General features: G+C 69.2%; 35 protein-coding genes and 1 other RNA gene (1 of these 36 only partly in view). 25 read left to right on the top strand and 11 right to left on the bottom strand.

The window, feature by feature from the left end:
- The first annotated feature begins 219 nt into the window (after positions 1-219).
- The gene (locus tag J2X65_RS08035; protein ID WP_310200055.1) at positions 220-1,395 is read left to right on the top strand and encodes an extensin family protein; all 1,176 of its coding nucleotides are present in this window, start codon (positions 220-222) and stop codon (positions 1,393-1,395) included.
- Positions 1,396-1,421: 26 nt separating this feature from the next.
- Here the strand turns inward: J2X65_RS08035 and J2X65_RS08030 are convergent, their stop codons facing one another.
- From J2X65_RS08030 to J2X65_RS08010, 5 genes are all read right to left on the bottom strand, one after another.
- The gene (locus J2X65_RS08030) at positions 1,422-2,288 is read right to left on the bottom strand and encodes a class I SAM-dependent methyltransferase (RefSeq protein WP_310200053.1); all 867 of its coding nucleotides are present in this window, start codon (positions 2,286-2,288) and stop codon (positions 1,422-1,424) included.
- An 11-nt stretch (positions 2,289-2,299) separates the two neighbouring features.
- Positions 2,300-3,085 carry a 4-hydroxy-tetrahydrodipicolinate reductase gene (gene dapB, locus J2X65_RS08025; RefSeq protein WP_310200051.1) on the bottom strand — a complete coding sequence of 262 codons (786 nt, stop codon included), beginning with the start codon at positions 3,083-3,085 and terminating at the stop codon, positions 2,300-2,302.
- A 59-nt stretch (positions 3,086-3,144) separates the two neighbouring features.
- Positions 3,145-3,531, bottom strand: an RNA gene (rnpB, locus tag J2X65_RS08020) — RNase P RNA component class A.
- A gap of 81 nt (positions 3,532-3,612) precedes the next feature.
- Complete coding sequence (locus tag J2X65_RS08015; protein WP_310200050.1) at positions 3,613-4,179, bottom strand: lytic transglycosylase domain-containing protein; 567 nt, start codon at positions 4,177-4,179, stop codon at positions 3,613-3,615.
- Positions 4,180-4,365: 186 nt separating this feature from the next.
- On the bottom strand, positions 4,366-5,127 hold the full coding sequence (locus tag J2X65_RS08010) for an N-acetylmuramoyl-L-alanine amidase (protein WP_310200048.1): 762 nt from the start codon (positions 5,125-5,127) through the stop codon (positions 4,366-4,368).
- Between the two features lie 262 nt (positions 5,128-5,389).
- Between J2X65_RS08010 and rsmH the strand changes: the two genes are divergently transcribed.
- The 6 genes from rsmH (at position 5,390) to mraY (ending at position 13,050) form a co-directional block, all read left to right on the top strand.
- A complete protein-coding gene (gene rsmH / locus J2X65_RS08005) occupies positions 5,390-6,427 on the top strand; it encodes a 16S rRNA (cytosine(1402)-N(4))-methyltransferase RsmH (RefSeq protein WP_404977681.1) in 1,038 nt (345 codons plus the stop codon).
- A gap of 12 nt (positions 6,428-6,439) precedes the next feature.
- Positions 6,440-7,027, top strand: coding sequence for a hypothetical protein (locus J2X65_RS08000; RefSeq protein ID WP_310200044.1), 588 nt, complete (start codon positions 6,440-6,442; stop codon positions 7,025-7,027).
- Positions 7,028-7,135: 108 nt separating this feature from the next.
- Positions 7,136-8,881, top strand: coding sequence for a penicillin-binding protein 2 (locus tag J2X65_RS07995; protein WP_310200042.1), 1,746 nt, complete (start codon positions 7,136-7,138; stop codon positions 8,879-8,881).
- 136 nt (positions 8,882-9,017) lie between these two features.
- Positions 9,018-10,496 (top strand): UDP-N-acetylmuramoyl-L-alanyl-D-glutamate--2,6-diaminopimelate ligase, encoded by a 1,479-nt coding sequence (locus J2X65_RS07990; RefSeq protein WP_310200041.1) that lies wholly within the window; start codon positions 9,018-9,020, stop codon positions 10,494-10,496.
- A gap of 3 nt (positions 10,497-10,499) precedes the next feature.
- Entirely contained in the window at positions 10,500-11,960 is a 1,461-nt protein-coding gene (locus J2X65_RS07985) for a UDP-N-acetylmuramoylalanyl-D-glutamyl-2,6-diaminopimelate--D-alanyl-D-alanine ligase (protein WP_310200040.1), read from the top strand.
- 4 nt (positions 11,961-11,964) lie between these two features.
- The gene (mraY, locus tag J2X65_RS07980; protein ID WP_310200038.1) at positions 11,965-13,050 is read left to right on the top strand and encodes a phospho-N-acetylmuramoyl-pentapeptide-transferase; all 1,086 of its coding nucleotides are present in this window, start codon (positions 11,965-11,967) and stop codon (positions 13,048-13,050) included.
- A gap of 143 nt (positions 13,051-13,193) precedes the next feature.
- Here mraY and J2X65_RS07975 read toward each other — a convergent pair whose 3' ends face one another.
- A complete protein-coding gene (locus J2X65_RS07975) occupies positions 13,194-14,096 on the bottom strand; it encodes an MBL fold metallo-hydrolase (protein ID WP_310200036.1) in 903 nt (300 codons plus the stop codon).
- 127 nt (positions 14,097-14,223) lie between these two features.
- On the opposite strand from J2X65_RS07975, the gene murD reads away from it, so the two are divergent.
- The 13 genes from murD (at position 14,224) to J2X65_RS07910 (ending at position 32,585) form a co-directional block, all read left to right on the top strand.
- Positions 14,224-15,612, top strand: a complete 1,389-nt coding sequence (gene murD / locus J2X65_RS07970) for a UDP-N-acetylmuramoyl-L-alanine--D-glutamate ligase (protein WP_310200034.1) — start codon at positions 14,224-14,226, stop codon at positions 15,610-15,612.
- A gap of 81 nt (positions 15,613-15,693) precedes the next feature.
- Entirely contained in the window at positions 15,694-16,878 is a 1,185-nt protein-coding gene (gene ftsW, locus J2X65_RS07965; protein WP_310200032.1) for a putative lipid II flippase FtsW, read from the top strand.
- Between the two features lie 10 nt (positions 16,879-16,888).
- The gene (gene murG, locus J2X65_RS07960) at positions 16,889-18,007 is read left to right on the top strand and encodes an undecaprenyldiphospho-muramoylpentapeptide beta-N-acetylglucosaminyltransferase (protein WP_310200030.1); all 1,119 of its coding nucleotides are present in this window, start codon (positions 16,889-16,891) and stop codon (positions 18,005-18,007) included.
- A 104-nt stretch (positions 18,008-18,111) separates the two neighbouring features.
- Complete coding sequence (murC, locus tag J2X65_RS07955; RefSeq protein ID WP_310200028.1) at positions 18,112-19,524, top strand: UDP-N-acetylmuramate--L-alanine ligase; 1,413 nt, start codon at positions 18,112-18,114, stop codon at positions 19,522-19,524.
- Positions 19,521-20,456, top strand: coding sequence for a UDP-N-acetylmuramate dehydrogenase (murB, locus tag J2X65_RS07950; RefSeq protein ID WP_310200026.1), 936 nt, complete (start codon positions 19,521-19,523; stop codon positions 20,454-20,456). The genes murC and murB overlap by 4 nt, the downstream gene beginning before the upstream one ends.
- Positions 20,457-21,239: 783 nt before the next feature.
- Positions 21,240-22,151, top strand: coding sequence for a cell division protein FtsQ/DivIB (locus J2X65_RS07945; protein WP_310200024.1), 912 nt, complete (start codon positions 21,240-21,242; stop codon positions 22,149-22,151).
- Positions 22,148-23,485 carry a cell division protein FtsA gene (gene ftsA, locus J2X65_RS07940; protein WP_310200022.1) on the top strand — a complete coding sequence of 446 codons (1,338 nt, stop codon included), beginning with the start codon at positions 22,148-22,150 and terminating at the stop codon, positions 23,483-23,485. The genes J2X65_RS07945 and ftsA overlap by 4 nt, the downstream gene beginning before the upstream one ends.
- 88 nt (positions 23,486-23,573) lie before the next feature.
- On the top strand, positions 23,574-25,322 hold the full coding sequence (gene ftsZ / locus J2X65_RS07935; RefSeq protein ID WP_310200020.1) for a cell division protein FtsZ: 1,749 nt from the start codon (positions 23,574-23,576) through the stop codon (positions 25,320-25,322).
- Between the two features lie 308 nt (positions 25,323-25,630).
- Positions 25,631-26,572, top strand: a complete 942-nt coding sequence (lpxC, locus tag J2X65_RS07930; RefSeq protein WP_310200018.1) for a UDP-3-O-acyl-N-acetylglucosamine deacetylase — start codon at positions 25,631-25,633, stop codon at positions 26,570-26,572.
- 184 nt (positions 26,573-26,756) lie between these two features.
- Entirely contained in the window at positions 26,757-27,635 is an 879-nt protein-coding gene (locus J2X65_RS07925; protein WP_310200016.1) for an outer membrane protein assembly factor BamD, read from the top strand.
- Positions 27,636-27,768: 133 nt separating this feature from the next.
- Positions 27,769-29,457, top strand: coding sequence for a DNA repair protein RecN (recN, locus tag J2X65_RS07920; protein ID WP_310200014.1), 1,689 nt, complete (start codon positions 27,769-27,771; stop codon positions 29,455-29,457).
- Entirely contained in the window at positions 29,454-31,925 is a 2,472-nt protein-coding gene (gene ligA / locus J2X65_RS07915; RefSeq protein WP_310200012.1) for an NAD-dependent DNA ligase LigA, read from the top strand. Before recN ends, ligA begins: the two co-directional genes overlap by 4 nt.
- Positions 31,926-32,027: 102 nt before the next feature.
- Positions 32,028-32,585, top strand: coding sequence for a cysteine hydrolase family protein (locus J2X65_RS07910; protein WP_310200010.1), 558 nt, complete (start codon positions 32,028-32,030; stop codon positions 32,583-32,585).
- Between the two features lie 191 nt (positions 32,586-32,776).
- Here the strand turns inward: J2X65_RS07910 and J2X65_RS07905 are convergent, their stop codons facing one another.
- The 3 genes from J2X65_RS07905 to J2X65_RS07895 all read right to left on the bottom strand — a co-directional run bounded on the left by J2X65_RS07905 (position 32,777) and on the right by J2X65_RS07895 (position 35,593).
- Positions 32,777-32,929, bottom strand: coding sequence for a DUF3309 domain-containing protein (locus tag J2X65_RS07905; RefSeq protein WP_213362965.1), 153 nt, complete (start codon positions 32,927-32,929; stop codon positions 32,777-32,779).
- A gap of 187 nt (positions 32,930-33,116) precedes the next feature.
- Complete coding sequence (locus J2X65_RS07900; protein WP_310200007.1) at positions 33,117-34,949, bottom strand: aminopeptidase P family protein; 1,833 nt, start codon at positions 34,947-34,949, stop codon at positions 33,117-33,119.
- A gap of 35 nt (positions 34,950-34,984) precedes the next feature.
- The gene (locus J2X65_RS07895) at positions 34,985-35,593 is read right to left on the bottom strand and encodes a LysE family translocator (protein ID WP_310200005.1); all 609 of its coding nucleotides are present in this window, start codon (positions 35,591-35,593) and stop codon (positions 34,985-34,987) included.
- A 120-nt stretch (positions 35,594-35,713) separates the two neighbouring features.
- On the opposite strand from J2X65_RS07895, the gene J2X65_RS07890 reads away from it, so the two are divergent.
- From J2X65_RS07890 to J2X65_RS07880, 3 genes are all read left to right on the top strand, one after another.
- Positions 35,714-36,520, top strand: a complete 807-nt coding sequence (locus J2X65_RS07890) for a transporter substrate-binding domain-containing protein (RefSeq protein ID WP_310200003.1) — start codon at positions 35,714-35,716, stop codon at positions 36,518-36,520.
- A gap of 182 nt (positions 36,521-36,702) precedes the next feature.
- Positions 36,703-39,204 (top strand): UvrD-helicase domain-containing protein, encoded by a 2,502-nt coding sequence (locus J2X65_RS07885; protein WP_310200001.1) that lies wholly within the window; start codon positions 36,703-36,705, stop codon positions 39,202-39,204.
- A gap of 78 nt (positions 39,205-39,282) precedes the next feature.
- Positions 39,283-40,209 (top strand): 50S ribosomal protein L11 methyltransferase, encoded by a 927-nt coding sequence (locus J2X65_RS07880; RefSeq protein ID WP_310199999.1) that lies wholly within the window; start codon positions 39,283-39,285, stop codon positions 40,207-40,209.
- Between the two features lie 38 nt (positions 40,210-40,247).
- On the opposite strand, the gene J2X65_RS07875 is transcribed toward J2X65_RS07880, so the two are convergent.
- A complete protein-coding gene (locus tag J2X65_RS07875) occupies positions 40,248-40,463 on the bottom strand; it encodes a hypothetical protein (protein WP_310199997.1) in 216 nt (71 codons plus the stop codon).
- A 300-nt stretch (positions 40,464-40,763) separates the two neighbouring features.
- On the bottom strand, positions 40,764-41,276 hold the full coding sequence (locus tag J2X65_RS07870; RefSeq protein WP_310199995.1) for a thioesterase family protein: 513 nt from the start codon (positions 41,274-41,276) through the stop codon (positions 40,764-40,766).
- 263 nt (positions 41,277-41,539) lie between these two features.
- Between J2X65_RS07870 and J2X65_RS07865 the strand changes: the two genes are divergently transcribed.
- On the top strand, positions 41,540-42,955 hold the full coding sequence (locus tag J2X65_RS07865; RefSeq protein WP_404977680.1) for an FAD-binding oxidoreductase: 1,416 nt from the start codon (positions 41,540-41,542) through the stop codon (positions 42,953-42,955).
- 152 nt (positions 42,956-43,107) lie between these two features.
- A protein-coding gene (locus J2X65_RS07860; RefSeq protein ID WP_310199993.1) for an AsmA family protein crosses the window boundary here: on the top strand, positions 43,108-43,826 show its 5' end (the start). The gene runs 2,986 nt beyond the window's last position; the window shows 719 of its 3,705 coding nt (coding positions 1-719); the start codon lies at positions 43,108-43,110; its stop codon lies off the right edge, out of view.

Below are 43,826 nucleotides of genomic sequence, written 5' to 3'. Positions count from 1 at the left end.
GCCCCCGGCCGCCGCCAGGCCAACCGCACCGCACACCCCAGACCGAAATCGCACCCACCCTACACCGCACCATACCGGGGGTGGGCGGGTGACGTCGGTTAATATTTGGGAAGCCTCAAATATTAACCTCTCGAAAAGCTTTGAGCCCGCTTGGCATTTCTTCGTCGAGGGTGCTCATGCTTAACGCCGTGTCAACCAAATCACGCCTAGCTTGTCGTCATGACGCGCGGCGTATCCTGGTTTATCGTAGCCCCGCTCGTCCTTCTGGGGCTCTCCGCTTGCAAGTTCTCGCCGTTCGAACGGCGGGAACCCTGGCGCTCGGAAGCTGAAGAACGGTGTCTGGCGGAAGGCTCGGTAAAGCCTTCCGCCACCATCGTTCCGATGCGCGCCATCGATGGCGCCGGCACGTGCGGGATGGATCATCCCTTCAGGATCAGTGGCTTGAACCAGGGGACGGTCGAGGTGGCGCCGAAGGCGACGCTCGCCTGCCCGATGACCTCCTCGCTCGACCGCTGGGTCGCCGAGGACATCCAGCCGGCGGCCTTCGCCTGGTTTGGCCAGCCCGTCGTCAAGATCAAGCAGATGTCATCCTACTCCTGCCGCAACATGAACGGGGGCCCGACCGGCAAGATTTCCGAGCACGCTTTCGGTAATGGCTTCGACATCGGGGGCTTTGTACTTGCCGACGGAAGGGAAGTCTTGGTCAAAACCGGCTGGAAAGGCCGCCCCGACGAGCGCGGCTTCCTGCGCACGGTGCAGGCCACCGCCTGCCAGCGCTTCACCACCGTGCTCGCGCCCGGCTCCAACGTCTATCACTATGACCACATCCATGTGGACCTGATGCGCCGGACCTCTGGTCGCTGGGCCTGCAACCCGGCCCCGGTCATGCCGACACCGCCGAACCTGCCCATATACAAGGCCCCGCCGACGGTCGCCGCGCCGCCGCCGACCACTCCTGCTTATTACCCGCCGCCGGCGGGAGCGGTTCAGGAGCCGGTGGAAGAACTGGATGGAGCGCCGGGCACACCGATGGTGCTGTCGCCGCAACCGCTTGCACCGCCGCAGCCCTCGCCCTATCCGGCGGCCGCCGAGCCGCAGCCCCTGGCGCCGGCGCCGGGATATCCAGCCCCTTCCCAGCCCTATGGCTCCCCCGCGACGAGCTACCCGGCGCAGGCCCAACCCCTCCAGCGCTATCCGGCACAGAACTCTCCCGCCGCGGCGCCTTCACGTCCGCCGGGTGGCGTGCCGTTGCCGCCGGCGGGCATTCCGATGGTGATGCGCTGGTTCGGGATCGACCCGACTCCGACCGGTTCGACGGCGAAACAGGCCTATGCGCCGGAGCGGCAATTCACAACGCCGATCCCGCCACCGCCCGCTGTCTCCGGCGAGGATTGAGCCCTCCATTCCAGGCGGGGATCTGCTCAGCTCGGTGTGGCGGCGATGATGTAGTCGTGCCCATGGGATAGTCCACCGAGGCGGGCAATGAGTTCATCCGCCCGGATGCGCAGCGAATCGATCCGGCCGGCGAGCGCCCCGGCCGTGACTGGGTCGTCGATCCAAGCGGTTAACCGCCGACTATCTTCCAGCTGACGCTCCACCCAGTGGCGATCGTAGATGTTGGGGAAACGGCGGGCAAAGCTGATCCTTAGCCCCACCTGCTCCAACCGCTGCATGACCCATTCCGCCGGATATTCCCGATAGGGCGTCACGCCGGCGAGCAGGGCGCAGGCATCCCGCAATCGACCAATGGACTGCACAAGCGCGCCAGCCTCGTCGCTCGCCGGCCCGATGACGTAGGGGTCGACGCCGACCACATAGAGGCGTCCACGCACCAAAGGCCGCAGCCGCGCGAATAGGTCGTTCTGAAAATAGGGCGCGTAGCTCTCGACCGCGCCCAGAAGATATTCCGCCAGGACGGTGTCGTGGCTTTCGCCGGCGAGCAACTCCGGGTCCTGCCAATTGCCGAGCACCAGCCGATCCTGCGGCCGCCGTCTCACGGCGATGGCCTCTTCCGCGAGACGCAGGTGATCCGGATCGGCGCTGACCGCGGTCCAGCGGGATGAGGGCAGGCCGCTGATCCAGCGGGCCGACCTCACGCCGGTTCCGGCATCCAGCACCGAGCCCCACGGCAGGTTGCCCTGAACGTGTTCGATGATACCGAACATGTCGAGCTTGCGAGGCGCCTCGGTTCCGCTCATCTCCGGCCTGATGGTTTGGGGTTCGTGTCGGCATTCATGAAAGCATTCCGGCACGGGGGGCCGTTCGCCGCCAGTGCTTGCCGGATTCACCCTTGAGGCGATCAGTCCAGCAATGTGTCGAGGCCGCGTTTCACGCCCATCCAGCCCGCAACCTTGCGCGCGGCGAGCAGCGTGCCGGCGACATAGGGGGCGGCGGAGGAGCCGGCGTCGTGGCGGATGGTGAGCCGCTCGTCGGGAGCGCCGAACACGCTTTCCACCCCCAGCACGAAAGAAGGCAGGCGCAGTGCATGCACCTGCACGCGGGTCGCGCCTTCGCCGAAGCTGCCGCCGCGGGTGGCTGGCACGCCGCTGACTTCCTCGATGGGGCGGCTGCTCGCCGGCCGACGCAGGCCGGCCAGAGTTTCGGCGAGTTCACGGGCGGTACCGGAAGGCGCGTCGGGCTTGCCCGCGGAGGCGTAGTCGATGATCTCGACATCGGCGACATATTTCGCGGCTTCCAGCGTGAAGCGCTTCAGCAGCGTGGCGGTGATGGAGAAATTGCCGGCTGCCAGCACGCCGACACCCCTGGCGCGCGCCAGCGCGTCAAGTTCGGCATAATCATCGACTCCAAGGCCGGAGGTGCCGATCACCACATGCCGACCGGCGGCTACGGCGGCGGCGGCATTGGCTTTCACGACATCCGGCTTTGTGTAGTCGATCAACACGTCGGACGGGATGGCGAGCGCCTCCTCGATGGTGGCGAAGATCGGCACGCCGTCGATGGCCGTGCCGGCCACCTTGCGGGAAATACCGGCGACGAGTTCGAGATCTTCGGTAGTGGCAATAGCCGGGGCAAGGGCACGGCCAACCCAGCCGGTGGCGCCGGCCAGCACGATTTTGATGGGCATGCACGGAACTCCGAAGCGCGAGGTTCCATGCCAGATACACCCCGTGCCGCAGCGGGGAAAGCGCCAGCCGGCCTATAAGCCGGGTTCTGTAAGGCGGGATCGCTCCCGCGTGGCGGCCATTCCTCTGGGACGCCGATTGCTCGACGCCTCTAGCAGTCAACCCGGGCGGCGGTCCGAAGACGGACTTGAAGCCAGCGAACCGGCCTCGTGCCACCCCTATACGACTTTGCTCCCGGTGGGGTTTGCCGTGCCGCTTCCGTTGCCGGCCGCGCGGTGGGCTCTTACCCCACCGTTTCACCCTTGCCGCGGGCGCACCCGCGGTGGTTTGATTTCTGTGGCACTTTCCCTGGGGTCGCCCCCGCCGGACGTTATCCGGCACCGTGTCTTCGTGGAGCCCGGACTTTCCTCGGCGCCCTTGCGGGCGACGCGGCCGCCCGGCCGGCTGGCGGGGGAGCAATGAGGGAGACGCGCGCGCCCGTCAAGCCGTGACGCGGAAACTTCAACCGCCTGCGCGGCGCGCGCAGTCCTCAGTTCGAGGCCATGATGGTCTGGGCCTTGCTGCAATAGCTGCGGGCGATGTTGGACATGCGGGTGGCGCCATGGCCGCCCTGGTAGCGCATCACGGTTCCGCAGGTGTCGCCGGCGGCGAGCTGATAGGCGCCGGCGAGGTAGCGCATGCCCCATTTGATGTTGGTCGCGGGATCGTAGAGCGCCTTGCGACTGCCCTGATAGCCGAGACCGCGCGCGGTGGGATGCTTGATCTGCATGAGGCCGATTTCGCCGGCGCTGCCGGTGACGCCGGGGTTCCAGTTGCTCTCGATGCGCACCACGGCGCGGGCAAGAGCGATTGGAACCCCGTTTGCACGGGCTTCACGGTCAACGAGAGCAACGATGGATGATTTGGAACCAGACGCCTCTTCGAAGCTTTTGCTTTCGGTGATCTGGCGGGCGCTGGCGATGTTGGCGCCGGAGGTGACAGTTAAGAGAGTGAGAAACGCAGTATGTAACACGAGATTATGACGAGCCATTCGCGGTATCAGTCTTTCCAGGTCGATGAAGGTGACCGGGAAATGCAATGGAAATTCTGTTTCCAATGAGGCTTCAATTGTTCGCGAATTAGGAAATACGCAGGCGTGCGGAGTTGACGCACCTGCGCCTGTGGCCAATGGGCAACGAATTGGCAAGATTGTTGCGACTTTGCCTGTCGTGGAGCAGGATGATGTCGGCTCCGGTGTCATGGCACGGTAGACGAATTTACGGGTGACCCATGGGGAACCCGCCTACCGGGAGGCGCAGAGGGCATATAATGTGGCGAGCGTGGAGACATCCGCCACACCATCGACACGCTGCCGCCGGAAATGGCGCTGGAAGGCGCGCACCACCGCTTCGGTGGTTCCGCAAAACGTGCCGGTGATCGGCACCTGGTAACCGTAGAAGCCGAGCATTGCCTGCAGCGCTTCGATCGGCTGGCCGGATTCGCCACGCATGAAATAGCGGCCATCGGTGATCGGCTCCTCCTCGACGAGGTGGCCGATGCCGGCACGATGCAGAATCTCCCAGGGGAATTTCTCGCCCGGGTCCTGCTTGCGCAGCGGCGCGACGTCGGAATGCGCCAGCACCCGGTCGGGATTGATGGCGAGGCGGGTGACGATGTCCTTGGCCAGTGCCGTCACCGCCTCGATCTGGCGGGCCGGGAAAGGCGGATAGCCGAAATCATGGCCGGGATTGACGATTTCGATGCCGATCGACAGCGAATTGATGTCCGTCGCCCCGGCCCAGGACGAAGCGCCGGCGTGCCAGGCGCGTCGCGCTTCCGGCACCAACTGCACGATGCGTCCATCCTCATGCACCACATAGTGGCATGAGACGGCTTTTTCCGGGGAGCGCAGCCACGCCACCGCTTCCTCGGCGCTCGGCATGCCGGTGTAGTGAAGAACCAGCATGTCCGGCAGGAGGGTGCCGACCCGCTCGCCGTGATTGGGCGAGACCAGCACCTCGGCGGCGAGCGGCGAGTCGGCGGGAAAGGTCGAGGAAGCATCCATGGGCAGCGAGCTAATCGTCTCCTGCGATCGGTTCAACCGATTCTTAAGGTTCAGAGAGCGTTAATCGCGGATCGAAACCGGGGGATTCGGCGTGTCGCGTCGCAGCCCCGACCAGCGTCCCGCCGATGTTCCACAGTGTTGCATGTCTGAACCCGCCTGCCTTCTGCTCCGCTCCGAGGATCCGGTGCGGGCGGCCGTGTCGCGTCGCGTCGCGCGGAGGGGGCGGTGCGGATGGCAGCATGAGGGTCGGGTACGGAGACGCATGATGGCGTCGTCGCTGCCTCCCGATCCGCCTGTCGGCGATGCGGATCGCCATGTGCCGGTGATGCTCGCCGAGGTGCTGGCGCATCTCGCGCCGAAAGCCGGCGGCGTCTATGTCGACGGCACGTTTGGCGCCGGCGGCTATACGCGCGCCATTCTCGGGGCTGCCGACTGCCGGGTGATCGCCATCGATCGCGACCCGACCGCGGTGGCGGCGAGCGCGCCGCTGGTGCTGGCCCATCCCGGCCGGCTGGCGGTGACACAGGACCGGTTCGGAAATCTCGACCAGGTGGCGGCGATGCTCGATGCGCCGCAGGTGGATGGCGTGGTGCTCGATATCGGCGTTTCCTCCATGCAGCTCGACGAGGGAGAGCGTGGCTTCTCCTTCCGCCGCGACGGCCCGCTCGACATGCGCATGTCGGGTGAGGGGTTGTCGGCGGCGGATTACGTCGCGCGACTGCCCGAGGCCGAGCTCGCCAATGTGATCTACCGTTTCGGCGAGGAGCGTCAGTCGCGCAGCATCGCCAAAGCCATCGTCAAGGCGCGCGAGGAGGCGCCGATCACCCGCACGCTGCAACTTGCTGATATCATTGCCAAGGTGGTGTGGGCGAAGCCGCACGAGCCGCATCCGGCGACCCGAAGCTTCCAGGCGCTGCGCATCGCGGTGAATGATGAACTCGGCGAGCTCGCGCGCGCGCTGGCCGCGGCCGAACGGGTGATCAAGCCCGGCGGACGGCTGGTGGTCGTCACCTTCCATTCGCTGGAAGATCGTATCGTGAAGAACTTTCTGAACGCGCGCGCCAAGCCGGCGGCCGGCTCGCGTCACCTGCCGGCGGTGGCGAGTACGCCGCCGAGCTTCCGCCTCGTCGCCAAGGGGGCGGTAGAGCCGGGCGATACCGAGACCCGCGCCAATCCCCGCGCCCGCTCGGCCAAGCTGCGGGCCGCCGAGCGCACCGGTGCCCCGGCGCGCGAGGCGAGCGACCTCGACGCGCTTCTGCCGCCGCTTCCCGATTTCGATGCGCGCAACCGCACTCACTGAGGACCGAGAAACATGTTCCGTATTCTCAATCTCGTCTCGGTGATCGCGCTGCTGGCCGCAGCGGGTGCGGTTTATCACGTCAAATATTCCTCGGCCTTCGAGGCGCAGAAGATCGTCAAGCTGCGCGACGAGATCCGCTGGGAGCGCGACCGCATCGCCACGTTGAATGCCGAGTGGGCGCGGCGGACGGCGCCCGATCGAATCCAGGCGCTTGCCGAGCACCATCTTGACATGCAGCCGCTGGACGTCGCTCGAATGGACGTACTTGCCAGCCTGCCCGCCAAGCCGGAACAGAGTGGCGATGCGCTCGGCGGCATGATCGAGGCGCTGGTCGACAGCCCGACCGGCGCCGCTATTCCGACGAGCCAAGCCAAGCCGTCGGCGCCCAAGCCGATGGTGCGCGCACCGGCTCCGCCGGTGGCCGCCGCGCGATCGAACGCGCCGCTGCCGCTTTCAGCGGTTCCCGCCGCCGGCGTGATGGCGCCAACCCAGGCGCCGATGCTCGGCTCGCCGCTTCCCCCGCCGTCCGCCCGCCCGATGGCGACGGCGCCGATGATGTCGCCCATGCCGCTGCTGCCGCCGGCAGCGGTCGGCCAGTAAGTATTGGAGGTCGTCCTGGTGATCGCGTCCGGCCTTTCCAAGCTCCGTGTTTCGAAACTCCGCCTGCCCGGAATTGGGCTTCGGCGGCTTCGCCCTGCCGGAGTTGCCATGTGGTTTCTCCGCCTGCCCGGCCGAGCGCTGCGCGCCCTGATCGGGGTGATCCGCAGCGCGGCGCGACGCGGGCGGCCGGAGGCGCATGCGGTGGCGCGGGCGCGCCTCATCCTCTGCATGCTGGTGTTCGGCATGGTCTACCTCGCCATTGGCGGGCGGCTCGCCATGTTCGCCTCGTCACCCGATGGCGCGCTCGGCCGGCGCGGAATGTCGTCGGATGCGGTGGCGTCAGCCCGTCCCGACATCCTCGACCGCAACGGTCTCATCCTCGCCACCGATGTGCGTTCTGCCTCGCTTTTCGGCGAACCCAAGCGGCTTATCGATGTCGACGAGGCGGTGGAGGCCCTCTCCGCCGTACTGCCGGATCTCAACACCGAGGAGATGCGCCAGCGCCTCGACAGCAAGCGCGGCTTCGTCTGGCTGAAGCGCGACATCACTCCGATGCAGCAGCGCGAGATCTACAATCTCGGCCTGCCGGGGATCGGCTTCATGACCGAGAACCGGCGCATCTATCCCGGCGGCAATCTCGCCGCCCATGCGCTCGGCTCGGTCAATATCGACAATCAGGGCATCGCCGGCCTGGAGAAATGGATCGACAGCCGCGGCCTGTCCGAGCTGCACCTCGCCGGCTTCGCCACCGACCGTCAGCAGGAGCCGGTGGAGCTGTCCATCGACCTCAGGGTGCAGCACGTGCTGCGCGACGAACTGAACGTCGCGTTCCAGAAGTTCAAGGCCAAGGCGGCGGCCGGCGTCATCACCGATGTGCGCACCGGCGAGATCATCGCCATGGCCTCGCTGCCGGATTTCGACGCCAATGATCCATCCAAGGCGCTCGATCCCAAGGCGCTTAACCGCCTGTCCACCGGCGTGTTCGAGATGGGCTCGACCTTCAAGGCGCTCACCTTCGCCATGGCGCTGGACAGCGGCAAGTTCAACCTCAATTCGATGCTGGATGCCCGCTCGGCGTTGCAGTTCGGCCGGTTCCGCATCAATGACTACCATGCCGAGCGGCGTGTTCTGACGCTGCCCGAGGTGTTCCTCGTCTCGTCGAACATCGGCACGGCGCGCATGGCGCTGACGCTCGGCGTCGACGCGCACAAGGCGTTCCTGAAGAAGATGGGGCAGCTCGACCGGCTGCGAACCGAACTGCCCGAGAGCGCCATGCCCCTGGTGCCCAAGCGCTGGGGCGACCTCAACACCGCGACCATCGCCTTCGGCCACGGCCTTGCCGTCGCCCCGATCCAGGTGCTGATGGCCGAGAATGCGCTGGTGAATGGCGGCTGGCTCATCCCGCCGACCTTCCTCAAGCGCACGCCGCAAGAGGCGGCGGAAATCGCCACCCGAGTCATCAAGCCCGAGACCAGCACCAAGATGCGCTATCTGATGCGTCTCAATGCCGAAAAGGGCTCGGCGAAGAAGGCGGACAGCCCCGGCTATTATGTCGGCGGCAAGACCGGCACGGCCGAGAAGGTCATCAATGGCCGCTATTCAAAGACCAAGCTGCTGACCTCGTTCATCTCCGCCTTCCCGATGGACGACCCGCAATATCTCATGCTGGTGATGCTCGACGAGCCGCAGGCGGTCGAGGGCACCTATGGCTACGCCACCGCCGGCTGGAACGCTGCCCCCACCTCGGCCCGAATCATCCAGCGCGTCGCTCCTCTGCTCGGCATCATGCCGCGCAAGGAGCTGCCGCCGGTCGAGAGCATCCTCTCCTCCAACAAGGTGGCGCAGGTGCAATGATGCGGATGCGCCGATTTCCCCTGCGCGAGGCGTCCGGAATCGGCTATGGCGCAGGGAGCAGGCTTCTCCGGCCGGCGGCGCCGCGGCGCGCGCCGGTCTTTTCACGCGCTCCACGCGGTCGTTCGGGACGGCGAGCATGACGGATCATCCCCACTCCATCCGCACCCTCGGCGCGCTGATCGGCGAGGATGCCGACTATGAGGCCGCCGATCCAATGCTGGAGGTGGCCGAACCGGTGCTGGACAGCCGCAAGGCACGGTGCGGCGACGTGTTCTTCGCGCTGTCCGGTGCCAAGGCGGATGGCCTCGCCTTCGCGCGCGAAGCGATTTCCCGTGGAGTGGGCGCGGTGGTCGGCGAGGCGGAACGCCCGGCCGACCTGCCCTCCGACGTCTCCTATGTGCGGGTCGGCAATGCCCGCCGGGCGGTGGCGCTGGCTGCCGCCAATGCCTTTCCGCGTCAGCCCGAGACTATCGCCGCAGTGACGGGCACCTCGGGCAAGACCTCGGTCGCGGCCTTCACCCGCCAGATCTGGCAGCGCCTCGGCCATGCCAGCGCCAGCCTCGGCACGCTTGGCGTGGTCGCACCGTCCGGTGCGGTGTACGGTGCGCTCACCACGCCCGATCCGATCGCCCTGCACCGTACGCTCGACCACCTCGCCGGCGAGGGGGTGACGCATCTGTGCCTGGAGGCCTCTTCGCATGGGCTCGACCAGCATCGGCTGGACGGGGTGCGGCTGTCGGCGGGTGGCTTCACCAACCTGTCGCGCGACCATCTCGACTACCACCCGACCATGGAGGCCTATCTCGAGGCCAAGCTGCGCCTGTTCCGTCATCTCGTCCCGCGCGGTGGCGGCGCGGCGGTGTGGATCGACAGCATCGAGGGCAGCCATGTCGCCCAGCTCGCCGCCGACAGCGGGCTCGAGGTGATCGGCATCGGCACGGCCGGCGCCGGCATCGCTCTGCTGTCCCGCCGCGACGACGGGCTCGGGCAGGCGATCGAGGTGGAAGCGGACGGCGTGCGGCATGTGCTGCGGCTGCCGCTGGTCGGCGCCTTCCAGGTGGCGAACGCGCTGGTCGCTGCCGGTCTCGCCGCCGCCACCGGCACGCCCATGGGTGACGCGCTGGCGCCGCTGGAGCGGCTGGAAGGCGTGCCGGGGCGGCTGGAACTGGTGGGCACCAAGGGAAGCGCCGGTGTCTTCGTCGACTACGCCCACAAGCCCGACGCGCTGGCCAATGCCCTCGACGCCCTGCGGCCCTACGCGACCGGACGTCTCATCGCCGTGTTCGGCTGCGGCGGCGACCGTGACAAAGGCAAGCGCCCGCTGATGGGCGCCATCGCGGCGGAAAAGGCCGACGTGGTCATCGTCACCGACGACAATCCGCGCAGCGAGGATCCGGCCGCCATTCGCGCCGCCATCCTCGCGGCGGCGCCGGGCGCGCGCGACATCGGCGACCGCGCCGAGGCGATCGCGGTGGCGATCGGCATGGCGGAAGCGGGGGATGTGGTGCTGATCGCCGGCAAGGGTCACGAAACCGGCCAAATCGTGGGCGACCGGACCTTGCCGTTCTCCGACCGCGAGGTCGCTCTGGCGGCGCTCGGCAGTTTTGGAGGCTAGGCCATGGACGGGCAGGATGTTCCGGCGGCAGACGTATCGCCGACCGCGCCCTTGTGGACGGCGGGCGAACTCGCGCAGGCCACCGGCGGCCGGCTGGAGGGCGTCGCCGAGGCGGACGTCACCGGCGTCTCCATCGATTCGCGCACCTTGCAGCCTGGCGACGCCTTCTTCGCCATCGCCGGTGAGCGTGACGGGCACGAATTCGCCGCCGCCGCCGCCGCGCGAGGGGCGGCGCTGTGCGTGGTCGCCGAGCCGAAGGTCGCGGAACTGCCGCCCGGCCTGAAGCTGCTGGTCGTCGACGACGTGCTCGCGGCGCTCGAGAAGGCCGGCCGGGCGGCGCGGGCACGCTCAAAGGCCCGAATCGTCGCGGTGACGGGATCGGTGGGCAAAACCACCACCAAGGAGGCGCTCAAGCTGGCGTTGGGTGCCGACGGACCGACCCATGCCTCTGCCGCCTCCTACAACAACCATTGGGGCGTGCCGCTCTCGCTTGCCCGGCTTCCGGCCGGCGCCGCCTATGGCGTGTTCGAGCTCGGCATGAACCATCCGGACGAGATCACGCCGCTCACCGCCATGGTGCGTCCGCATGTGGCTGTCATCACCACCGTCGAGCCCGTGCACATCGCCCAGTTTCCCAATATCGAGGCCATCGCCGACGCCAAGGCGGAGATATTCTCCGGCGTCGAGCCGGGCGGGGCGGCGGTCATCAATCGCGACAATCCGCATTTCGAGCGCCTGGCCGCGGCGGCGCGCGCCGCCGGCATCGAGACCATTATCGGCTTCGGCGAGGCGCCGGAGGCCGAGGCGCGCCTCACCTGCGTCGCCCTCCAGCCGCAAGGCTCCACCGCCCTTGCCGACATCATGGGCGAGACCGTCAGCTTCAAGATCGGCCTGCCCGGCCGCCATATCGTGCAGAACGCGCTGGCCGTGCTCGCGAGCGCCAAGCTTGCCGGCGCCGACCTGGCGCTTGCCGCGCTGGCGCTCGCCTCGCTCGGTCCGCCGCCCGGCCGCGGCGTGCGGACGGCGCTCGCGGTCAAGGGCGGCACGGCGCTGATGATCGACGAGAGCTACAATGCCAACCCGGCCTCGATGCGCGCGGCGCTCGCGGTGCTGGCCGGCACACCGGTGGAGGGCCGCGGCCGCCGCATCGCCGCGCTCGGCGACATGCTGGAACTCGGGGTGACCGGCGAAGACCTGCATCGCGGCCTGGCGCCGGAAGCCGGCAAGGCCGACCTCGTCTTCTGCGCCGGGCCGCTGATGCGCGCGCTGTACGAGGCGCTGCCGGAAGGCCGGCGCGGTGCCTGGACCCCCGATGCCGCGGCGCTGCTGCCGCTGCTCGCCGAGCGGCTGCGCGGCGGCGATGTGCTCATGGTGAAGGGATCGAATGGCAGCCGCATGGGGCCGCTGGTCCGCGCGCTCGCCGAGCGCTTTCACATTCAAGTCGACGCCTCGGCGGAAGGTTGATCCGATGCTTCAATGGCTGGCCCAGTTCCAGGAGAGCGTTCCGGCGCTCAACGTGTTCCGCTACATCACCTTCCGCACCGGCGGAGCCATCATCACCGCCCTGCTCTTCGTCTTCATGTTCGGGCCGGCGATCATCGCGCTGCTGCGGCTGAAGCAGGGCAAGGGCCAGCCGATCCGCACCGACGGGCCGCAATCGCACCTTCTGACCAAGAAGGGTACGCCGACCATGGGCGGGCTGATGATCTTCTCCGGGCTGATGGTGGCGACGCTGCTCTGGGCCAACCTCGGCAATCCCTATGTGTGGGTGGTACTGTTCGTCACCATCGGTTTCGGGCTGATCGGCTTTTATGACGACTATCTCAAGGTGACCAAGCAGTCGCATGCCGGCCTTTCGGGGCGGGCGCGGCTCGCCATCGAGTTCCTGATCGGCGGCGTCGCCGCGATCGTCATCATGCATGTCGGCCGGGAGCCGCTGTCGTCCTCCCTGGCCTTCCCCTTCTTCAAGGACCTGCTGATCGATCTCTCCTGGTTCTTCGTGGTGTTCGGCGCCTTCGTCGTCGTCGCCGCCGGCAATGCGGTGAACCTTACCGACGGGCTCGACGGCCTCGCCATCGTGCCGGTGATGGTGGCGGCCGGCAGTTTCGGCCTGATTTCCTACCTCTCCGGCAATGTGCTGTTCGCCGACTACCTGCAGATCCACTATGTCGCCGGCGTCGGCGAGCTGGCGGTGATCTGCGGCGCCCTGATCGGGGCGGGCATCGGCTTTCTGTGGTTCAACGCCCCGCCGGCGCAGATCTTCATGGGCGACACCGGCTCGCTGGCGCTGGGCGGCCTGCTCGGCACCATCGCGGTGGCCACCAAGCACGAGATCGTGCTGGCGGTGATCGGTGGCCTGTTCGTGCTGGAGGCGGTGTCGGTGATCGTGCAGGTGATCTCGTTCAAGCTCACCGGCAAGCGCGTGTTCAAGATGGCGCCGATCCACCACCATTTCGAGCAGCTGGGCTGGACCGAGCCGCAGATCGTCATCCGCTTCTGGATCATCGCGGTGGTGCTGGCGCTGATCGGGCTTTCGACGCTGAAGCTGCGGTGAGGAGCGGTTCGGAGCGGGCATCTTCGAGGCCTGCTATCGCCCGCACCTCAGGCTGAGGGGGTTCCAAGAGGTGGTTCGAAGAGAGCAGGTTCTGCTCCCTCCTGCCGAGGTGCCGCCGCCGGCGGCCGCGAACACGCAGGCGTCTACCGCACCGCCAGCACCTTCTTCACATTGTCTGCGTGCACCTCTTCATAGGGGGCTAAATAGCTGAGCACGCCGTCGGCGAGGTCGCCGGCGATGAAGGTGGAGAGGTCCTGGTCGGCCAGCGTCATGTCGACATGGACCCGCAGCAGCTTCTTCAAATAGCGGATGGTCGCGTCGATCAGCTCCGGCCCGTAGCCGCCGGCGCCGATGATGTCCGGCGCGCCGTGGTTCGGCAGGATGCGCGGATAGCCCCATTCCCGGATCCGCTTGAGTTCCTCGACATGGACGGCGAGCCTCTCCGGCTCCGCCACATAGGTGATCGGCTCCTCCAGCGTGTCGCCGGCCAGCATCAGCCCGAGCTCGGGCAGCAGCAGGATCAGCCCGTCATGGCTGTGGATCTCCGCCGGCTCCAGCTTCACCTCCAGTCGACCCACCGCAAGCCCGGTCGGGCCGGAGATGATCCGGTTCGGCATGACCAGCGGGCGAATCGGCGGCTCGCCGCCCTCCAGCGCCGCGCGGTGGTCGGCGAGGGCCTTCTCGGTCTTGTCGAGGGCGATGATCTCGCAATCGGCGAACACCTCGTTGCCGGCGACGTGGTCGTCATGCCAGTGGCTGAGCACCACGCGGATCGAGGTGACGCCAGCCTCCTCCAGCGTCCGGCGTATCATCCGCGCATGGGTGAGCGAGATGTGGGTGTCGTAGAGAATGGCCTCGGCACCGTCGATCACCGCATAGACGCAGACGCCGAGCGCATAGGCGCCGTCGTCGAGCCAGTTGGGCGCCGCCGAATGCGCCCGCGCGCCTTCGATCCGTCCGTCATAGAAGGCGAGCACGCCGGGATGCGGGCGCAGCACCCGAAGGGTGGAGCCGAGCGGCAGCAGGGTCGGGCTGGAAGCGGGCATAGGCGGGATTCTCGCGGTGGCGGCGGACGCGCGATCTTTCCATCCGGCGCGGAAATGCGCTAGCCAGAGATGCCCTGTCCGGGGCCTGCCGTCCCAAGGTTCCGCCCATCCCGAGGTCCCGCCCGCCATGATTCCCGTCACTACCTTCCGCGACCGCCGCGTCGCGCTGTTCGGCCTGGGCGGTTCCGGCCGCGCCACCGCCCACGCGCTGATCGCCGGCGGCGCCGATGTCATTGCCTGGGACGATGCCATCGCCTCGGTGGAGGCGGCGGACGACGAGGAGATCCCGACCGGCGACCTCCGGGCGCTGGAATGGGGGGCCGTGGACGCGCTGGTGCTGGCGCCCGGCGTGCCGCTGACCCATCCCAAGCCGCATTGGACCGTCGCGCTCGCCCACGCCGCCGGCGTCGAGGTGATCGGCGACATCGAATTGTTCGTGCGCGAGCGGCGGGCGCATGCGCCGGGCGCGCCGATGGTGGCGATCACCGGCACCAACGGCAAATCGACCACCACGGCGCTGATCGCGCATCTGTTCCGCTTCGGCGGACGGGAGGCGCCGATCGGCGGCAATTTCGGCCCGGCGATCCTGTCGCTCGACCCGCCGGCGCCCGAGCGGGTGCATGTGATCGAATGCTCGTCCTACCAGATCGACCTGGCGCCGACGCTCGACGCCAGCGTCGGCGTCCTGCTTAACCTGTCGCCGGATCATCTCGATCGTCATGGCGACATGGATCACTACGCCGAGGTCAAGGAGCGTCTCGTTGCCGGTGTCGAGGCGGGCGGCACGGCGGTGGTCGGGGTCGATGATGAATGGAGCCGTGCCATCGCCGACCGGTTTCAGGCGGCGGGGCGCCGGCTGGTGCGCATTTCGGTGCTGCACCGGCTCGACGACGGCATCTGCCGCGACGGCGAGACGCTGCTGGTGCGCGAGGGCGGCCGCACCATGTTCACCGTGCCGCTGGCCGGCATCGGCTCGCTGCGCGGCGCCCACAACGCCCAGAACGCCGCCGCCGCCTTCGCTGCCGCTCAAGCGCTGGGCCTCGCGCCGGAGGTGATCGTCGAGGGGCTGAAGAGCTTCCCCGGCCTCGCGCACCGCATGGAGCAGGTCCGGACGATCGGCAAGGCGTTGTTCGTCAACGATTCCAAGGCCACGAACGCCGATGCGGCGGAGCGGGCGCTGCTGAGCTTCGACGATATCTACTGGATCCTCGGCGGCAAGCCGAAGGCCGGCGGTATCGAGCCGTTGCGGCCGCTGTTCGGCCGGGTGCGCAAGGCCTATCTCATCGGCGAGGCGGCGGATGCGTTCGCGGCGACGCTCGGCGATGCCGTGCCGTTCGAGATGTGCGGCACGCTGGAGAGCGCCATCCCCGCCGCCGCCCGCGATGCCGCCGGGTCGGCGGCGGCTCATCCGGTGGTGCTGCTCTCCCCCGCCTGCGCGAGCTTCGACCAGTTTCCGAATTTCGAGGTGCGGGGCGACCGCTTCCGCGCGCTGGTGCGGGAGCTGCCCGACGCCTGATCCGCCTTAAGCGTCCGTCAACCTTAACCGGACGATACTGGCCGGCGGCGGGGCTGGCCCGCGGCTGGAGAGTGGCGTTCGATGATTTCCCGTGCCGAGAGGACCGTGGTCGGCGAGTGGTGGTGGACGGTCGACCGTCTGCTTCTGGGGGCGCTGGCGGCGCTGATGATCATCGGCATCGTGCTGGCGCTGGCGGCGAGCCCGCCGGTCGCCTCCCGTCTCGGCATCGCCGATCCGTTCCATTTCGTGAACCGCCAGGTGATGTTCCTGGTGCCGGCCTTGATCGTGCTGATCGGCACCTCCTTCCTGTCGCCGAAGAATATCCGCCGGGTGTCGCTGCTGCTGTTCGTCGTCTGCCTCGGGCTGCTCTGCGCGACGCTGGTGTTCGGCCCCGAGGTGAAGGGCGCGCGGCGCTGGCTCAATATCGGTCCCGTCGCCATCCAGCCCTCGGAATTCATCAAGCCCAGCTTCGTCATCATCGCCGCCTGGCTGTTCTCGGAAAGCGTGCGCCGACCGGAGATGCCGGGCCAGATGATGGCGGTGGCGCTGCTCGGCAGCGTCGTCACCCCGCTGGTGCTGCAGCCGGATTTCGGCCAGACGATGCTGGTGTCGCTGGTGTGGGGCGGGCTGTTCTTCCTCGCCGGCCTGAGGATGATCTGGGTGGTCGGTCTCGGCGGCGTCGGCGCGGCGGGGCTGTTCCTCGCCTATCACCTGGTCCCGCACGTCACCAAGCGCATCGACCGGTTCCTCGATCCGGAATCGGGCGACACCTATCAGATCGACCTCGCCATCGATTCCTTCCTCAATGGCGGCTGGCTGGGGCAGGGGCCGGGCGAGGGCACTTTCAAGAAGATGCTGCCGGACGGGCATACCGACTTCATCTTCGCCGTCGCGGCGGAAGAGTTCGGCGCGGTGCTGTGCATTATGATCGCCGGCCTGTTCGCCTTCATCGTGCTGCGGGCGCTGAGCCGGGCGATGAGTGACGAGGATCCGTTCGTGCGCTTCGCCGTCGCCGGCCTCGCCATGCTGTTCGGGCTGCAATCCTGCATCAACATGATGGTCAACCTGCACATGATGCCGGCCAAGGGCATGACGCTGCCGTTCGTTTCCTATGGCGGCTCCTCGCTGCTGTCGCTGGCCTTCGGCATGGGCATGCTGCTGGCCCTGACCCGCCGCCGGCCGCGCAGCGCGACGCTGGCCGAGCTGGAGCGGCTCGGCACCCGCCTGGGCTCCCCGGCCGCGACGCCGGCCGCCGCGTCGGCGTGAGGTCCTGGCGATGGCTGTCGGATCGGGCGCTGCGCCTCTTGTCCTCGTCGCCGCCGGTGGTACCGGCGGCCATCTGTTTCCCGCCGAGGCTCTGGCGAATGCGCTGAGCCGGCATGGCGTCGTTGTCGATCTGGCGACCGACGAGCGGGCGGCGCGCTATGCCGGCCACTTCCCCGCGCGCCAGCTCCATGTGCTGCCCGCCGATACGATGCGCGGCCGCTCGCCGGTGGCGCTCGCCCGGACGGCTCTGGCGCTCGGCACCGGGCTGGTGAAGGGGCTGGCGCTGGTGCGCCGGCTGAAGCCGGCGGCGATCATCGGTTTCGGCGGCTACCCGACGGTGCCGCCGCTGCTGGCCGGCACGCTCTGCGGGCGGCCGACGCTGATTCATGAAGCCAACGGGGTCATGGGGCGGGCCAACCGCTTGCTGGCCCCCCGCGTAACCGCCATCGCCCTCGGCTATCCCGATGCTGTGGCGGGCGATGCCGCCCTCACGGCCAAGGCGCATCACACCGGCAATCCGGTGCGCCCGGCGGTGCAGGCCGCGGCGCGCCTGCCGTTCGAACTGCCGGCGCCGGACGGGGAATTCCGGCTGCTGGTGTTCGGCGGCAGCCAGGGCGCCCGCATCATGAGCGAGATCGTGCCGCCGGCAGTGGAAAAGCTGCCGCTGGAGCTGCGCGCGCGGCTGAGGATCACCCAGCAATGCCGGCCGGAGGACATCGCCGATGTCCGTGCCGCCTATGACCGGCACGGGGTGCAGGCCGAGCTCGCGCCCTTCTTCGACGACCTGCCGGCGCGCATGGCGCTGGCGCATCTGGTGGTCGCGCGTTCCGGCGCCTCCACGGTGGCGGAACTGAGCGTGATCGGCCGCCCCTCGGTGCTGGTGCCGCTGCCCGGGGCGCTGGACCAGGATCAACTCGTCAACGCCACGTCGCTCGCCCGCGCCGGTGGGGCGCTGCTGATGCCGCAGGCCGAGTTCAAGCCCGTGCATTTCGCTGCCGAACTGGAGCGGCTCATGAGCCAGCCGGCCGCGCTCGAGGCGATGGCGCGGGCCGCGCGTGACACCGGCCGGGCGGATGCCGACGAGCGTCTCGCCGATCTCGTCCTGCGAATAGCCAAGATCGATGTTTAGGGCGGCGGGGATGACGGAGCGTCGTGCCTCGTCTAATTGCCTCGTCCACTCCTGCCCGCCCGCCGGAAGGCCGATCGCCGACCGGCTGAAAAGGACATAGCCGCATGAAGCTTCCGCTCTCCCTCGGTCCCATCCATTTCGTCGGTATCGGCGGCATCGGCATGAGCGGCATCGCCGAGGTGCTGCACAATCTCGGCTATACGGTGCAGGGCTCCGACGTCTCCGAAAGCGCCAATGTGAAGCGCCTGACCGAGAAGGGCATCACCGTCCATGTCGGCCACGCGGCCGAGAATCTCGACGGCGCCGAGGTGCTGGTGGTCTCCTCCGCCATCAAGCGCGACAATCCTGAGCTGGTCGCCGCCCGTGCCAAGCGCCTGCCGGTGGTGCGCCGCGCCGAGATGCTGGCTGAACTGATGCGGCTGAAGAGCTGCGTCGCCATCGCCGGCACCCACGGCAAGACCACCACTACCTCGCTGGTGGCGACGCTGCTCGACGCGGCGAACCTCGATCCCACCGTGATTAATGGTGGAATCATAAACGCTTACGGTACCAATGCCCGCCTCGGCGACGGCGAATGGATGGTGGTGGAAGCCGACGAGAGCGACGGCACCTTCCTCAAGCTGCCGGCCGAGGTGGCGGTTGTCACCAATATCGATCCCGAACACCTCGACCATTTCGGTACCTTCGAGGCGGTGCAGCAGGCGTTCCGCAGCTTCGTCGAGAACGTCCCCTTCTACGGCTTCGCGGTGATGTGCATCGACCATCCGGTGGTGCAGGCCCTCGTCGGCCGCGTCGAGGACCGGCGGGTCATCACCTATGGCGAAAACCCGCAAGCCGATGTTCGCATTACCGAAATCGACCTGAAGGGCGGCAGGTCGCGCTTCACCGTGGTGTTCCGTAACCGCGAGGGCGGCGTGACGCAGGAACTGCGGGACCTCGTGCTGCCGATGCCGGGCCGGCACAATGCGCTGAACGCAACCGCCGCCATCGCGGTGGCGCGGGAGCTCAAGGCGAGCGATGAGCAGATCCGCGCGGCGCTGGCCGGCTTCGGCGGCGTCAAGCGGCGCTTCACCCAGACCGGTGAGGTGCGTGGTGTGACCGTTTTCGACGATTACGGCCACCATCCGGTGGAAATCGCCGCGGTGCTGCGGGCGGCGAGGGCCTCCACCGAGGGGCAGGTGATCGCGGTGGTGCAGCCGCACCGCTACACCCGGCTGCATTCGCTGTTCGACCAGTTCGCCACCTGCTTCAACGACGCCGACCACGTCATCGTCGCCGATGTCTACGCGGCCGGCGAGGCGCCGATACAGGGCGTCGACCGCGACCATCTGGTGGAGGCGCTGCGCGCGCGCGGGCACCGCTCGGTGCAGCGGCTGCCGGGGCCGGAGGCGCTGGCGGGGATGGTGAAGGGGCTGGCCAAGCCCGGCGACTACGTCATCTGCCTCGGTGCCGGCAACATCACCCAATGGGCCTATGCGCTGCCGGGGCAGCTCGAGGCGGAGGGGTTCGGCGCGTGACCTTCCCCGACCTGACCGCCGACCTCGCCGCCCGGATGCCGGAGCTGCGCGGGCGGCTGCTCGCCAACCAGAAGCTGGCGCCGTTCACCTGGTTCCGCGTCGGCGGGCCGGCGCAGCTGCTGTTCACCCCCGCCGACGAGGACGACCTCGGCTATTTCCTCGCCCGCCTGCCGGCGGATATCCCGGTGACGGTGGTCGGCCTCGGCTCGAACCTGATCGTGCGCGACGGCGGCGTCGCCGGCGTGGTCGTCCGTCTTGCGAGGGGTTTCTCCGACATCGAGGTGGAGGAGGGGCATCGCCTGCGGGTGGGCGCCGCCGTGCCGGACGTCAAGCTCGCCCGCGCGGCGGCGGATGCCGGCATTGCCGGGCTGGCCTTCTATCGCGGCATTCCCGGCGGCATAGGCGGGGCGCTGCGGATGAATGCCGGCGCCCATCACGGCGAGACCAAGGACCGGCTGGTCGAGGCCCGCGCCTTCGACCGGCAGGGGCGGCTGCACGTGCTGAGCAATGCCGATTTCGGCTTCAGCTACCGCCATTCCGGCGCGGCGGGCGACCTCATCTTCACCCGCGCGCTGTTCCAGGGCGAGCCGGGCGAGACGGCCGACATCCTGGCCGAGATGGACCGAATCACCGCCGCCCGCGAAGCCTCGCAGCCGATCCGCGAGAAGACCGGCGGCTCCACCTTCAAGAACCCGCCGGGCCAGAAGGCCTGGCAGCTGGTCGATGCCGCCGGCTGCCGCGGCCTCGTTCGCGGCGGGGCGCAGGTGTCGCGGATGCACTGCAACTTCCTGATCAATACCGGCAGCGCCACCGCGGCCGATATCGAGGAACTGGGTGAGGAGGTGCGCCGGCGGGTGAAATCCGCCTCCGGCATCACGCTGGAGTGGGAAATCAAGCGCATCGGCGTGCCCGCCCCGGCGGCTGCCGCGTAGCGCGCCGCGGCGCGGCCCCGAGGGCCGGCTACGGGCAAGGGATGGCCCCTAGCCGCCAGGGGGCGGAAGCGATCTCACACGCGATCGCGGCGGCCGGGGAGGGGCATGCCGCGGCCGGTGGAACGTGCCGGCTGCCGCCTCACGAATCGCGGCGGCGGGGGAAGGAGGGGCGCCGGATCGGCCTTGCCCTGCGCGCTGGTAGCGGGGGGTGGAGGCGGGGCCGCCGAGGCTTGCCGCCCGGTGTGGCCGGCGCGGCAGAAGTTAACGTCTTCCCCGTGGATGAAGGTGACGGCCCGGAGGGCTTAATGCGCGCTTAACAGCGGGGAAGCCGCCCGGATGGCCAGGGGTGAAGCGCTTCTACCCGTTAGAGAAATTCCTCCCGGGTTAAGGTTCTAGGATTACGGCGCAAAATGCGATTCCGGCGGATTGCGCCTCAATCTGCCGGCCAGAATTTTACCGAATATTTACCAAAAGGTACGGATGCTGTCCCTTACGGCGCACCGCGCGCTCGGCTGTCGGGGCATCAGCAGGTCGAACTTCCACCCATGCGGCCGGACCGGAGACAAACCGGTCTGGTCCATTGGGAAGTCCGCACGCCGCCCGGACGATCGAGACGTCGTCGGTGCCCGAACTGGCAGCCCATGCGGGTTATTCGTTCGGCGAGCTTGTGAGATGAATGGTGGAGGACGCGTCGCTCGATCGTCGACTCCGGGTCAACAGCCCGGATACGGCACGGGCGCGGCCAAGGCGGATCAGGGACGTGGCGGCCAGGCTGGTCGCGCCATGCCGAATCGCGCGACGGTAACCGCCGTCGCGGCGGATGGCGGGCGCACGCGCTTTGCGAATCGGGTGATCATCAGCGGCAAGCGGCTGCTGGTGGGCTTCGCCGGTTCGCGGGCGGCGAGCTGCGGCGCCGGCACCTGGCTGGTGGCGGCGCTGTTCGCGGCAACCGGCGCCTACGGCCTGCAGCGCGGCGGGCACATGCCGCAGGCGATCGAGACCGTGCAGGACATGGCCGACGGCATCGCCAACATTGCCGGCTTCAAGATCCGCACCGTGAACCTTTCCGGCCAGAACCACGTCAGCCCCGGCGACATCCTCGCCACGGCCGGGGTGAAGCCGACCTCCTCGCTGCTGACGCTGGACGCCGAGGAGGCGCGCATGCGGCTGGAGCAGCTGGCCTGGATCAAGCGCGCCACGGTGCAGAAGCTCTATCCCGACCGGCTCGACATCCAGGTCGTCGAGCGCGAAGGCTTCGCGCTCTGGCAGAAGGACGGCAAGATCAACGTCATCGCCCGCGACGGCACGGTGATCGCGCCCTATTCCGACGACCCGCGCTACATCCGCCTGCCGGTGGTGGTCGGCGACGGGGCGCAGAACCACGTCACCGAGATCGTCGAGGCGCTCGGCCTGGTGCCGGGGGTGCGCGACAAGGTGCGGGCGGCGATCCGCGTCGCCGACCGGCGCTGGACGCTGAAGATGCGCAACGGCATCGACGTGCGCCTGCCGGAGACCGGCATGGCCGAGGCGCTGCAGGAACTCGCGGTGCTCGACCGCGACAAGCAGCTGCTGACGCGCGACGTGACCATCATCGACCTGCGTCTGCCCGACCGCGTGTCGGTGCGCCTGTCCGACGCGGCCTATGAGGCGCGTCAGCCCGATCCCAAGGCCAAGAAGAAGGCGCCCAACACATGAGCGTGCGCGCCCCCTACGACATCGTCCCCAAGATGCGCCCGCTGTCGCCGCGCCGCTCCGGCGTGGTCGGCGTATTGGAGATCGGCACGTCCAAGATCGTCTGCCTGATCGCCCGGCTGAAGCCCCGCGACGCCTCGATGACGCTGCGCCGCCGCAGCCACGCCATCGAGGTGCTCGGCGTCGGCCACACCAGCGCCCACGGCATCAAGGGCGGCACCGTCGCCGACATGGAGCGGGCCGAGCATTCCATCCGCCGGGCGGTGGACGCCGCCGAGCGCATGGCGGGGGCGCAGATCGCCTCGGTCATCGTCTCCATGGCCGGTGGGCGCCTCGGCTCCGAGCATTTCAATGCCGAGGTCGAGCTGCCCGAGCCGGCGGTCGCCGAGGGCGATATCCGCCGCGTGCTCGACGCCGCCTCGACCTTCGCGGTCGGCGACGGCCGCGCCGTGCTGCACGCGCTGCCGGTGAGCTACACCATCGACGGCGTGCCCGGCATCGCCGAGCCCAGGGGCATGCTGGGCCGGCGCCTCGGCGTCGACCTCCACGTCATCACCGCCGACGCCTCGGCGGTGCGCAACCTTCTCCTGTGCGTCGAACGCTGCCATCTCGGCGTCGAGGCGATGGTGGCGGCTCCCTATGCGGCGGCGCTCTCGGCGCTGGCCGACGACGAATCCGAGCTCGGCACCGTGCTGATCGACTTCGGCGCCGGCACCACCACCGTCGCGGTGGTGGTCAACGGCCATTGCGTGCATGTCGACGGCATCGCGGTCGGCGGCCAGCACATCACCAACGACGTCGCGCGCGGCCTCTCCACCCGCCTCGCCGATGCCGAGCGGCTGAAGAGCCTGCATGGCGGGGTGATCGCAGTCAGCGCCGACGAGCGCGAGATGCTCACCGTGCCGGCGATCTCCGAGGACCAGCGCGACCTGCCGCGCACCGTGCCGAAATCGCGGCTGCTGCACATCATTCGCCCGCGGGTGGAGGAGATCGTCGAGCTGATCCGCGACCGGCTGGTCGCCTCCGGCCATGCGGCCGACGCCGGCCGCCGCATCGTGCTCACCGGCGGTGCCAGCCAGCTCACCGGCCATGCCGAGCTGGTCGGCCAGATCCTCGGGCCGCAGGTTGGCTCGCTGGTCCGGGTCGGCCGCCCGCTCGGCATTTCGCGGCTGCCCGAGGCGGTGCGCGGCGCCTCCTTCGCGGTGGCGGCCGGCCTGCTCGTCTATCCGCAGGTGGCCGGCCTCGAACATTTCGAGGCGCGTCGCCGCCGCGTCTCCCAGGGCAGCTCCGACGGGTATTTCTCCCGCGTCGGGCACTGGCTGCGGGAGGCGTTCTGACCATGGTTCATCACATCCGCGCCGGCGGAACCGGCACCACAGAAATCGAGTCGGGACGCGTGCCCGCCGGCGTTAGGGGACACATTCAATGACCATCAACCTCCAGGTGCCTGATATTCGCGAGCTGCGCCCCCGGATCACCGTGTTCGGCGTCGGCGGCGCCGGCGGCAATGCGGTGAACAACATGATCACGGCGGGCCTGTCGGGCGTGGACTTCGTGGTGGCCAATACCGACGCGCAGGCGCTGGCGCTGTCCAAGGCCGAGCGCATCGTGCAGATGGGCGTCGCCGTCACCGAGGGCCTCGGCGCCGGCTCGCAGCCGGAAGTCGGCCGCGCCGCCGCCGAGGAGGCGCTCGACGAGATCCGCGACCACCTCGCCGGCGCCCACATGGCGTTCATCACGGCCGGCATGGGCGGCGGCACCGGCACCGGCGCCGCGCCGGTGATCGCCCGCGCCGCCCGCGAGCTCGGCATCCTCACCGTCGGCGTGGTGACCAAGCCGTTCCACTTCGAAGGCCAGCGCCGCATGCGCATCGGCGAGATGGGCATCGCCGAGCTGCAGAAGAGCGTCGACACCCTCATCATCATCCCGAACCAGAACCTGTTCCGGGTGGCCAACGAGAAGACCACCTTCGCCGACGCCTTCGCGATGGCCGACCAGGTGCTGTACTCCGGCGTCGCCTGCATCACCGACCTGATGGTGAAGGAAGGCCTCATCAACCTCGACTTCGCCGACGTCCGCGCGGTGATGCGCGAGATGGGCAAGGCGATGATGGGCACCGGCGAGGCCTCGGGCGAGAAGCGCGCCCTGCACGCCGCCGAGGCCGCCATCGCCAACCCGCTGCTCGACGAGGTGTCGATGCGCGGCGCCCGCGGCCTGTTGATCTCGATCACCGGCGGCCGCGACCTCACCCTGTTCGAGGTGGACGAGGCGGCGACCCGCATCCGCGAGGAAGTCGACCCCGACGCCAACATCATCCTCGGCGCCACTTTCGACGAGACGCTGGAAGGCATCATCCGGGTGTCGGTCGTCGCCACCGGCATCGACCCGGCGGTGATCCCGGAGCAGATCCCGCACAGCCTGTCCAACCTCGCCGACATCGGCGGGCGCCGCATGTCCAATGCCGGCCGCGCCGCCGTCGAGGCCCGCCGCGATGCCGCGCTGCGCTCGGTCGCCTCGGCGCTGAGCGAAGAGCCCAGCATGCACCAGCAGGCCTATGAGCCGACCTTCGCCGCGCCCAGCGCCAGCGAGCACGTCTATGCCGTCGAGAGCGGCTATGCCCAGCAGGCGCCGATGCCGGCCGCGGCCATCGACGACGTCACCATCCGCCAGCTGCCGCCCAAGCCGCAGCTCTATGTCGAGCCGCAGCCGGCGCAGGCCGGGGCCTATGACTACCAGGACGAGGCGATCGAGCCGTTCATCCCGCCGCAGGCCGAGCGTCCCGAGCCGCGCGCGCCCCGCATGCCGCGCGTCGAGGAACTGCCGGTGCCGGCGCAGAACCAGATCCGCGCCGCCCGCGGCGAGCCGACCGAGCAGCAGCATGCCGAGAAGAAGCGCATGACCCTGCTCCAGCGCCTCGCCCATGTCGGCCTCGGCCGCCGCGACGAGGAGGAAGAGGTCGATCCGCCGGCGGAGATGCGTCCGGTGGTGCGCCGCGCGCCGCAGCAGCAGGGCTATGCCGAGGAGCGTCCGCTCGCCGAGCGTCGGCCCGAATCGTCGGAATTCGCCAAGCGCCCGGTGCAGCGTCCGGCCGACGCCCATGGCCGTCCGCAGGCGGCCCGCCCGGCCGAGGACGACCATCTCGACATCCCCGCCTTCCTGCGCCGCCAGGGCTGAGGAAAGCGGTAGCGCGATCCCGGTAACGATCTGTTATCCACGTCGTAACGCAATGCAGCGCCCGGACCGGAAGGTCCGGGCGTTTGCTTTTGATTTTAAGGCTTTATTTCCCATGCGGGGTGTATTGCAGGACGGTAACAGACGGTAAGCAAGCGTGATTTGGCACGCAGGTGGCCGCTGACTATCGTGCGGTCAGACAGTGCCGCCGGGAGATTCGTGTCTCCGCCGAACCTTGGTGGCCGATTGTGACTGTATCGGGATCTTAAGGGGGAATTTCGCCGTCTTCGGCGTGTTCCTGGGATGACGGAATGAACGCAGTAAGTCAGACCACTCTTGCCGACAGCGTCGCTTTCAGCGGCGTTGGCGTTCATTCCGGCAAGGCGGCGCGTATGACGGTTGCGCCCGCCCCGGCCGATACCGGCATCGTCTTCCTGCGTTCCGACGCCTCCCGCTCCGTGCGCGCCTGCCGCGACGCGGTGCGCGGCAGCGACCTTGCTACCGTGCTGCGCGACGAAAGCGGCCCGGCGGTCTCCACCGTCGAGCATCTGCTCGCCTGCTTCGCCGGCCTCGGCATCGACAATGCCCGCGTCGAGATCGACGGGCCGGAAGTGCCGATCCTCGACGGCAGCGCCGATGAATTCGTCACCGCCATCGACGAGGTGGGCATCGTCGAGACCGGCAATGCCCGCCGCTATCTCAAGGTGCTGAAGACCATCCGGGTCGAGACCGAGACCGGCTTCGGCGAACTGTCGCCCTATGATATGGGCTTCCGGCTCGAGGTCGAGATCGATTTCGCCCATGCCGCCATCGGCCGCCAGCGCTATGCCGCGACCGTGTCGCCGGAAGTGTTCCGCCGCGACCTGGCGCCGGCCCGCACCTTCGGCTTCCTCAGCGATGTGAACCGCCTCTGGGAGGCCGGCTATGCGCTCGGCGCCTCGCTGGAGAACACCATCTGCGTCAGCGAAGACGGCGTTGTGAACGAGGGCGGGCTGCGCTGGTCCGACGAATTCGTCCGCCACAAGGCGCTCGACGCCCTCGGCGACCTCGCCCTTGGCGGACTGCCGCTGCTGGCGCGCTACCGCTCCTATCGCGGCGGCCACAAGCTGAACTTCGCGGTGGTCGACGCGCTGCTGGCCGATCGTTCGGCCTATGAGATCGTCGAAGCCCGGTTGCCCAGCCGCCGCGCCTTGCGCGGCACGGCGGGCCTCGGCATTGCGGTGGCGATGCCGGCCCACGCGCCGGAACTTTGAGTTTTACCAACGGCGTGCCCGGCGATTGTCGGTGATGCCACGACGCCGGGGCGGCTTTGCGGGCTTTGGCATCCCAGCCGCCATAATCCGGTCGGAAAGCGGCGCTAGCGGCTAACCAGGGACTTTTGTGCCGGGCAGAGCCGCGGCAGGGAGCGGTGGCTCCGGATCGGGATCGAAAGCTGTGATGCGTCTTCTCCATCTCGCCGGTCGCAACGTGCCGGCGCCGCGAACCGCTCGTGTCGCCCGCCTGTTCGCGCTGGCCTTCGCCGCCCTCCCGATGGCCGGCTGCGCCAATCTGTTCGACACCAAGGAAGAAGAGCTGGTCGTGCCCGACGTGCCGGCCGAGCAGCGCTACAATGAGGGCCTGACCCTCATGCAGAAGGAGGACTACGCCGGGGCGCTGACGCGCTTCGAGGACGTGGACCGCCAGCACCCCTATTCGGAATGGGCTCGCAAGGCGATGCTCATGACCGCCTACATCAACTACTCGCAGGGCAAGTATGACGAGTGCATCGGCGCCGCCAAGCGCTACCTCGCTTTGCACCCCGGCTCGCCGGACGCCGCCTATGCGCAGTATCTGGTCGCGGCGGCGAATTTCGACCTGATCCCCGACATCTCCCGCGACCAGACCCGCACCCAGCGGGCCATGGACGCGCTCGACGAGGTGGTCCGCAAATATCCCGACACGGAATATGCGGTCAGCGCCAAGAAGAAGCTCGAAGTCGCCCGCGACCAGCTCGCCGGCAAGGAGATGATGATCGGGCGCTATTATCTCGATCAGCGCAACTATGCCGGCGCCATCAACCGCTTCAAGGTGGTGGTGACACGCTACCAGACCACCCGCCACGCCGAAGAGGCGCTCTACCGCCTGACCGAAGCCTATATGGCGCTCGGCGTGGTCAATGAAGCGCAGACCTCGGCGGCGGTGCTGGGCTATAATTTCCCGGAAAGCAGCTGGTACAAGGACGCCTACAAGCTGGTGGAATCGCGTGGCGTCAACCCGAAGATGAACGAGCAGTCCTGGATCGCCAAGGCCTTCCAGGGGTTCAAGCTCGGCTCCTGATGCGCCGACCGGCGCGCCGGGCGCCGCCGGTGATTTCTCGCCGGACGACGTGAACACAACGCGAAAATGCTCTAGAACCTGCCTTGCGTCGGCGAGCCTGCTTCGCCGGCTGGATTCGCTTCGGAGCTGACGCATGCTCGCTGCCCTGGCGATCAGGGACATCGTCCTTATCGAGCGGCTCGACCTCGCCTTCGAGCCGGGCCTCACCGTGCTGACCGGCGAGACCGGTGCCGGCAAGTCGATCCTGCTCGACGCCTTCACCCTGGCGCTCGGCGGGCGCGGCGACGGCTCGCTGGTACGCCACGGCGCCGGCCAGGGACAGGTGACGGCGGAATTCGACCTCGCCCTCGACCATCCGGTGCGGGGGCTGCTGGCGGAGGCCGGCATCGCCGATGACGGCGCGCTGGTGCTGCGCCGCATCCAGCATGTCGACGGGCGTACCCGCGCCTTCGTCAACGACCAGTCGGTGAGCGCGCAGATGCTGCGCTCGATCGGCGCCGCACTGGTGGAAATCCATGGCCAGCACGCCGACCGGGCGCTGGTGGACACCGCGTCGCATCGCGTGCTGCTCGACGCCTTCGGCGGGCTCGCGGTGCCGGCGGCGGAAGTCGGTGCGCTGTGGCGGCGCTGGCGGGCGCTGACCGAGGAACTCGGCGCTGAGCAGGCGCGGCTCGACGAGGCGGCCCGGGAGGCCGATTTCCTGCGCCACGCGGCGGAGGAGCTTGGCACACTGGGCGCCGAGGTGGGCGAGGAGGAGCGGCTCGCCACCCGCCGTTCGGAGATGATGCGCTACGAGAAGATCGCCGCCGATCTCGGCGAGGCGCATGAGGCGGTCGGCGGCCACGGCTCGCCGGTGCCGGCACTGGCCGCCGCGGTGCGCCGGCTGGAGCGGCGGGCGGGCGAGGCGGAGGCGCTGGTGCGCCCGGCGGTGGAGGCCATCGACGAGGCGCTGGGGGCGCTGGAGCTGGCGCGCACGCTGCTGGAAGCGGCCCTCAACGCCGCGGATTTCGACCCGCGCGAGCTGGAGCGGATCGAGGAGCGGCTGTTCGCCCTGCGCGCCGCCGGCCGCAAATATAGCTGCCGCGTCGACGACCTGCCGCAGACCGCCGCGCGCTTCGCCGGCAAGCTGGAGGCGCTGGACAATGGCGGGCGGGCGCTGGTGGTGCTGCAGGCGCGCGCCGCCGAGGCGGAGGCGGCCTATCGCGCCGCCGCCCGCGACCTTTCCGAACGCCGCCACCGTGCGGGCGCCGCGCTCGATGCCGCGGTGAATGCCGAACTGCCGCCGCTCAAGCTCGAACGGGCGCAGTTCAGCACCGATATCCAGACCGACGAGAGCAACGGCCAGGCCGACGGCTATGACCGGATCGAGTTCTGGGTGCGAACCAATCCCGGCACCCGCCCCGGCCCGATGATGAAGGTGGCCTCCGGCGGCGAGCTCGCGCGCTTCCTGCTGGCGCTCAAGGTGGTGCTGGCCGACAAGGGCTCGGCGCCGACGCTGGTGTTCGACGAGATCGACACCGGGGTGGGCGGCGCGGTGGCGGATGCCATCGGCGCCCGGCTGGCCCGGCTCGGCGCCCGCGCGCAGGTGATCGCCGTGACCCATGCGCCGCAGGTGGCGGCGCGGGCGGGCAACCATTACCGCATCGCCAAGGAGATGACCGCCGAGCGCGACCGCGTCGCCACCCATGTGGCGCCGCTCGCCCCCGATCATCGCCGCGAGGAGATCGCCCGCATGCTCTCGGGCGCCGAGATCACCGCCGAAGCCCGCGCTGCCGCCGACAGGCTGCTCAAGGGCGCCGAATCCGCTAAGTCGCCCGCATGAACACCTCTGCCGACATCGACATCGAGAAGCTGACCGCCGACGAGGCGGCCAAGGAACATGCCCGGCTCGGCGAGGAAATCGCCGGCCACGACCGGCGCTACTATCAGGACGACGCGCCGACCGTCTCCGATGCGGATTACGACGCGCTGCGCCGCCGCTACGAGGCGATCGAGGCGGCGTTCCCCGAGCTCAGGGGCATTGACAGCCTCTCCGAGAAGGTCGGGGCGGCGCCATCGGCCAAATTTGCCAAGATCCGCCACGCGGTGCCGATGCTGTCGCTCGGCAATGCCTTCGCCGACGAGGAGGTGGAGGAGTTCGTGGCGCGCATCCGCCGCTTCCTCGGTCTCCCCGCCGATGCCGACCTCGTCCTCACCGCCGAGCCGAAGATCGACGGGCTGTCCTGCTCGCTGCGCTACGAGAAGGGCGTGCTGGTCAGTGCCGCCACCCGTGGCGACGGCTTCGAGGGCGAGGACGTCACCGCCAATGTGCGCACGATCGCCGACATTCCCGAGCGGCTCGCCGGCCGCGACATGTTCGAGATCCCCGACGTGTTCGAGGTGCGCGGCGAGGTCTATATGGGCCATGCCGACTTCGCGGCGCTGAACGCGCGCCAGATGGAGGCCGGCAAGCCGGTCTTCGCCAATCCGCGCAACGCCGCCGCCGGCAGCCTGCGCCAGCTCGACCCGAGGATCACCGCCGCGCGGCCGCTGCGCTTCTTCGCCTATGCCTGGGGCGAGGTGACTGCGGGCGGGCTGCCGGCGGACACCCAGTTCGGCGTCATCGAGGCGTTCGCGCGCTGGGGCCTGCCAACCAACGAGCTGACCGTGCGCTGCCATTCGGCCGCCGAGCTGCTGGCGCATTACCGCATGATCGGCGAGCGGCGGGCCGAGCTCGGCTACGACATTGACGGCGTGGTCTACAAGGTGGACCGGCTGGATTTCCAGCGCGAGCTCGGCTTCATCTCGCGCTCGCCGCGCTGGGCGATCGCGCACAAATTCCCGGCGCAGCGGGCGGTGACACAGCTCGTCGGCATCGAGATCCAGGTCGGGCGCACCGGTGCGCTGACGCCGGTCGCCAAGCTCGCCCCGATCACGGTGGGCGGCGTCGTGGTCTCGAACGCCTCGCTGCACAATGAGGACTACATCGCCGGCATAGGCGGCGATGGCGAGCCGATCCGCGGCACTGTCGATGGCCGGCCGATCGACATCCGCATCGGCGATTTCGTCACCATCCAGCGGGCCGGCGACGTCATCCCGCAGGTGGTGGACGTGGTGCTGGAGCGCCGGCCGGCGGAGGCGGTGCGCTACGTGTTCCCGCATGTCTGCCCGGCCTGCGGTTCGCATGCGGTGCGGGACGAGGGCGAATCGGTGCGCCGCTGCACCGGCGGCCTGGTCTGCCCGGCACAGGCGGTGGAGCGCATCCGCCACTTCGTCGCCCGCGACGCCCTCGACATAGAGGGGCTCGGCGACGAGAACGTGCAGACGCTGTTCGATGCCGGGCTGCTGCGCACGCCGGCCGACATCTTCCGCCTGCACCGGCGCGGCGAGGAGGTGCGCAAGGCCTTCCTCGCCCAGCGCGAGGAACGCGCCCGCCAGCGCGAGATCGAGACCGGGCAGGCGCGCAAGAAGGTGCTGGCGGAGGAAGAGCGGCAGTTTCTCGGCGTCGACAAGCTGTTCGCCTCCATCGACGAGCGCCGCGAGGTGCCGCTGGCCCGCTTCATCTACGCGCTCGGCATCCGCCATGTCGGCGAGGTGACGGCGAAGGCGCTGGCGCGGACCTATCGCAGCATCGAGGCGCTGCGCGCGGCGCTGGAAGCCGCCGCGCCGGCGGTTCCGGGCGAGGCCTGGCTGCGGCTGCTGGCGGTGCCGTCGGTCGGTGCGAAGCGGGCGGAGGCTCTGGCACGGGCGACGGATATCGAGACGCCCGCGGCGGCAGCGGACAACGCCGAGGAGAGGCTGCGCGCGGTGTTCACCAGCGCCGCGCTCAACGCCCGGCAGCGCGTAGCGGTGCGCACCGTCTATGGCACCGACGGCGAGGTTCTCGCGGCACTGGCCGAAGCGCGCCGGCAGATGCCGGGCGCGGCCTTCCTCGCCCTTGCCGGCGTGCCGGATGTCGGCGAGGTGGCGGCGACCTCGCTGTGCGAGTTCTACGCCGAGGCGCACAATCAGAGCCTGCTCGACGAATTGCTGGCGGAAATCCGGGTGATACCGGCCGAGGCGCCGCCGGCGGCCTCCGGCGCGGTCTCCGGCAAGACGGTGGTGTTCACCGGCGCGCTTGCGCGCCTGACCCGCGACGAGGCCAAGGCGATGGCGGAGCGGCTCGGCGCCAAGGTTGCCGGCTCGGTATCGAAGAAAACCGACTACGTGGTGGCCGGCGAGGATGCCGGCTCCAAGCTCGCCAAGGCGCGCGAACTGGGCGTCGCCGTGCTTACCGAGGATGAGTGGCTGGCGCTGGCGGGTGGCGGCTGAGCCGTCGGCCCGGCCCTCGCCGGCCATGCCAATCGAGATCGACATGCCAATCGCGATCGACCATGCCAATCGAGATCGACAATGCCCGCCGAGGAGACCGCCATGACCGATACCGCGCTGCTGCTGATCGACATCCAGAACGATTATTTTCCCGGCGGCAAATATCCGCTGGTCGGCATGGAGGATGCGGCCGCCGAGGCGGCCCGCCTGCTGGAGGCGGCGCGGCGCAAGGGGCTCGGCATCGTGCATGTCCGGCACGAGGATCCCTCTCCGGAGGCCGGGTTCTTCGGCCATGGCACCACGGGCGCGCAGATCAATCCCGCCGTCAGCCCGCAGGAGGGCGAGCCGGTGGTGGTGAAGCGGAACGTCAACGCCTTCCTCGACACCGGGCTCGACGCGACGCTGAAGCAGCAGGGCGTCAGCCGGCTCGTCATCGTCGGGGCGATGAGCCATATGTGCGTGGATGCGGCGACGCGGGCGGCGCTCGATCTCGGCTATGAGGTGACGGTGGCGCATGATGCCACGGCGACGCGCGATCTCGGCTTCGGCGGCACCGAGGTGCCGGCGGCCAGCGTGCAGGCGGCGTTGATGGCGGCGCTGGAATTTGCCGGCGCCGGCATAAAGAACGGCAGCGATATCGCCGAAAGCTGGGTGGCATAGGCCGGGCGGCGCGGCATACCGCGCCAAAAGACAAGGGCCGCCGCGGGGGGAGACGCGACGGCCCTTCTTTGAAGCGTTCCGCAGGGCAGGCCTTGGGGAAGAGGATGACCTTGTGGAGCGCCCCAGCTTCTCGTGTCCGGCCTTGGGAGGGCGGATGTGCACCGCCGGCCTAGGCCGCCGTCGCGGCGCGGTTACACGCGGCCGGTCAGCATCATCACGATCAGAATAACCAGAAGAATGGTGACAATTCCGCTCGGGCCATAGCCCCAACTGCGGCTGTATCCCCAGCTCGGCAGCGCCCCGACCAGAATGAGGATCAGGATGATCAGAAGAATAGTGGTCATGGTGGCGTCTCCATCGCGTCCCGTAGACTTGGGTTGCGAGGAGAACGCCGGCCCCGCGCGATGGTTCCATTGAACCGTCGCGATGCTCTCCGGTAGATGAGCGCGGGGATAGCGAGGGACGCGGCCGCATGGGGCGGCCCGACGTCAGTGCCGGTCGGGAGGAGCCGGTTCGAGGCGGGAGCCGGCCTCAGCCCCGCAGCGGCGCGGTGGCTTCGATGAGCCAGTCGGCGGCCGGGCCGTCGACGAGCGGGCCGATCAGCTCGCGCACCCTGGCGTGGTAGTCGTCGAGCCAGGCGATTTCCTCGTCGGTGAGCAGCACCGGGTCGATCACCCGCCGGTCGAAAGGCGCGAAGGTGATGGTCTCGAAACTGTAGAGGGGGCGCTCGCCGCCGGGCGGGGTCGGCTCGGGCTGCACCACGACCAGGTTTTCCAGCCGGATGCCGAAGCTGCCCTCCTTGTAGAAGCCGGGCTCGTCGGACAGCACCATGCCGGCTTCCAGCGGCACGGTGCCGAGCTTGGAGATGCGCGCCGGCCCCTCATGCACCGAGAGATAGGCGCCCACCCCGTGGCCGGTGCCGTGGTCGAAATCGAGCCCGGCCGCCCACAGGAACTGGCGGGCGAAGGGATCGAGCTGGGCGCCGGAGGTTCCCTGCGGGAACACCGCCCGGGCCACCGCGATGTGGCCCTTGAGCACGCGGGTATAGCGGTCGCGCATCTCGTCGTCGGGCATGCCGACCGGCAAGGTGCGGGTGACGTCGGTGGTGCCATCCTCATACTGGGCACCGGAATCGATGACGAACAATTCGCCGGGATTGAGCCTGCGGTTGCTGGCCTCGCTGACGCGGTAATGCGGCAGCGCGCCATTGGGGCCGGCGCCGGCGATCGAGGGGAAGGACACGTCCTTCAGCAGTCCGGTGTCGCGGCGGAAGGTCTCCAGGGCGGCCACGCAGTCGATCTCGGTGAGCTCGCCCTTGGGCGCCTCGGCATCGAACCAGGCGAGGAAGCGCACCAGCGCGGCGCCGTCGCGCAGATGCGCGGCGCGCATGCCGGCGAGCTCGGCCTCGTTCTTCGCCGCCTGCATCAGTGCCACAGGGCTGGCGCCGCGCGACACCCGGCCGCCCGCCGCCTCGATGCGGGCGGCGAGAAGGGCCGGGGCGGTCGCCTGGTCGAGGCGGATCAGCGCGTTGCCGGCGGCAATGAGATCGAGCGCCCGCTCCAGCATCACCGGCTCGGCGATCTCGGCTGTCGCGGCGAGGGCATCGCGCACCGCGTTGGAGAGCTTGCGGCCGTCGACGAACAGCGTCGGGCGGCCCTCGCGCGGCACGATGGCCCAGGCGAGCGGCAGCGGCGTGAAGGAGACGTCGCCGCCGCGGATGTTGAAGGTCCAGGCGACGCCGTGCGGATCGGAGAGGACGACGGCGTCGAGCTTTTCCGCCGCCAGCCTGTCGCGGATGCGGGCGAGCTTCGATTCGGTGGTCTCGCCGGCCAGCGCCGGATCGCGCAGGGTGACCGGCGCCACCGGGGCGGCGGGACGGTCGGCCCACACCGCGTCGATGGGGTTGCCGTCGACCGCCACCAGCACCGCGTCGGCGCCGGCCACCGCCTTGCGCAGCCGGTCGAGCGTATCGACGGTGATCAGCCACGGATCGTAGCCGAGCCGGGCGCCGGCCGGCAGATGCGCGGCGAGCCAGGCTTCGGGGCTCTGCTGCGCCAGCTGCACCACGGTGTAGGCGGCGGGATCGGTCTGGGCGGCGGCCTGGATGGTGTACCGCCCGTCGACCACGAGGGCGGCCTCGTCGCGCAGCACCAGGGCGATGCCGGCCGAGCCGGTGAAGCCGGTGAGCCAGGCGAGGCGCTCGTCGCAGGGCGGCACATATTCGTTCTGGTGCGCATCGGCGCGCGGGACGACGAAGCCGTCCAGACCGCGCCGGTCGAGCTCGGCGCGCAGCCGCGCCAGGTGGGCGGCGCCACGCTCGGGAGCGGCGGAATCGGCGAAGGACTGGAACTTGGCTTCGAACATGACATGCACTCTCGAGGAAAGCGGGCGGCCGTGCCTCAGGCGCGACTTTGCATCGCCCGGCCGGCATCCCACAGCGACTTGGCGCCGAAGGCGATGAACATCATCCCGACCAGGCGGGTGATGATCGTGCCGTGGCGCAGGAACACCCGCCGCACCGGCGCCAGGCCGGCGGCCCAGACCAGGATGATATCGGCGGCGATGAAGCCGATAAAGGCGGCGGCCATCAGGATGGGCGCGTCGCTCCAGGCGAGCGAGGTGGCGTAGCTGGCGGTCAGCGCCGTGTACATGGCCACCGACACCGGATAGGCCTTCGGATTGGTGAGGCCGAACAGCACCCCGGTGATCAGCGGCCGGCCGGCACCGACGGGGCCGCCGGCGCTGCCCTTCGAGGTCAGCGCCTTGACCCCGAGCCAGCACAGATAAAGGCCGCAGACGATGCCGAGCAGATCGAACAGCGTCGGGCCGAGCTGGTTGACGCCGATGATGGCGGCGAAGGCGAGGGTGCCCCAGAACAGGTCGCCGACCAGATGGCCGCTGACGAAGCGCACCCCGGCACCGCGCCCCTGCGCCGCGGCGAGCGAGAACAACGCCAGGAAGGCCGGGCCGGGCATCAGCACGTATAGCGCGCCGGCCAGCGCGGTCATCGTAAAGAGTCCGTACGACATGTTCGGGAAACCGGCTGGACGAAGGGGGACGATTGGGCCAGCATCGGCCCGATCCCTTGGTACGTCAATCTGACCGCCCGGCAAATGGAGCTTCCCCCAATGATCCGGACGGGCCGTCGCCGGCTGGCGCTGATCGTCCTCGGCGCCCTGTTCGGCGTGCTGCCGGCATGGCTGGCGGCAACGGCGCCGGCCCTGGCCCAGCTGACCATCGGCGTGCATCATGACAACCGGCCGTGGGAATTCAGGGAGCCGTCAGGCGTCTATGTCGGCTTCGACATCGACATGGTGCGGGCGCTCGGGGCCGAACTCGGGGTCGAGGTGACGACGCGGCCGCTGGGCTTTGCCGAGCTGTTCGACGCCCTCGATGCCGGGCATGTCGACGCGGTGGCGAGCAGCCTCACCATCACGCCGGCGCGGCTGGCCCGCTTCGACTTCACCCAGCCCTATTACCGCACCTCGCAGGCGGTGGCGGTGCTGAAGAACGCCGGCATCCGCGACCTGGAGGGCCTGGCCGGCAAGACGGTGGCGACGACGCCGAGCTCGACCAATGCGCAATGGCTGGAGGCGAGCCGCGGCCGCTACGCGATCCGCTCCATCCGCTATGTCGACAGCATGGACGAGGCGCTGGCCCTGCTGCGTCGCGGCGAGGTCACGGCCTATTTCGGCGACGAGCCGGCACTGCTCTACGCCCTGCTGGAGAGCCGCGACCTCGCCGTCATCGCCCGGCTGCCGACCGAGGACCGCTACGGCATCATGCTGCGGCCGGGCTCGCCATGGACGGCACGGCTCGACACCGCGTTGTCGGCCATCAAGGTGAACGGCACGCTGGCGGCCATTCACCGCAAATGGTTCGGCTCGCGTCCGCCGCCGGATTCGCCGGTGACGACGGTGCTGCCCCGGCCCTGAGGCCGTGTCCGGAGCGGCCCGGCCTCGCCAAACGGGCATGCCGATGCCATTTTGTTCTCGTAGGAATCGCTGGTGCGCCTTTCGGGGAGGTCGAGGGACTTTCGCGAAAGCGGGCGCCGGCTTATTGAGGCGGGCGCGCTTTCCTGGCCGCGGGCGATGTTGCCCGGCCGGAAGCGGCTCAGATGACGAGAACGAGCGGGCCCTTGGCCGACCCCTGGAACCGACCTGACGACGACATTCCCTTCGACCTGCCGGCGCATACGCCCCGCCCCGGCGGCATCGCCGCGCGTGCACGTGCCGGCGCGCAGCCGCCCGGCCCGGCCAGCCGGGGGGCGGCCTATCTCGACGGGCTGAACCCCGAGCAGCGCGCGGCGGTGGAGGCCACCGAGGGCCCGGTGCTGGTGCTTGCCGGCGCCGGCACCGGAAAGACGCGGGTGCTGACCACCCGCATCGTCCACATCCTCTCGCTGGGCCTTGCCTATCCCTCGCAAATTCTCGCGGTGACCTTCACCAACAAGGCGGCGCGCGAGATGAAGGAGCGCATCGGCCAGATGGTCGGCGAGCAGGTGGAGGGCATGCCGTGGCTCGGCACCTTCCACTCCATCGGCGTGCGTATGCTGCGCCGTCACGCCGAGCTGGTGGGGCTGAAGAGCGGCTTCACCATTCTCGACACCGACGACCAGATCCGGCTGCTGAAGCAATTGCTCCAGGCCGAGAACATCGACGAGAAGCGCTGGCCGGCGCGGCTGCTCGCGGGCACCATCGACGGCTGGAAGAACCGCGGCCTGACGCCGGACATGGTGTCGGCCGGCGAGGGCGCCGCCTTCGCCAACGGCCGCGGGCAAAAACTCTATGCCGACTACCAGGCGCGGCTGAAGGCGCTGAACGCGGTGGATTTCGGCGATCTGCTGCTGGAGAGCATCCGGCTGCTGCGCGAGAACCCGGACGTGCTGGCCGAGTATCACCGGCGCTTCCGCTACATTCTCGTCGACGAGTATCAAGACACCAATGTCGCGCAGTATCTCTGGCTGCGGCTGCTGGCGCAGGGCTCGCACAATGTCTGCTGCGTCGGCGACGACGACCAGTCGATCTATGGCTGGCGCGGCGCCGAGGTCGACAACATCCTGCGCTTCGAGAGCGACTTTCCCGGCGCCAAGGTGGTGCGGCTAGAGCGCAACTACCGTTCCACCGGCCATATCCTCGGCGCCGCCGCCCATCTGATCGCCCATAATGAGGGCCGGCTCGGCAAGACGCTGTTCTCCGAGGGCGAGAGCGGCGAGAAGGTGACGGTGACCGGCGCCTGGGACAGTCAGGAGGAAGCCCGCGCCATCGGCGAGGAGATCGAGGCGCTGCAGCGCCAGGGACGGGCGCTGTCGCAAATGGCGATCCTGGTGCGCGCCTCGTTCCAGATGCGCGAATTCGAAGACCGCTTCGTCACCATGGGGCTCAACTACCGGGTGATCGGCGGCCCGCGCTTCTATGAGCGGGCGGAAATCCGCGATGCGCTGGCCTATCTGCGCGTCATCGCCTCGCCGGCCGACGACCTCGCCTTCGAGCGCATCGTCAACGTGCCCAAGCGCGGGCTCGGCGACGCGGCGCTGCGGCAGATCCACGACCATGCCCGCGCGGTCGGCGTGCCGCTCGTCGAGGCGGCGCGGCAGCTGGTGGGCAGCGAGGAGTTGAAGCCGAAGGTGCGGCTGACCTTGCGCGACCTTGTCGCCAGCTTCGACCGCTGGCGCGGGCAGATGGCGGCGATGCCGCAGAGCCAGCTTGCCGAGATCGTGCTGGATGAGTCGGGCTATACCGAGATGTGGCAGAAGGACCGCTCGGCGGATGCCGCCGGGCGGCTGGAAAACCTCAAGGAACTGGTGCGCTCCATGGAGCCGTTCGAGAACCTCGTCGGCTTCCTCGAGCACATCTCGCTGGTGATGGACGCCGAGGGCTCCGGCTCCGGCGACGCGGTGAGCATCATGACGCTGCATTCCGCCAAGGGGCTGGAATTCGACGTGGTGTTCCTGCCCGGCTGGGAGGAGGGGCTGTTTCCGCACCAGCGCGCGCTCGACGAGCAGGGCCGCGCCGGGCTGGAGGAGGAGCGGCGATTGGCTTACGTGGGAATTACCCGCGCCCGCCGCTTCGCCAAGGTGTTTTTTGCCTCCAACCGGCGCATCCATGGCATGTGGCAATCGAGCGTGCCGAGCCGCTTCCTCGATGAACTGCCGGAAAACCATGTGGAAGTGACGGAATCGCGCGGCGGCCATGGCTGGGGCGGGGCCACCAGCGCCGGCCGCTACGGCTACGGCCCCAGCCGCTTCGACGAGGCGCAGACCTTCGGCTCCAGCTATTCGACGCCGGGCTGGCAGCGGGCGCAGAGCCATGCACAGGCCAACGCGCAGAACAACGCCGCCGGCGGCCGCCGCGAGGGGCAGTTCGGCGGTTTCTCGGACGGCGCCTCGCGCTACAGCCCCGGCGCGTCGCGCGGCGGGGCGTCCGGCGGACGCATCATCGAGGGACAGCTGGTGGCGAGCTCGACCGGCGCGCCGTCGCGCTTCGCGGTGGGCGCGCGGGTGTTCCACCAGAAGTTCGGCTATGGCGAGGTGGCGGCGGCCGAAGGCAACAAGCTGACCGTGCAGTTCGACAAGGCCGGCGAGAAGCGGGTGCTGGACAATTACGTCGAGGCGGTGTGAGCCCGATGCCGGGGCGCTGGCGTTTCCCGCCGGGCTTTCGTAAACAGCGCCCACTTTCTCCACCCCGCGAGGCCGGCCATGCTCGAAGGACTTCCGCCCAACGGCGCGTCGCATGTGATGCGCGTCGATGTGCCCGAGCACCAGGCGCGGGTGATCGCCGAATATCTCGGCGAGAGCTTCGACCCGGCCGAGGTCGCCACCTCCGCCTTCGAGATCGAGGACCGCGCCGAGGGTTCGGGCTGGGCGGTGGAGGCCTATTTCGCCGAGGCGCCGGACGAGGACGACGTGCGCGCGCTGATCGCGCTGATCTCGCCGGAAGCGGCGCAGGCGGCGGTGTTCTCGACGCTCGACAAGAAGGACTGGGTGGCGGCGTCGCTGGAAGGGTTGGCGCCGGTGGCGATCGGCCGCTTCGTGGTGCACGGCTCGCATGACCGCGAGCGGATCGGCGGCGGCAGCACCATCGGCATCGAGATCGAGGCGGCGCTGGCCTTCGGCACCGGCCATCACGGCACCACCAAGGGATGCCTCGCGGCAATCCACGCCTATGGCAAGCGCGGCCGGCCGGGCCGGACACTGGATGTCGGCACCGGCACCGGGGTGCTGGGCATGGGCGCGGCGCTGCTGTTCCGCACGCCGGTGCTGGCGAGCGACATCGACCGTGTGGCGGTGGCGACGGCGCGCGAGAACGCCCGTGCCAACCATGCGGCACCGTTCGTCCGCTTCCTGCACGCGCCGGGCCTCGGGGCGGGCGCGTTCCGCGCGGGCGGGCCCTACGACCTGATCCTCGCAAACATCCTGCTGGCGCCGCTCAAGGGCATTGCCCGGCCGCTGCGGCCGCTGCTCGCGAAGGGCGGCACCGTGGTACTGTCCGGGCTGCTACCCTCGCACGCCAATGCGGCACTGGCCGCCTATCGGGCGCAAGGGCTCTATCTCAGGCGCCGCCGCACCATCGAGGGCTGGACGACGCTGGAGCTGACGGCCGATGGCGGCCGGCCGCGGCGCTAGGCGCGCCGGGACGGACCAGCCGCACCCGGCCGGCGCGATCAATCGCGGGCGAACAGTTCCAGCGCGGCGACATGACGGGCGTCGAACTTCGCCATGTGGGCGTGGCGGGCGATCTCGATGCGGGCCTGCTGGGCGCGGGCCTCGATGAGCCGGTCGAGCAGGCGGCCGAACACGCCGCGCGACGGGGCGTCGGCAGCCGGCTGGCGGGCGGCGGGATCGGTGTGAATCGCGGCAATGGCAAAAGACGCGGCCATGAGTTGTCTCCATCGGGGAGCTGAGGTTTATGCCGTGCAACATAAACCTTTCGCGCCGCACAAAAAGCGACACGAACTCATGGCTGGCCTGCAACTATCGCAAGGCCGGAATGCTCCTCACGCCCCGCGAGGAAGGAATAAGGCCGGCGCAGGGCCTTTCCGCTCCCGCCACAGCAGCCGTGCCCCGACGCTGGGTCCCGTGAGGGGATGCTGGCGGCTGAGGCAAGGTCGCCGCGCCTTTCGACGCGACGGAGCCGTGATGCCTACCCGCCCGACCGACCCGGTTGGGGCCGCCCGGCGTCAGGACAGGCGAATGGGCATGTTGACCGGCCGGCCGAGCCCGTCGGGCTGCGGCAGGGCGCCGTGCGCCGCCTTCATCAGCGCAAGGCGTTCCAGCACCTCGTCCGGGAAGGGCGAGGGCCGGCGGGTGCCGGTTTCGACATGCTGCGCCACCAGTTCGCAGGTCGCCGCCGTCCAGCCCTCGCGGGCATGGTGCATCTCCTGGAACAGGTGCATGCGTTTCTCGTCGTAATTGATGAGGCGCAGGGTGACCCGCACCTCATGGCCCGCACGCAGGGTGCGCAGGAAGCGCTGATGCGATTCCACGGTGAGGAAGGAGGAGCTTCGGGTCTCCGTCAGATGCGGCCCGAGCCCGACCAGAAACACCGCCTCCTCGACCGCGCGGTCGAAAAGAAGGCTGTAATATGCGGTATTAAGCTGCCCGTCGTAATCGACCCAAGCGGGCTCGACCGTCATTACGGACGAGACGAATGGGGCGAAGAATACGGGTTCGAAATCGATCCCGTCCAGCATGACACCATTCCCGACTTTATCGAGCGCCAACGCTCTTGATGAACGTCACGTCCGTGCGCTGCCTTATTGACAAGCATTGTGCCGACTTTCCATGCAGTCGTCACCTATCGAAATGGCTTTAGAAGGGCGGAATTGGAGTGTTTCCGGGGAATCTGCCGGCGAGCCGGCAAATCACCCGCAACTGACACCTCGCCCCCGGCGCGCGTAGGGTATATGGCTCGCCCGCGCAGGGGTGCAGCAGGGCAGACGAAGAGGAGGCGGAGATGGCCGGGCTTATGGATGGGATGACGCAGGAGCGGGCGGCCGAAACGGCGGTGGCCGCGACGGTAGCGAGCCTTTCGAAGCACTTCGGCGACCGCCTTTCCACCGGCAGGGCCGTTCGCGAGCAGCACGCCAACACGATCACCTGGCTCGGCAACGAAGCGCCCGATGCGGTGGTGTTCGCCGAGAGCGAGGACGACGTTCAACTTATCGTGCGTACCTGCGCCCAGCACGGCGTGCCGGTGATCCCGTTCGGCACCGGCTCCTCGCTGGAGGGCCAGGTCAACGCGCCGAAAGGCGGCATCTCCATCGACCTGTCGCGGATGAACCGCATCCTCGGCGTGAACATGGAGGATCTCGACTGCGTGGTGGAGCCCGGCGTCACCCGCAAGCAGCTCAACGACCATCTGCGCGATGTCGGCCTGTTCTTTCCCATCGATCCCGGCGCCGATGCCTCGCTGGGCGGCATGGCGTCCACCCGCGCCTCCGGCACCAATGCGGTGCGCTATGGCACGATGAAGGACAATGTCATCGCGCTGAACGCGGTGCTGGCCAATGGCGAGCTCATCACCACCGCCCGCCGCGCGCGCAAATCCGCCGCCGGCTACGACCTCACCCGGCTGTTCGTCGGTGCCGAGGGCACGCTCGGCGTCATCACCCGGCTGACGCTGAAGCTCTCCGGCCAGCCGGAGGCGATCTCCGCCGGCGTGTGCCCGTTCCCGACCATCCGCTCGGCCTGCGACGCGGTCATCGCCACCATCCAGAGCGGCCTGCCGGTGGCGCGCATCGAACTGCTCGACGAAGTGCAGGTGAAGGCGTGCAACGCCTATTCCAAGCTCGACCTCGCCGAGCAGCCCACCCTGTTCGTCGAGTTCCACGGCACCGAGGCCGGCGTGCATGAGCAGGCCGAGCGCTTCGGCGAGATCGCGGCGGAATATGGCGGCGGCGCCTTCTCCTGGGCGACGCGCCCGGAGGACCGCTCGAAGCTGTGGCAGGCGCGGCACGACGCCTACTGGGCCTGCCTGCCGCTGAAGCCGGGCGCCAAGGCGCTGGCGACCGATGTCTGCGTGCCGATCTCGCGGCTGGCCGAGTGCGTCGACGAGACCAAGCGCGACATCGAGGAGATGGGCATGGTGGCGCCGATCGTCGGCCATGTCGGCGACGGCAATTTCCACACCGTGACGCTGGTCGACATGGACGACCCGCAGGACGTGGCGAAGGCCAAGGACTTCATTTCGCGCATGGTGAAGCGCTCGCTGGCCATGGGCGGCACCGCCACCGGCGAGCACGGCGTCGGCCAGGGCAAGCGCAAATACATGGAGGCCGAACACGGCGCGGCGACGCTCGACGCCATGCGGGCGATCAAGCAGGCGCTCGACCCGCAGGGCATCATGAATCCCGGCAAGATCCTTCCCTGAGAGGAGCCTGCGCCGCAGAACCGCCGGCACCCCACCATCATGCTGTTGCATCGATGTGGAGGATGCAAATAACGTCAAGCGTCTAAGACTGTCGGCGGCCGGCCTTTCCCGCATCGGGCGAGGGCCGGCGCGGCCGATCGCGGAGGAACCGGGTGCAGAATTTCCTGCTCACGCTGGCGGGGGCGGTGATCCTGGCAATCGCCGCCGCCTTCGCTGCCCCCTATCTGATCGACTGGACGCCGTGGCGGGCGAGCTTCGAGGCGCAGGCGGCGCGGGTGATCGGCGCGCCGGTGGTGATCCGCGGCCCGATCGACGCCCGGCTGCTGCCGACCCCCTCCGTGGTGCTGCGCGACGTGTCGATCGGCGTCGATGCCGGCGGCACCGGCCTGTCGGTGCGAGAACTCGCTGCCAGCCTGACTCTCGGCGAACTGATGCGCGGACGCATCGCGGTGCAGCACCTCACCCTCGACGAGCCGAGCGGGCGGCTGGTGCTGGACGCCACCGGCCGGGTGGCGAAGCCGACCGGCGCCGGTGCCCCGGCCGATCTCGGCATCGCCGCCTTCACCATCCGCCAGGGGCGGCTGGAACTGATCGATCGCGCCAGCGGGCGCATGCTGCGCCTCGACGACATCGCCGCCACCGGGGCGCTCACCAGCCTGGCCGGGCCGCTGCGGCTCGACGGCGAGGTGACGGCGGCCGGCGCGCGGCGGAAGCTGAAGCTCGGGCTCGCCGGCGTCGCGCCGGATGGCAGTTCCCGGCTGCGGCTGTCGTTGCAGCAGATCGATTCGCCGTTCCTCCTCGATGCCGACGGCACACTCAGCCTTGCCGGCGGCCGGCCGGCCTTCGCCGGCAAGGCCAGCCTCTCCACCGC

This window comes from Ancylobacter sp. 3268 (assembly GCF_031456575.1).
Lineage (GTDB): Bacteria > Pseudomonadota > Alphaproteobacteria > Rhizobiales > Xanthobacteraceae > Ancylobacter.
This window is presented reverse-complemented; position numbering and strand designations above follow the sequence as displayed.

Bases quoted from the DNA above. Each gene is read 5' to 3' on its own strand.
- J2X65_RS08035 (WP_310200055.1), top strand. From the start codon at position 220: ATGACGCGCGGCGTATCCTGGTTTATCGTAGCCCCGCTCGTCCTTCTG.
- dapB (WP_310200051.1), bottom strand. From the start codon at position 3,085: ATGCCCATCAAAATCGTGCTGGCCGGCGCCACCGGCTGGGTTGGCCGT.
- J2X65_RS08010 (WP_310200048.1), bottom strand. From the start codon at position 5,127: ATGGATGCTTCCTCGACCTTTCCCGCCGACTCGCCGCTCGCCGCCGAG.
- rsmH (WP_404977681.1), top strand. From the start codon at position 5,390: ATGATGGCGTCGTCGCTGCCTCCCGATCCGCCTGTCGGCGATGCGGAT.
- J2X65_RS08000 (WP_310200044.1), top strand. From the start codon at position 6,440: ATGTTCCGTATTCTCAATCTCGTCTCGGTGATCGCGCTGCTGGCCGCA.
- J2X65_RS07995 (WP_310200042.1), top strand. From the start codon at position 7,136: ATGTGGTTTCTCCGCCTGCCCGGCCGAGCGCTGCGCGCCCTGATCGGG.
- J2X65_RS07990 (WP_310200041.1), top strand. From the start codon at position 9,018: ATGACGGATCATCCCCACTCCATCCGCACCCTCGGCGCGCTGATCGGC.
- J2X65_RS07985 (WP_310200040.1), top strand. From the start codon at position 10,500: ATGGACGGGCAGGATGTTCCGGCGGCAGACGTATCGCCGACCGCGCCC.
- mraY (WP_310200038.1), top strand. From the start codon at position 11,965: ATGCTTCAATGGCTGGCCCAGTTCCAGGAGAGCGTTCCGGCGCTCAAC.
- J2X65_RS07975 (WP_310200036.1), bottom strand. From the start codon at position 14,096: ATGCCCGCTTCCAGCCCGACCCTGCTGCCGCTCGGCTCCACCCTTCGG.
- murD (WP_310200034.1), top strand. From the start codon at position 14,224: ATGATTCCCGTCACTACCTTCCGCGACCGCCGCGTCGCGCTGTTCGGC.
- ftsW (WP_310200032.1), top strand. From the start codon at position 15,694: ATGATTTCCCGTGCCGAGAGGACCGTGGTCGGCGAGTGGTGGTGGACG.
- murG (WP_310200030.1), top strand. From the start codon at position 16,889: ATGGCTGTCGGATCGGGCGCTGCGCCTCTTGTCCTCGTCGCCGCCGGT.
- murC (WP_310200028.1), top strand. From the start codon at position 18,112: ATGAAGCTTCCGCTCTCCCTCGGTCCCATCCATTTCGTCGGTATCGGC.
- J2X65_RS07945 (WP_310200024.1), top strand. From the start codon at position 21,240: ATGCCGAATCGCGCGACGGTAACCGCCGTCGCGGCGGATGGCGGGCGC.
- ftsA (WP_310200022.1), top strand. From the start codon at position 22,148: ATGAGCGTGCGCGCCCCCTACGACATCGTCCCCAAGATGCGCCCGCTG.
- ftsZ (WP_310200020.1), top strand. From the start codon at position 23,574: ATGACCATCAACCTCCAGGTGCCTGATATTCGCGAGCTGCGCCCCCGG.
- lpxC (WP_310200018.1), top strand. From the start codon at position 25,631: ATGAACGCAGTAAGTCAGACCACTCTTGCCGACAGCGTCGCTTTCAGC.
- J2X65_RS07925 (WP_310200016.1), top strand. From the start codon at position 26,757: ATGCGTCTTCTCCATCTCGCCGGTCGCAACGTGCCGGCGCCGCGAACC.
- recN (WP_310200014.1), top strand. From the start codon at position 27,769: ATGCTCGCTGCCCTGGCGATCAGGGACATCGTCCTTATCGAGCGGCTC.
- ligA (WP_310200012.1), top strand. From the start codon at position 29,454: ATGAACACCTCTGCCGACATCGACATCGAGAAGCTGACCGCCGACGAG.
- J2X65_RS07910 (WP_310200010.1), top strand. From the start codon at position 32,028: ATGACCGATACCGCGCTGCTGCTGATCGACATCCAGAACGATTATTTT.
- J2X65_RS07905 (WP_213362965.1), bottom strand. From the start codon at position 32,929: ATGACCACTATTCTTCTGATCATCCTGATCCTCATTCTGGTCGGGGCG.
- J2X65_RS07900 (WP_310200007.1), bottom strand. From the start codon at position 34,949: ATGTTCGAAGCCAAGTTCCAGTCCTTCGCCGATTCCGCCGCTCCCGAG.
- J2X65_RS07895 (WP_310200005.1), bottom strand. From the start codon at position 35,593: ATGACCGCGCTGGCCGGCGCGCTATACGTGCTGATGCCCGGCCCGGCC.
- J2X65_RS07890 (WP_310200003.1), top strand. From the start codon at position 35,714: ATGATCCGGACGGGCCGTCGCCGGCTGGCGCTGATCGTCCTCGGCGCC.
- J2X65_RS07885 (WP_310200001.1), top strand. From the start codon at position 36,703: ATGACGAGAACGAGCGGGCCCTTGGCCGACCCCTGGAACCGACCTGAC.
- J2X65_RS07880 (WP_310199999.1), top strand. From the start codon at position 39,283: ATGCTCGAAGGACTTCCGCCCAACGGCGCGTCGCATGTGATGCGCGTC.
- J2X65_RS07875 (WP_310199997.1), bottom strand. From the start codon at position 40,463: ATGGCCGCGTCTTTTGCCATTGCCGCGATTCACACCGATCCCGCCGCC.
- J2X65_RS07870 (WP_310199995.1), bottom strand. From the start codon at position 41,276: ATGCTGGACGGGATCGATTTCGAACCCGTATTCTTCGCCCCATTCGTC.
- J2X65_RS07865 (WP_404977680.1), top strand. From the start codon at position 41,540: ATGGCCGGGCTTATGGATGGGATGACGCAGGAGCGGGCGGCCGAAACG.